This window comes from Acetobacter sp., assembly GCF_052102375.1.
Lineage (GTDB): Bacteria > Pseudomonadota > Alphaproteobacteria > Acetobacterales > Acetobacteraceae > Acetobacter.
This window is the reverse complement of sequence record NZ_JBQDXI010000015.1, coordinates 1-57,177: the sequence shown is the minus strand read 5'-3', so window position 1 is coordinate 57,177 and position 57,177 is coordinate 1. Positions and strand designations below refer to the sequence as shown.

At 56.3% G+C, this 57,177-nt stretch carries 49 protein-coding genes and 1 pseudogene (1 of these 50 only partly in view); 28 read left to right on the top strand and 22 right to left on the bottom strand.

Features of this window, described 5'->3' with window-relative positions; translation table 11 throughout:
• On the bottom strand, positions 1 to 638 hold the 5' portion of the coding sequence (locus tag ACTIDN_RS08355; RefSeq protein ID WP_441376678.1) for a HesA/MoeB/ThiF family protein. Its footprint begins 139 nt before the window's first position; only the first 638 of its 777 coding nucleotides appear in the window; its start codon is at positions 636 to 638; the stop codon falls past the left edge of the window.
• Between the two features lie 194 nt (positions 639 to 832).
• Between ACTIDN_RS08355 and ACTIDN_RS08350 the strand changes: the two genes are divergently transcribed.
• A complete protein-coding gene (locus ACTIDN_RS08350; protein ID WP_415507692.1) occupies positions 833 to 1,450 on the top strand; it encodes a DUF2939 domain-containing protein in 618 nt (205 codons plus the stop codon).
• A gap of 98 nt (positions 1,451 to 1,548) precedes the next feature.
• On the opposite strand, the gene ACTIDN_RS08345 is transcribed toward ACTIDN_RS08350, so the two are convergent.
• Positions 1,549 to 1,782 (bottom strand): DUF3126 family protein, encoded by a 234-nt coding sequence (locus ACTIDN_RS08345; RefSeq protein WP_048837430.1) that lies wholly within the window; start codon positions 1,780 to 1,782, stop codon positions 1,549 to 1,551.
• 296 nt (positions 1,783 to 2,078) lie between these two features.
• On the opposite strand from ACTIDN_RS08345, the gene ACTIDN_RS08340 reads away from it, so the two are divergent.
• The 3 genes from ACTIDN_RS08340 (at position 2,079) to ACTIDN_RS08330 (ending at position 6,945) form a co-directional block, all read left to right on the top strand.
• Entirely contained in the window at positions 2,079 to 2,606 is a 528-nt protein-coding gene (locus ACTIDN_RS08340; protein ID WP_441376677.1) for a hypothetical protein, read from the top strand.
• Between the two features lie 390 nt (positions 2,607 to 2,996).
• Positions 2,997 to 4,778, top strand: a complete 1,782-nt coding sequence (locus ACTIDN_RS08335; protein WP_441376676.1) for an alginate export family protein — start codon at positions 2,997 to 2,999, stop codon at positions 4,776 to 4,778.
• Positions 4,779 to 4,953: 175 nt separating this feature from the next.
• On the top strand, positions 4,954 to 6,945 hold the full coding sequence (locus ACTIDN_RS08330) for an OPT family oligopeptide transporter (protein WP_441376694.1): 1,992 nt from the start codon (positions 4,954 to 4,956) through the stop codon (positions 6,943 to 6,945).
• Positions 6,946 to 7,020: 75 nt separating this feature from the next.
• On the opposite strand, the gene ACTIDN_RS08325 is transcribed toward ACTIDN_RS08330, so the two are convergent.
• The 3 genes from ACTIDN_RS08325 to ACTIDN_RS08315 all read right to left on the bottom strand — a co-directional run bounded on the left by ACTIDN_RS08325 (position 7,021) and on the right by ACTIDN_RS08315 (position 11,494).
• Entirely contained in the window at positions 7,021 to 7,833 is an 813-nt protein-coding gene (locus tag ACTIDN_RS08325) for a mechanosensitive ion channel family protein (RefSeq protein ID WP_441376675.1), read from the bottom strand.
• A 212-nt stretch (positions 7,834 to 8,045) separates the two neighbouring features.
• On the bottom strand, positions 8,046 to 10,466 hold the full coding sequence (locus ACTIDN_RS08320) for a TonB-dependent receptor (RefSeq protein WP_441376674.1): 2,421 nt from the start codon (positions 10,464 to 10,466) through the stop codon (positions 8,046 to 8,048).
• A gap of 230 nt (positions 10,467 to 10,696) precedes the next feature.
• Entirely contained in the window at positions 10,697 to 11,494 is a 798-nt protein-coding gene (locus tag ACTIDN_RS08315) for a hypothetical protein (RefSeq protein ID WP_441376673.1), read from the bottom strand.
• 227 nt (positions 11,495 to 11,721) lie between these two features.
• Between ACTIDN_RS08315 and ACTIDN_RS08310 the strand changes: the two genes are divergently transcribed.
• A complete protein-coding gene (locus ACTIDN_RS08310) occupies positions 11,722 to 12,513 on the top strand; it encodes an alpha/beta fold hydrolase (RefSeq protein WP_441376672.1) in 792 nt (263 codons plus the stop codon).
• Positions 12,514 to 12,517: 4 nt separating this feature from the next.
• Here the strand turns inward: ACTIDN_RS08310 and ACTIDN_RS08305 are convergent, their stop codons facing one another.
• Entirely contained in the window at positions 12,518 to 14,176 is a 1,659-nt protein-coding gene (locus ACTIDN_RS08305) for an NAD(P)/FAD-dependent oxidoreductase (RefSeq protein ID WP_441376671.1), read from the bottom strand.
• 125 nt (positions 14,177 to 14,301) lie between these two features.
• Between ACTIDN_RS08305 and ACTIDN_RS08300 the strand changes: the two genes are divergently transcribed.
• The 3 genes from ACTIDN_RS08300 (at position 14,302) to ACTIDN_RS08290 (ending at position 18,009) form a co-directional block, all read left to right on the top strand.
• Positions 14,302 to 15,411 carry a cation diffusion facilitator family transporter gene (locus ACTIDN_RS08300; RefSeq protein WP_441376670.1) on the top strand — a complete coding sequence of 370 codons (1,110 nt, stop codon included), beginning with the start codon at positions 14,302 to 14,304 and terminating at the stop codon, positions 15,409 to 15,411.
• A gap of 80 nt (positions 15,412 to 15,491) precedes the next feature.
• Positions 15,492 to 16,418 carry a cation diffusion facilitator family transporter gene (locus ACTIDN_RS08295; protein WP_441376669.1) on the top strand — a complete coding sequence of 309 codons (927 nt, stop codon included), beginning with the start codon at positions 15,492 to 15,494 and terminating at the stop codon, positions 16,416 to 16,418.
• Between the two features lie 217 nt (positions 16,419 to 16,635).
• On the top strand, positions 16,636 to 18,009 hold the full coding sequence (locus ACTIDN_RS08290; protein WP_415507681.1) for a chloride channel protein: 1,374 nt from the start codon (positions 16,636 to 16,638) through the stop codon (positions 18,007 to 18,009).
• A gap of 22 nt (positions 18,010 to 18,031) precedes the next feature.
• Here the strand turns inward: ACTIDN_RS08290 and ACTIDN_RS08285 are convergent, their stop codons facing one another.
• Positions 18,032 to 19,432 carry a Hint domain-containing protein gene (locus tag ACTIDN_RS08285; RefSeq protein ID WP_441376668.1) on the bottom strand — a complete coding sequence of 467 codons (1,401 nt, stop codon included), beginning with the start codon at positions 19,430 to 19,432 and terminating at the stop codon, positions 18,032 to 18,034.
• Between the two features lie 191 nt (positions 19,433 to 19,623).
• Entirely contained in the window at positions 19,624 to 19,866 is a 243-nt protein-coding gene (locus ACTIDN_RS08280) for a hypothetical protein (RefSeq protein WP_441376667.1), read from the bottom strand.
• A 250-nt stretch (positions 19,867 to 20,116) separates the two neighbouring features.
• Between ACTIDN_RS08280 and ACTIDN_RS08275 the strand changes: the two genes are divergently transcribed.
• From ACTIDN_RS08275 to ACTIDN_RS08265, 3 genes are all read left to right on the top strand, one after another.
• The gene (locus ACTIDN_RS08275) at positions 20,117 to 21,106 is read left to right on the top strand and encodes a CobW family GTP-binding protein (protein WP_441376666.1); all 990 of its coding nucleotides are present in this window, start codon (positions 20,117 to 20,119) and stop codon (positions 21,104 to 21,106) included.
• Complete coding sequence (locus tag ACTIDN_RS08270; RefSeq protein ID WP_441376665.1) at positions 21,103 to 22,155, top strand: WD40 repeat domain-containing protein; 1,053 nt, start codon at positions 21,103 to 21,105, stop codon at positions 22,153 to 22,155. Before ACTIDN_RS08275 ends, ACTIDN_RS08270 begins: the two co-directional genes overlap by 4 nt.
• A 121-nt stretch (positions 22,156 to 22,276) precedes the next feature.
• Entirely contained in the window at positions 22,277 to 23,563 is a 1,287-nt protein-coding gene (locus ACTIDN_RS08265; RefSeq protein ID WP_441376664.1) for an NAD(P)/FAD-dependent oxidoreductase, read from the top strand.
• A gap of 112 nt (positions 23,564 to 23,675) precedes the next feature.
• Here ACTIDN_RS08265 and ACTIDN_RS08260 read toward each other — a convergent pair whose 3' ends face one another.
• The 3 genes from ACTIDN_RS08260 to ACTIDN_RS08250 all read right to left on the bottom strand — a co-directional run bounded on the left by ACTIDN_RS08260 (position 23,676) and on the right by ACTIDN_RS08250 (position 26,862).
• Positions 23,676 to 24,812 carry an acetoin dehydrogenase dihydrolipoyllysine-residue acetyltransferase subunit gene (locus tag ACTIDN_RS08260; protein ID WP_441376663.1) on the bottom strand — a complete coding sequence of 379 codons (1,137 nt, stop codon included), beginning with the start codon at positions 24,810 to 24,812 and terminating at the stop codon, positions 23,676 to 23,678.
• A gap of 3 nt (positions 24,813 to 24,815) precedes the next feature.
• Complete coding sequence (locus ACTIDN_RS08255) at positions 24,816 to 25,844, bottom strand: alpha-ketoacid dehydrogenase subunit beta (protein WP_048837416.1); 1,029 nt, start codon at positions 25,842 to 25,844, stop codon at positions 24,816 to 24,818.
• Positions 25,845 to 25,938: 94 nt separating this feature from the next.
• Positions 25,939 to 26,862, bottom strand: coding sequence for a thiamine pyrophosphate-dependent dehydrogenase E1 component subunit alpha (locus ACTIDN_RS08250; protein WP_240554596.1), 924 nt, complete (start codon positions 26,860 to 26,862; stop codon positions 25,939 to 25,941).
• A gap of 383 nt (positions 26,863 to 27,245) precedes the next feature.
• Here ACTIDN_RS08250 and ACTIDN_RS08245 point away from each other — a divergent pair, with 383 nt between their 5' ends.
• Entirely contained in the window at positions 27,246 to 27,977 is a 732-nt protein-coding gene (locus ACTIDN_RS08245; RefSeq protein ID WP_441376662.1) for an SDR family NAD(P)-dependent oxidoreductase, read from the top strand.
• A 97-nt stretch (positions 27,978 to 28,074) separates the two neighbouring features.
• Here the strand turns inward: ACTIDN_RS08245 and ACTIDN_RS08240 are convergent, their stop codons facing one another.
• The gene (locus ACTIDN_RS08240; protein ID WP_415507675.1) at positions 28,075 to 29,694 is read right to left on the bottom strand and encodes a bifunctional aspartate transaminase/aspartate 4-decarboxylase; all 1,620 of its coding nucleotides are present in this window, start codon (positions 29,692 to 29,694) and stop codon (positions 28,075 to 28,077) included.
• A gap of 272 nt (positions 29,695 to 29,966) precedes the next feature.
• On the opposite strand from ACTIDN_RS08240, the gene ACTIDN_RS08235 reads away from it, so the two are divergent.
• Positions 29,967 to 30,695, top strand: coding sequence for a TetR/AcrR family transcriptional regulator (locus ACTIDN_RS08235; protein WP_441376661.1), 729 nt, complete (start codon positions 29,967 to 29,969; stop codon positions 30,693 to 30,695).
• On the opposite strand, the gene ACTIDN_RS08230 is transcribed toward ACTIDN_RS08235, so the two are convergent.
• Positions 30,685 to 31,068 carry a DUF4112 domain-containing protein gene (locus ACTIDN_RS08230; RefSeq protein ID WP_441376693.1) on the bottom strand — a complete coding sequence of 128 codons (384 nt, stop codon included), beginning with the start codon at positions 31,066 to 31,068 and terminating at the stop codon, positions 30,685 to 30,687. The two genes, ACTIDN_RS08235 and ACTIDN_RS08230, sit on opposite strands and share 11 nt — an antisense overlap.
• A 43-nt stretch (positions 31,069 to 31,111) precedes the next feature.
• Positions 31,112 to 31,516, bottom strand: coding sequence for a peptide-methionine (R)-S-oxide reductase MsrB (gene msrB, locus ACTIDN_RS08225; RefSeq protein WP_415507673.1), 405 nt, complete (start codon positions 31,514 to 31,516; stop codon positions 31,112 to 31,114).
• Positions 31,517 to 31,764: 248 nt separating this feature from the next.
• Here msrB and ACTIDN_RS08220 point away from each other — a divergent pair, with 248 nt between their 5' ends.
• The gene (locus ACTIDN_RS08220; RefSeq protein WP_441376660.1) at positions 31,765 to 33,234 is read left to right on the top strand and encodes a cryptochrome/photolyase family protein; all 1,470 of its coding nucleotides are present in this window, start codon (positions 31,765 to 31,767) and stop codon (positions 33,232 to 33,234) included.
• 3 nt (positions 33,235 to 33,237) lie between these two features.
• On the opposite strand, the gene ACTIDN_RS08215 is transcribed toward ACTIDN_RS08220, so the two are convergent.
• The 3 genes from ACTIDN_RS08215 to ACTIDN_RS08205 form a co-directional block, all read right to left on the bottom strand.
• On the bottom strand, positions 33,238 to 33,963 hold the full coding sequence (locus ACTIDN_RS08215; RefSeq protein WP_415507671.1) for a helix-turn-helix transcriptional regulator: 726 nt from the start codon (positions 33,961 to 33,963) through the stop codon (positions 33,238 to 33,240).
• A 119-nt stretch (positions 33,964 to 34,082) separates the two neighbouring features.
• A complete protein-coding gene (locus tag ACTIDN_RS08210; RefSeq protein ID WP_415507670.1) occupies positions 34,083 to 34,667 on the bottom strand; it encodes an acyl-homoserine-lactone synthase in 585 nt (194 codons plus the stop codon).
• Between the two features lie 113 nt (positions 34,668 to 34,780).
• Positions 34,781 to 35,776 (bottom strand): energy transducer TonB, encoded by a 996-nt coding sequence (locus tag ACTIDN_RS08205; protein WP_441376659.1) that lies wholly within the window; start codon positions 35,774 to 35,776, stop codon positions 34,781 to 34,783.
• 231 nt (positions 35,777 to 36,007) lie between these two features.
• On the opposite strand from ACTIDN_RS08205, the gene ACTIDN_RS08200 reads away from it, so the two are divergent.
• A complete protein-coding gene (locus ACTIDN_RS08200; RefSeq protein WP_441376692.1) occupies positions 36,008 to 36,433 on the top strand; it encodes a DUF2946 family protein in 426 nt (141 codons plus the stop codon).
• A gap of 85 nt (positions 36,434 to 36,518) precedes the next feature.
• On the top strand, positions 36,519 to 38,726 hold the full coding sequence (locus tag ACTIDN_RS08195; protein WP_441376658.1) for a TonB-dependent receptor: 2,208 nt from the start codon (positions 36,519 to 36,521) through the stop codon (positions 38,724 to 38,726).
• A 97-nt stretch (positions 38,727 to 38,823) separates the two neighbouring features.
• Here ACTIDN_RS08195 and ACTIDN_RS08190 read toward each other — a convergent pair whose 3' ends face one another.
• Positions 38,824 to 40,278, bottom strand: coding sequence for an NAD-dependent succinate-semialdehyde dehydrogenase (locus ACTIDN_RS08190; protein WP_441376657.1), 1,455 nt, complete (start codon positions 40,276 to 40,278; stop codon positions 38,824 to 38,826).
• A 323-nt stretch (positions 40,279 to 40,601) separates the two neighbouring features.
• Between ACTIDN_RS08190 and ACTIDN_RS08185 the strand changes: the two genes are divergently transcribed.
• On the top strand, positions 40,602 to 43,064 hold the full coding sequence (locus ACTIDN_RS08185; protein WP_441376656.1) for a TonB-dependent receptor: 2,463 nt from the start codon (positions 40,602 to 40,604) through the stop codon (positions 43,062 to 43,064).
• Positions 43,065 to 43,075: 11 nt separating this feature from the next.
• Positions 43,076 to 44,197 (top strand): glycerophosphodiester phosphodiesterase, encoded by a 1,122-nt coding sequence (locus ACTIDN_RS08180; RefSeq protein WP_441376655.1) that lies wholly within the window; start codon positions 43,076 to 43,078, stop codon positions 44,195 to 44,197.
• A gap of 65 nt (positions 44,198 to 44,262) precedes the next feature.
• On the opposite strand, the gene cobU is transcribed toward ACTIDN_RS08180, so the two are convergent.
• Complete coding sequence (gene cobU, locus ACTIDN_RS08175; protein ID WP_441376654.1) at positions 44,263 to 44,814, bottom strand: bifunctional adenosylcobinamide kinase/adenosylcobinamide-phosphate guanylyltransferase; 552 nt, start codon at positions 44,812 to 44,814, stop codon at positions 44,263 to 44,265.
• Between the two features lie 58 nt (positions 44,815 to 44,872).
• Between cobU and cobT the strand changes: the two genes are divergently transcribed.
• From cobT to ACTIDN_RS08155, 4 genes are all read left to right on the top strand, one after another.
• The gene (gene cobT / locus ACTIDN_RS08170; protein ID WP_441376653.1) at positions 44,873 to 45,916 is read left to right on the top strand and encodes a nicotinate-nucleotide--dimethylbenzimidazole phosphoribosyltransferase; all 1,044 of its coding nucleotides are present in this window, start codon (positions 44,873 to 44,875) and stop codon (positions 45,914 to 45,916) included.
• Between the two features lies 1 nt (position 45,917).
• A complete protein-coding gene (cobS, locus tag ACTIDN_RS08165) occupies positions 45,918 to 46,733 on the top strand; it encodes an adenosylcobinamide-GDP ribazoletransferase (RefSeq protein WP_441376652.1) in 816 nt (271 codons plus the stop codon).
• A 198-nt stretch (positions 46,734 to 46,931) separates the two neighbouring features.
• Complete coding sequence (locus tag ACTIDN_RS08160) at positions 46,932 to 47,159, top strand: CbtB domain-containing protein (protein WP_415507662.1); 228 nt, start codon at positions 46,932 to 46,934, stop codon at positions 47,157 to 47,159.
• 21 nt (positions 47,160 to 47,180) lie between these two features.
• The gene (locus ACTIDN_RS08155; RefSeq protein ID WP_441376691.1) at positions 47,181 to 47,906 is read left to right on the top strand and encodes a CbtA family protein; all 726 of its coding nucleotides are present in this window, start codon (positions 47,181 to 47,183) and stop codon (positions 47,904 to 47,906) included.
• A 15-nt stretch (positions 47,907 to 47,921) separates the two neighbouring features.
• On the opposite strand, the gene ACTIDN_RS08150 is transcribed toward ACTIDN_RS08155, so the two are convergent.
• Positions 47,922 to 48,524 carry a histidine phosphatase family protein gene (locus ACTIDN_RS08150; RefSeq protein ID WP_441376651.1) on the bottom strand — a complete coding sequence of 201 codons (603 nt, stop codon included), beginning with the start codon at positions 48,522 to 48,524 and terminating at the stop codon, positions 47,922 to 47,924.
• Positions 48,521 to 49,678 (bottom strand): threonine-phosphate decarboxylase CobD, encoded by a 1,158-nt coding sequence (gene cobD / locus ACTIDN_RS08145; protein WP_441376650.1) that lies wholly within the window; start codon positions 49,676 to 49,678, stop codon positions 48,521 to 48,523. Before cobD ends, ACTIDN_RS08150 begins: the two co-directional genes overlap by 4 nt.
• On the opposite strand from cobD, the gene cbiB reads away from it, so the two are divergent.
• From cbiB to ACTIDN_RS08115, 6 genes are all read left to right on the top strand, one after another.
• A complete protein-coding gene (gene cbiB, locus ACTIDN_RS08140; protein WP_441376649.1) occupies positions 49,677 to 50,666 on the top strand; it encodes an adenosylcobinamide-phosphate synthase CbiB in 990 nt (329 codons plus the stop codon). The genes cobD and cbiB overlap by 2 nt on opposite strands.
• Positions 50,663 to 51,301 carry a 5,6-dimethylbenzimidazole synthase gene (bluB, locus tag ACTIDN_RS08135; protein ID WP_441376648.1) on the top strand — a complete coding sequence of 213 codons (639 nt, stop codon included), beginning with the start codon at positions 50,663 to 50,665 and terminating at the stop codon, positions 51,299 to 51,301. Before cbiB ends, bluB begins: the two co-directional genes overlap by 4 nt.
• Before the next feature lie 446 nt (positions 51,302 to 51,747).
• Positions 51,748 to 52,212: a nuclear transport factor 2 family protein gene (locus ACTIDN_RS08130; protein ID WP_441376647.1), complete on the top strand. Its 465-nt coding sequence runs from the start codon at positions 51,748 to 51,750 to the stop codon at positions 52,210 to 52,212.
• 1 nt (position 52,213) lies between these two features.
• The gene (locus tag ACTIDN_RS08125) at positions 52,214 to 52,774 is read left to right on the top strand and encodes a TetR/AcrR family transcriptional regulator (protein ID WP_441376646.1); all 561 of its coding nucleotides are present in this window, start codon (positions 52,214 to 52,216) and stop codon (positions 52,772 to 52,774) included.
• 245 nt (positions 52,775 to 53,019) lie between these two features.
• Complete coding sequence (locus ACTIDN_RS08120; RefSeq protein WP_441376645.1) at positions 53,020 to 54,867, top strand: hypothetical protein; 1,848 nt, start codon at positions 53,020 to 53,022, stop codon at positions 54,865 to 54,867.
• A gap of 147 nt (positions 54,868 to 55,014) precedes the next feature.
• Positions 55,015 to 56,307: an MFS transporter gene (locus tag ACTIDN_RS08115; RefSeq protein WP_441376644.1), complete on the top strand. Its 1,293-nt coding sequence runs from the start codon at positions 55,015 to 55,017 to the stop codon at positions 56,305 to 56,307.
• Between the two features lie 80 nt (positions 56,308 to 56,387).
• On the opposite strand, the pseudogene ACTIDN_RS08110 reads toward ACTIDN_RS08115, so the two are convergent.
• Positions 56,388 to 57,125, bottom strand: a pseudogene (locus ACTIDN_RS08110) (NAD-dependent dehydratase); the annotation flags it as partial.
• Between the last annotated feature and the right edge of the window lie 52 nt (positions 57,126 to 57,177).

Sequence of the window (57,177 nt, the reverse complement as noted above, 5' to 3'; positions counted from 1 at the left end):
TTCAAAGCCTCGGTGGCCTGCAAGGTGCCCATAACGCCAGTTACTGCACCAAAAACACCTGCGTCACTACAACTCAGGCCGTCAGCCTCTCCGTCTGTCTGCGGATACAAACAATGATAGCACGGCCCACCCTGCCAAGGGCGGAAGGTAGAAAGCTGCCCCCCAAACCGCTGCGCGGCTGCTGAGACAAGCGGTTTACGCGCCCGCACACAGGCTGCGTTAACCAGATAGCGGGTGGAAAAATTGTCACATCCGTCACACACAAGGTCATACTGGCTGACAAGCTCATCCACCGTATCGGGGCTTAGGCGTACAGGCCACGTGTCTATCTGAATATCCGGGTTCAAGGCTGTCAGCCTGCTTTTGGCAGACTCGACCTTACGGTGCCCGACTGTTGCTGTGTCATGCAGAATCTGACGTTGCAGGTTGGAGAGTTCCACCACGTCATCATCCACAAGCCCGATGCGGCCCACCCCGGCAGCAGCGAGATAGAGGGCCGCGGGAGACCCAAGGCCACCAGCCCCAACAATCAGTACAGATGCGGCACGTAGGGCAGCCTGCCCTGTCCCTCCCACTTCCGGCAACAGAATATGGCGGGAATAGCGCTGAATCTCGTTTTCAGTGAAGTCCAGCGTCATGTGTGTGCATCCTTATATCTGTCTTAAGCACCGTGTCAGGCTCTGCCTCCGGCTGATGGAGAGCCTGACCCCGCCCTCCTCATACTCCCCTCATGCCGCAGACAAAATTATGAATTTTTTGTCATAGAACTGGAAGCTGGTTCGCGCGTCTGTTATAGGTGGAATGTCAATTAAGCATAAGAGGATTGCATTTTATGAGCCCCTTCACCTCAGTCGGACACTTCGCTGCCCGGCCTGCCGGTCTGCCTTTGCGCCAGACAGCGCGTAAGGTGTGTATTGGGGCCTCAGTTGCAGCATTTGGCCTGTATCTGGCCTCCCCCTTTGCGGCGCTGTGGAGCATAAGCTCCAGCATTCAGTCCCATGACATGAAAGCGCTTGGCAGCGCCATTAACTGGGGCCTGCTGGATGCTTCCATCAAGCAGCAGGCACTCTCTGGCATGCATTTGCTCCAACCTGCGTCTGACGAACTGCCGGAGTTCGGCTCTTCCTTCGCGTCCACAGCGGTTTCCAACGCGGTGGATGTACATGTCTCTCAGGCAAACCTTGGTACGCTGGTGGATGAAGCTATACCCGCCGTAAACCAGACCACGCATGACACATCGGCGCTTTCCAGCCTCATCAGCCACGCCTCCTTCCGGTTTGCGCGGCTGGACCAGTTTGAAGTGCAGGTGCCACTCCCGGGCCACCAGAACGAGACACCGCTGAAAGTTGAAATGCGTATTGAGAACTGGCGTTGGAAAGTTACCAAAGTGGAATTCCCCACACAGCGTACGCCAACCCTTACGGCCTCTGCATCGCCTTCCAACGCCTGAGGGACTAAAGGTCTAACCGCATAAAAAAAGGCGGCACCGGTAGAAAAACCGGGCCGCCTTTTTTATTGGGTTGAAGGCCCAAAGGCCTTGCCTACCCCTTATTTTTCTGCGGGAAGGTCTTCTTCCAACAGCACCATGTTGATGGCGTAGGACACTTCGCCCTCATCATCATCACGGTGAATGGTGCCAATGACCTCACCATTTACAGCGAGTTCAACAGACATGCCTGCGCGCGGTGGTGGGTTAACGGTAAGGCCGGGAGAGCCCAGCAGACGGCGCAAAGACACCTGCAAACGCGCAATTTCGGAAGGAGAAGGGGTGCTGCCGCTCATGGAGACTCAATCCTCGAAAGGTGTGGGTTAAAACAAGTCTGCCCCAAGAGTGACGGCACTGAACGAGCAGGCGGTCACCCCAAAGACATGACTTAATGCGCCCGCTATAGGACACCCCTCCCCTTGGCCGCAACCTTTCCGTGTTGCTGCCTTCACTGCGCCATTTTTTTCCGGCCTGCTGGCGTTCCTACCACGTTGCAAGACCAAACTGCGGACTTCAGATGGCCTGTAGGGGGCAAACCGGTACTCACCAGCATCCCACCAGACCATTTTTGTTGAAAAAGGAGCCTGACATTATGCGCCTTGCCAGAACCTCAGTCCTTTTCCTGCTGATTGGCGGGGCTATCGGTGCGCCTTTGCTGTCCCTGAGCACGCATACCGCCCCCCCGATAGAGCGGGCACCAGCAGAATCGTCTTCACAGCATCTGTTACAAATGATTGAGAGCGATGGCGCACGGCAGACGGCTGAAACGCTCAGCCATGATCATAAATGGTCGGAAGTTCGGCAGGCCGTAACATCTGGCCAGCCTGACGCAGCCCGAGTAGTGCCTGAGCTTATGCCGCTAGCTGACCCCGGCACAGCACGCTCCCTGCAACAGGCCATGCGCACAACCCTGCCCCGCCACCCGGCCACTGTTCTTGCAGCAACAACGGAGGACAAGGGTATGCCGCTTAGTACGGATACTATTTGCAAGCCTGTGGGCATGAACGCCGTGTGGCGCGCACAGGTCAAACGCGCTGTCACAGACGTGCATGACCTGCGTCTGGCAGTACGCGCCAAACATTGTCTGGATGCGCTGGGCACAACACCCCGCGCATCCTGAACAGCAAGTAAGTCCCTGTATAAATTCAACCGCCACACGCAATTGCGATATGACAGACGCTCAAAACAGGCATACCTATTCAGCAGGTCAGAAAAAACAAAAAGCATAGCCGGAGTTTACTCCTAACTATGCCTCCCAACAGGGGACTGCCTTCTATGTGTGTTTCTTTTGGTCAATGCCACAGCGCTGTTCTCTCTTCTGTATTTCAGCACAGCGGGCACCCTTTGCATCTGTCCGGCTCCGCGCGCCATAGGGCGCTTCATGCCGTGGGCCAGCGCCTTACACGCTAAGCCCTCCGGCCTTTTCCCTCAAAAGTCAGTAAGCGTTGCAGGCTCTTATAAAGGCCAGCCTATGCTTGTTTCTGGACATGATGTTTTTGAGCTTTTTCACATGAAACATAATTGCCTCCCATACTCCCGCATCCTCACAGCCCCGCTCGTTGCTGGGTCCGTTGGCCTTTTGGTCGCGCTTGGCTGCTCTACCACCCTTGCGGCAGAAACAGCGCCTCTGGCAGCGTTTCCGCAGTACCCGCATACACCCACCACGCATAAGGCGTCAGCAAACGGTCAACCGGACCCGCATGGCGCAACGCCTGTTGCGCCCGTAACAGCCACCGCGCCCAGAAGGACAGGTGGTTTCTGGGACAACATGCTCCTGCCCCCTTTGACCAGCCGACCGGAAGCCTATGGTCAGCCGCAGTCTCTGGAACTCAGCCCTTTACCTTCAGCATTGCTGCATCAGGGGCCATGGGGCGTGTTTAACAGCAACACAGGGGCCGCTGCGGGCTTTGGCACTGTTGGGTACTATGCAGTCTCCCGCTGGGCGGAAGACTGGTCGAACCTGCGCGACAAGCGGAACCGCATAGACTGGATGGCCCCACTAAAATACATTCCGCTCAACCAGAGCGGATCTATTTACCTGTCTCTGAGCGGCAACTTCCGTCAGCACAATTTTTATGACCAGAAGGCAGGGTTTGGCACACTGCGCACGGCTCCAGCCTACCGCCAGAACATGCGCTGGAACGCCGGGGCAGACCTGCATTTGGGTGAGCATGTGCGGCTTTATGGGGAACTGCTGAGCGCACAGGCAGGCGGCACAAACTATTATGGCTATGCGGGCGGCCGCTGGCGCAGCAAGCTGGATGCACAGCAGGCCTTTGTTGAAGTGAAAGGCCACGTACTTAACGCCAATATGGGCGTGATGGTCGGGCGCATGACGTTTCTGGATGCACCGCCCTATATTACCGCAGGTTCAGTGTATCCTGCTGTTCCTTATTCCTGGAACGGCGTTCGTGGCTACGCTTTCTGGAAGCGCTTCCGCGTAGATCTGTTTGACCTGACGCTTACCAACAATGCGCCCACCACTGCGTTCCACGATCAGGTTGGCTACCGCACACGCTGGTACGGGGCCTATACGTCCTACGCTGTGCCGGAATTCAAGCTGATGGGCCGCAGTAGCCAGATTTTTGTGGATACGTTCTACATGGGCTATCTGCTGGCCAGCAGCCCAATTACCTCCGCCACCGGCACCATTGCTGGCTCCACACGGCGTGACACGCCCGGAAGCCGCATCTGGGGTAACGCTGGCCCCATTGAATTTTCGCTTGGCGGCATGTGGCAGGGTGGTGAGTTCAGACCTGCCAAGCAAGCCTCCCCCACGCGCGCGGTCTCTGCCTACTCTCTCAATGCTCAAATCTCCTGGCGGTTTGCCAAATGGTGGGGGCGTCCGGCCATTGGCATACAGGCAGATGACATTTCCGGTGGCAATACCCATAAAGGGCCAAACAGCACATGGAACAGCTTTCTCAGCCCGTTTGTGCCCAGCGCCTACTATCTTGATATGAGCACCTATATTGGCAACGCCAACCTGATTGACGTAGGCCCCATTGCCACAGTGGCCACAAGCCGCAACACGACCCTGCTGATGAAGGTACCTGTGGTGTGGCGTAGCTCCACCAATGATGCCATTTACGCAAACTCAACTGCTGCTTACCGCTTCCGCCCCAGCGGCGGGTACACAGCCACCATGCCGCAGGCCAGCTTTACGTGGCGCGCCACACGCCATGTAACTTTCAGCTTGGACGGAGAATATATCTTTGCCTCCAAAGCCATGGTCAAGGCGGGCGCATCATCCGGCGCCTATGTGCAGAGCAACCTTGAACTAACATTCTAAGACAGCTTGCAATACATGAGGGGCAGAGGCCAAAGCGCCTTTGCCCCTTTTTTCATTCCACAAACGGTTCTTTTCAGGGCGACAAACGGGCGCTCACGTTCTATCGAGGAAGAACGCCCCCTGCGTTTGGCAGGGCATTTTTCTGATGACACCAGCTTTTTCACGAGGCCCGCCTATGGCGCACCCCCTGACCCCAAGAGAACTGACCGTACGCGGCCTTATTCTTGGGGCGCTTATTACTGTCGTGTTCACGGCATCCAATGTCTATCTTGGCCTTCGTATCGGCCTGACATTTGCCTCCTCCATCCCTGCTGCGGTTATTTCCATGGCGGTGCTGCGGGCGTTGGGCAACGGCTCCATTCTGGAAAACAATATGGTGCAAAGTCAGGCGTCAGCCGCTGGCACCCTGTCCTGCGTGTTTGCCACCTTCCCCGGTCTGGTTATGGCCGGGCTATGGAGTAACTTCCCCTTCTGGCAGACGGCTGGCTTGTCCCTTGCCGGGGGTATTGCGGGGGTTCTATTCACCATCCCCCTACGCCGCGCTTTGGTGACAGAAAGCGCTCTCCCCTACCCCGAAGGCGTTGCCGCGGCAGAAATTCTGCGAGCCGGAGCGGAAGAAGGGAATAGCAAAAGCCTATCCGCCTTAATAAGTGGCGGGGTCGTGGCCACGCTGTTCACCTTTGCCAGCAATGGCCTGCGCCTGCTGTCAGACAGTGTATCAGTGACAACCAGCGTTGGTAGTGCAGTATTTCAGGCCTCCGGGGGGCTTTCTCTGGCTCTGATCGGGGCGGGGTATCTGGTCGGGTTGGCCGGAGGGCTGGCCATGCTGGTAGGGTGCGTAGTGGCGTGGGGGTTTGGGGTCCCGTGGCTTACTGTTCACACACCCAATACAGACCATTTAACCGCTGCCGCTTTTGCCCAGTCCGTCTGGCTGCATAAGGTCCGCTTTGTAGGTGCTGGTGCTATTGCCATGGCCTCCATCTGGACGTTGATTGAGCTCATGGGGCCGGTTGCGCGTGGGCTACGCTCCATGATGCACGCGCAGCGCACTACAACTGTTATCGAACAGGATAAAGACCTTGGCCCCCGTACACTGGGCGCTTTGCTGGCTGTAACGGTTGTGCTGCTTGGTGGGTTGTTCGCAGCTTTTCTGGCTCCGGTCGCCCACGGCATCTGGCCTGTTGTTACGGCTGCCGTTATTTTCTGTGTGGTGTTTGGTTTTGTCATGGCCGCAGCCTGTGGTTACATGGCTGGCATTGTCGGCTCATCCTCCTCTCCTATTTCCGGCATTGTCATTATTGCAGCCGTGTTGTCTGCCATGATGATTCTGGGCCTTGAAGCCTGTGGCTTGATGCCTGCTGAAATGATGGCCAATGGTCACGCTCTGGCAACGGGCTTTACCATCCTGCTGCTCTCCGCCATTACTGCTACAGCCGCAATTTCCAACGATAACCTGCAAGACCTTAAAACGGGCCAACTTGTTGGAGCGTCCCCCTGGAAGCAGCAGGTGGCCCTGATTGCCGGCTGCGTTGTAGGGGCCGCGGTCATTCCGCCTGTGCTCAATATTTTGTATCAGGCTTACGGGTTTGCCGGGGCCATGCCCCGCCCCGGAATGGACCCGGCACACGCCCTCTCAGCCCCGCAACCAGCCCTGATTGCCATGATCGCCAAAGGCATTTTCACGCAATCTCTCGACTGGTCCATGCTTTCCATCGGGATGGCGCTTGGTGCTGTGCTTGTGGCGGTGGACCTGCTGCTACGCCGCCGGGCTCTGGCTCTGCCTCCTCTAGGGGTTGCAGTAGGCATTTACCTCCCCCCATCCGTAAGTGTTACGCTGGCGGTAGGGGCTATTCTGGGTTGGCTGCTTAAACGCCGTTTGAACCGCCGCCGTATCTCCTCTTTTGCGCCGGATAGCACCATGCCCGCCGCTGCACCGGAGCATGATGCCAGTATTGCCACCATGCTGGCATCCGGCTTCATTGTTGGCGAGAGCCTGACAGGGGTGGCTCTGGCTGTCCTCTCAGGTGCTCTGAGCAAAGAGGATGCGCTCTCCTTGGGAGCATGGGTGCCTGCGCCTGTTTCCGCTGTGGCGGGGCTGGCTGTTTTTTGCGCTATCTGTGTGTGGTTCTGCCGCACAATTCTCAAAGCGGAACCGGAGCACTCCTAAACAAAAAAGGGCAGGCTTTGTAACAGCCTGCCCCTTCCCGTTTGCCTATGGCACCAAAGCCATTGTGCAAGACTACTACGCTGCGGTGCGTGTACTTACGCCCAAGCGGTAGCCTTCTTTTTTAAGAACCTTGATAGCGGCTTCAGAATATTTACCAACCAACGACGTGGCATTTCCAGGAGCGCACCAGAAACTGAGTGACACTGCCACGTTGGCTGGCTGCGGCAGGAACGTTACGGACGGAGCGGGTGTTTTAAGAACCAGCGCATCATCCTGCACCAAGTCCAGAATAAGGGCGCGGGCTTTATCAATATCGTCATTATAATCAATCAAGACTGTAACAGACGCCGCGATGCTATCTGCCTGAGACGAATTGACCAGCACATTGTTTGAGAGTGTGCCATTTGGCACATAAATGAATTTGTTGCTGGCGTCACATAGAACGGTACGAAACATTTCAATGGCAACTACTGTACCGGTGCTCCCGCTGGCAGTAATGGAATCCCCCACCTTGAATGGCCGGAACAGCAGGATGAGCACACCGCCAGCAAAGTTGGCCAAGCTGCCCTGCAACGCCATACCCACAGCCAAGCCAGCAGCACCCAGAACCGCCACGAAGGACGTGGTGGCAATACCAACCATAGAGGCAACGCTGATGAGCAGCAGCGCCTTCAACAGCAGCCCTGCAACGCTTAACAGAAAACCGCGCAGTGTTGGTTCCAGATGGCTGGCTGCCATCATACGATCCAGCGCACGGATAACCATGTTGATAATGGTCCAGCCGATAAGCAACACAATGATGGCAAGGACAACTTGCCCAACATAGGCAAGAACGGTGGGCAGCCAGCCGTTCAACTGGTTCCATAAAGAGTTAACGTGGGTTTCCATACCTAATTCCTGATGATTGAAAGGATCACTTCAAGACGACACTTGTCTGTATGCCAATCAAACGCAGGATGATCAAATTATCAGGCACAAAAATGCGCCCATACCAGTGGTAATACCAGAAAGAGAATTATGATTTTGTTTTATAATATTGTGGAAATATAAAATTGGTGCCGGGGAGACAAAACTCCCCAGCACACACTCTCCGCTATAGTTTAGTAGCTAGCAGAAAGATTGAACAGGAACGCGCGGCCTACAGAGGGTGTCACACGGTTACTGAACAAGTTGCCGTAGTTCAGGCGGTTTGCAAGGTTGTAACCATTCATGGCCACTTTCCAACGCGGCCCGAACTGATGAGACACAACGGCATCAAACTCTACGTTAGCAGGCACCTTGGCTGTATTGGCCGTGTCAAGAAACACGCCTTCACGCCATGTCAGGCCACCACCTACCGTCAAATTGTACGGAGTTTTGGGCGCCACTTCATAAGTGCTCCAGACCGTGGCCTGATTGCGCGGTACAAACTGTATCTGCTTGCCAATATCCGCAAGCGTACCGCCTGTTGTCTTGCTGTCGTAGCGTGCGTAGGTGGCAATCATGGTCCAGTTTTTCAAAATCTGACCGGAAACACTCAGTTCCAGACCTTGGTTGCGCTGTGTATCGCCAGATGATGTCACAGTACCATTGCCCGGGTCGGTCAGAAGCGAGTTGCCTTTTTCCAGACGGAATACGGAGGCGGTAAAGCCAATACGATCATGAAACGCTGAGTATTTTGCGCCAATTTCGTATAGTCTGCTGCGTTCGGGCTCAAATTTTGAGTTTTTGGGTGACAGAGGCTCAGAACTATTCGTGACGTATAAACCCAGCGGCGTAGTAGACTCAGCCCAGTTGAAATACACCATGCTGTGGTCGTTTGGTGTGTACATCAGGCTGACATTGGGGTTGAAGGTATCCTGCTTCTGGCCCAACCGGGTATCTGCCGTGCTGGCCACACCGCCTGTTGCGGCGTAATTGCTGCTCCAGTGGTCCCAGCGAAAACCCGCCTTGACTGAAAACCAAGGAGCCAGCCATGCCTGCTCTGAGAAAAATGCCCCGACATCTGTCGCTGCGCTGGTTTTCCACTCCTTGCGGCCGACACCATTGGGAATATTCACAATGTTTCCGGGATGCAAAGACCCGACACCAACATCCAGCCCCGGCACGTAAGGGTTGGGGTTTAACAGGCTGGTATATTGGCGGCTGGCCGGGTTGTTATAGGCGTAGTTACGGCGGCGGTCGTAAATATGCTCAATATCCACCCCGCCTATCATCTGGTGCTTAATGGTTCCGGTCGTAAAATTGGCAACCGCAGACGCCACATTTTGTACAGACCAGTCATCCTGCTGGTACGGGTTAGGGCCACCTACACCACCAATACGCGATATTTTGGCTGTTTCCGGGTGGCTGGAAAAGAATGCACTGGTGCAGGCCGCGTTACAACCTTCCTGAGAAGCAGAAAAATACCGGCTATAAAGGCCACCGCGCGTATCATTATAAAGGGTAATATGCGGGTTTATTTCCCACTGTAGGCGGCCGGTCAGCATATCCACATTGGATTGTTCCTGATCAAACGTGGTGCCGTACCAGTTGGTCCGTTTAACGCCATATTCCGTAACAGGCTTGCCATAGGCTGTACCGGGTTTGGTTACAACAGGCACACCGTAGTCCGGAATGCGATTATCGGTCTGGTGGAAATATTCGATTGTATAATTGAGTTTTTTACCAAGACCAAAAATAATGGACGGCGCAATACCCCAACGGTGTGAATAAAGCTGGTCTCGCCCTACCATATTACTTTCATTGCCCATGCCAGTCAGGCGTACGGCAATGGTATCTGTAATTTTGCGGTTAACATCCAGCGTACCACGGTAATAAGACCCGCTACCGCCAGAAAAACTGGCATTGATATGGTTACCAGCAGTAGGCGTTTTGGTGGTGATGTTGATGGCACCACCTGTTGTCCCGTTCCCGAAAATTTGGGAAGATGGCCCTTTAATAACAGTTACGTGGTCATAATCAAAACTGTCGCGTGAATAAACACCAAAGTCACGCAAGCCATTTTCGTAAATATCATTTTGTGCGGCAAAGCCCCGGATCAAAAACTGATCCCCGGACATACCACCCTCACCTTCACCGACCGAGGCTGTGATACCCGGCACGTTCTTCAAGGCTTCATCAAGTGACTTAACGTTCTGCTGCTGCATGAGCAGTTGAGGCACCACGTCTATGGTTTGTGGCGTATGCAATACATCCTGCGGCATACGGCTCAGCCCGATGGGGGTGCGGAGCGTGTTCATGGGGGAGGCAACAACTGTCCACTCCTCCGTTTCCGCCCCATTTTCATGAGCGACATGATCAGGCCCGTGGCCCTTTGCATTGCTAAGCGTGGCAGCCGTGGTGCCTGTCGGCACAACGGGGGCCTGCTGTGCCGGAGGGGCTGCTTTTTTTACAGGCGCATGGTGCCGGTGTGTGTGGTCGTCATGATAATGCCCAGACGCCTGCTCCTCCGCGAACGCAGGGGCTACAGAGCACCCCAGAGCCAGACCCACAGCCAAAGGCGTGGGATGAAGAACCCCACGAACACGAGAAACACGCATAATACTGCACCTGTTAAAATAGAAATATGCGCCTTTTATTCATTATTAATAATAATTCTCAATATCGATTTTTATTATGTAGGATGAAAACGCAAATAAGTCGCATTTTAAATATTTATTTAATGTTGCTATGTCCTTTCAGGACAACGATTTTTACAAACACCGCACTATATGCCTTGAAGTGGCACCAACTCTGGTAGTTATAACACGCATAGCTCTGCCGCATTAGGCTAGCCATCTCTCCATAGTAAAAGTGGCGTGGTGGCATGGGCTACAACTTCAGCCATGATAGTCGCGCTACCGTCCTGCTGGGCTGCATTCAGACCAAACACGACCAGATCCACAAGCTGTTTTTGTGCTTCCACAGCAATAACAGACCCTGCATTCTGCTCTGAAAGAGGCAAAGGAACGCGTGTTGTTGTTGCTTCCTCAAGTCCGGCAGGGAGATTTTCCTCAACGGCTAAAAGGCTACTGATACGCTGTGCTGTTTTCAAAAATGGTACGCTGGCCTTTATCAACCCATCAGCAGCAACACCTTCTGCCCATACTACCAGTACAGACCGTCCGCAGGCCCCTTCCCAGTCCTCAGGCACCAACAAAACCGGGCACGCAGCCTGAAAAACCAGAGAGGTCAGATCGCTCCTCTCTGCCATGTGTACAGGCCCGCGCGGCATGACTGCAATAATGAGATCAGCGCTCTGTGCACTCTGTTGCAGACTATCCGCCGCAGTTCCATCACCGTCATGCCACGTGACGGATATCGCCTCAAACTGTGTCTGGTCGTGCTGATACTCTGTTTGTAACCATAAACAGAAGCAGGCATGCAACGCGGCAACACGGCTACGCTGCTGCTCTTCGTAAAGAAAAGCTGTTTCAGGGGCGACTGCTTGAGCGGCTTCGGTTACTGGTGGACGCAGTGCCATAACCTCCACGGCCTGTAAGTCCAGTGTTGAGACGAGGTAAGCTGTTGTTGCCAACACCGCATGAGCCTGCTCGGGCTCTTGCAAAAGAACAAGGCAGCGCTTCATGATCTCCCTTCCTTCTTTCCACTTGCATACCCGATAGGCCAAGCCATTTGCTTAACCTTGAACTCCTGACGCCGCGTGAAGTTGCTTATTCCTGAACACCTGCTCTCGCTGGAAGGTGAAGAAAAACGTGGCCCGGCACCCTTCGCTTTTAGGGAGCTTGCGCGTAAAATTATGGGCTGAGGGTTGTACTGTTGCAGCCTGCCGTATCAAAAAGGACCAGACTGGCTGTGCTGCTTAACGTGATTGAACGAGGCCCTGAGACCCCTGCCAACACTGCTCTCCCCCCCATTGTGCTTCTGCACGGGTTGTTTGGCCGGGCGCGTAATTTGGGTTTTGTGCAACGCCGCCTGGCTACAACGCACCGTACTTTTGCAATGGATCTGCGTAATCACGGTGACAGCCCGCACGGGCCGATGAGCTATGATGCGATGGCCGATGATGTACGGGAAACTTTAGCGCATTATACATCTGACCCTGCCATTGTGCTCGGGCACTCCATGGGCGGCAAAACCGCCATGATGCTCGCCCTGCGTCACCCCGAGCAGGTAGTGCGTCTGATTGTAGCGGACATTGCCCCGGCAGAAGGTGGCTTTACCCGCATGGATGTTCCCCCTGATCTGGAAAACCTGGCGTTCCCGGCAGAGCTTGACCGTAAAAGTGCAGATGCTCTGCTACGCCCCGTTATTCCCAACGAGGCGGTGCGGCTCATGATGGTGCAGAACATGACCTTAGGGGAGCATCCCGGCTGGGCCATAGGCCTGCACCAGATCATGCAGGCTCTGCCTGCCATCATGGACTGGCCGGAACTCCCTGCCGGGACAGCCTATAACGGGCCTACGCTGTTTATTAAAGGGGAACTGTCCCCCTATATTCAGGCCCGCAATTATGCCGCCATGCGCACCCTGTTTCCTCATTATATGCTGGAGACCGTGGGCGGTGCAGGGCACTGGGTTCATGCAGATGCCCCGGCACGTTTTGCCCAGATTGTAGAAGAGTTTGTGGCCACACAACCAGCCTGATGGTTTAAAGCCCCAGTCCTTCCACAGGCTGGCCCGCCATGCTCAGGGCCACGGCCTCCGCAATACGCAGGCCGTCTATGCCGGCGGATAAAATACCCCCGGCATATCCTGCCCCTTCACCAGCAGGGTACAGACCAGGTGTGTTGAGGGACTGGCCATCCGCGCCACGTGGCAGACGGAGAGGTGAGGATGTACGCGTTTCAACGCCGGTCATCACGGCATCTTCCATCGCAAAACCTCTCAGCTTGCGGTCAAAACGCGGGAGCGCTTCCCGCAGGGCTTCAACTGCAAAATCTGGCAGGCAGGTGGAAAGGTCCGTAGGTGTCACGCCCGGTTTGTAGGACGGCACAACAGCCCCGAGCGTTGTGGACGGCCGACCCGCCAGAAAATCCCCCACCCGCTGCGCCGGGGCGCGATAATCCCCACCACCGGCAATAAAGGCCTGACGCTCCCAATGCCGCTGGAACGCAATGCCTGCCAGAGGGTCGTTCGGGTAGTCCTCACCGGGGCGTAGGTCCACCACCATGCCAGAGTTGGCATTGCGCTCCGCACGGGAATACTGGCTCATGCCATTCGTCACCACCTGCCCGACCTCGGACGTGGCCGCAACAACGGTCCCGCCCGGGCACATGCAGAAGGAATACACGCCCCGCCCGTTGCTGGCATGGTGCACCAGCCTGTATTCCGCAGCACCCAGCAGGTCATTGCCCGCACTAGGGCCAAACTGCGCCGTGTCGATAACGGATTGAGGGTGCTCAATTCGCACCCCGATGGAAAAGGGTTTGGCCTGCATCTCTACGCCGCTTTCGTGCAGCATGGTAAATGTATCCCGCGCGCTGTGGCCTACAGCCAGTACAACATGGTCAGCTTCAATCAGCTCGCCTGTTGCGGTCCTAACCCCTTTCAGGCGGCGGGTGCCATCTTCCAGTTCCAGCCCGTCAACGCGCGTACCAAAGCGGTATTCCCCTCCGGCGGCTTCAATTTCCGCACGAATATGTTCCACCATGGACACAAGCCGGAAAGTGCCGATATGCGGATGCGCCAGATAGAGAATTTCTTCCGGTGCGCCTGCTGCCACAAACTCCCTGAGCACCTGCCGACCCAGAAAACGCGGGTCGCGCACTTGGCTATACAGCTTGCCATCAGAGAACGTGCCAGCTCCGCCCTCGCCAAACTGGACATTGCTTTCCGGGGTCAGTTCAGACTTCCGCCACAGGGCAAACGTATCCACTGTCCGCTCACGCACCACCTTGCCCCGCTCCAGCAGAAGCGGCCGCAGCCCCATGCGGGCTAGCATAAGGGCCGCCATAAACCCGCACGGCCCGGCCCCTATTACCACAGGGCGTTTATAACCCGGCCTGCCCGCCAATGCGGCACCATTTGCTATAGGGGGCTGCCACACCATGTCTGGCGTAGGGTTGACGTGCACATCCTCAGGGTGTTCCGCACGATAGCGGGCCAGCACCTCAGCCTCGTCCTTCACCACGCAATCCAGTGTATAGACCAGCTTGATAGCACTGCGCCGCCGGGCGTCATGCCCGCGCCGAAAAACGCTGAACTGCTCAAGCGCTCCGGGTGCCAGAGACAGGCGTTCATAAACAGCCGCCTCCAGGTCCTTGGGGGCGTGATCAAGCGGGAGCCGCAGTTCGGTCAGTCTGAGCATGGCGCGACCTTTATCAGATGTGATAGACAGGACAAAATAACGGGAAAGACCGGGCTTCCCTATGCCGGACAGCACTTAAGCGCAACGGCACAGCGGCACATCAGCCCTTTAGCAGGCAGGATTTTATGGCCGACACACCCCCACAGCACGCCCATTCCCACGGTTCGGACCCTGTAAACTGTGGCGGCCACACGCACGATGCGCCACACGTTCATGGCCAGACGGCTTCGTGCTCCCACACTGATGACCACGGTCATGACCACGACCACAACCATGATCACGCGCATGACGGACACGACCATGCGCACGGATTCGGGCATCACCATGTCCATGCGCCAGCCTCCTTCGGCAAAGCCTTTGCCATCGGCATTACGCTGAATGTTGTGTATCTGGCTGCCGAGGCCGTGTGGGGGGTGCTCTCAAACTCTCTCGCATTGCTGGCTGATGCCGGGCACAACCTGTCTGACGTGCTTGCACTTGCTGCCGCATGGCTGGCGGAAGTGCTCTCCAAACGCTCACCATCCACCCGGTTTACTTATGGGTTACGGCGTTCCTCCATTCTGGCGGCTCTGTCCAATGCGGTCATTCTGCTGGTTGTTACTGGAGGGGTTGCTTGGGAATCCATCGGACGGCTGTTTGACCCTACGCCCGTGGCGGGCAAAACCGTCATGATTGTTGCGGGCGTAGGTATTCTGGTTAACGGCGGGACGGCGCTGCTTTTTGCTTCTGGCCAGAAAAACGACCTCAATATCCGTGGGGCGTTTTTGCATATGGTCTCAGACGCAGTGACATCCTTAGCTGTGGTGATTGCCGGAGGGCTGGTACTGCTGACCGGCCTGACATGGATAGACCCTGCCATCAGCCTTGCCATTTCCCTCTTGGTGGTTCTGACAACATGGGGCCTGCTGCGGGATTCACTCGACCTCTCGCTTGATGCCGTGCCGCGCTCTGTCAGTTACGCCAAAGTGGAGGCGTATCTGCGCGCACTGCCCGGCGTTGCAGACCTGCATGACCTGCATATTTGGGCCTTGAGCACGACTGAGACAGCGTTGACCGTCCATCTGGTGCATGCGCCTGCCTTGCCTTTAGAGAAGGCGCCTGTGCCTTCCCTCTCCCTCCTGCACCGTGCAACGGATGGGCTGCGGACTGAATTTGGCATCCAGCACCCCACAATTCAGATTGAAGATGCGCTTTATGTGTCAGACTGTCCCCTGACAGACCCTCACTCAGTCTGATACATCCGCGCCTGATGTTTTGTCCGGCAGCCCAACCATGGGCTGCCCTGTTCTCCCCCTGACACGAGGGTTTGTCCGTTTTGTCGCTGCCGCTCCCCAAAACCAACAAAGGCATTGCTGTTTGCAGCCTGCTGGTCAGCCTTGTGGCCCTTGGGCTGAAATATGCCGCGTGGGTCAGCAGTGGGAGTATTGCGCTTTATTCTGATGCCATTGAGACCATCATTAACGTTGTGTCCGCTCTTGGTGGGTTATGGGCTTTGAGCGTTGCAGAGCGCCCCGCAGACCACAACCACACCTACGGCCACTACAAAGCCGAATATCTTTCTGCCGTGGCGGAAGGCGCACTGGTTCTGGTGACAGCCTTTGTCATTGCGCGGGAAGCCGTGGAAGGCTGGCTGCACCCTCACCAAACACTGGCTCCCTACATGGGTATTGCCCTTAATGGCGCGGCCACGGCCCTCAACCTGTTATGGGGCCTGACCATGTTACAGGCAGGCCGTGCCCGCCGCTCCCCTGCTTTGGTGGCAGGCGGGCAGCATGTGCTCTCGGACGTCTGGACGGGTGCAGGGCTAGTGGTGGGCATGGTGCTTATTCCGCTTACAGGCTGGGCCAGACTGGATGCCGTGCTGGCAGGGCTGATTGCCCTGAACGTGTTGCGGGTTGGCTGGGGTGTTATGCGGGACTCTATTGCTGGCCTGATGGATCAGGCACCCGATGCGGAAACCATAGACCAGATCAGGGATATTATTGCCGACAACGGGCGTGGTGCCATTGAGGCCCACGATATCCGGACCCGCATTGTGGGCGCCATGACATTTCTGGACTTTCACCTGATTGTACCCGGCGCCATGACGGTGACGGAGGCGCATGATATCTGTGACCGTATAGAGCACGGCCTGCGCCGCCAGATGGGCAACACACTGGTTCATATTCATGTTGAGCCGGATAATATGGCCAAGCATGAAGGTATTGTCTTCTGGCCACGACCAGAAACACCGTCCAGCTAAGGCTTTTTTACGATACGTGCGGGAACTTACGCGGCCCCGTTGCGTCTGACAAAGGGGCACTAATAACGAGTGCTCACGCGTGCTGTTACATAAACGGCATGCAAAAGAGTGTTATAAAGTTTGTTTTTGAAATGCCTTTTTCTTTGAACACACTTCTTTCCTTCAAAGAAGATCATGCTAAAAGGCGCGGTGTTTTCTTGAAAAGCAGGATTTTGATATGCCGGCCAGCGTAACCGCAGCGTCCGCTCAGCTTCGTCACATTCGTGAACAGGCCAAAGCAGGTACCGTCAACTGGCGGCGTAAACTCATTTACTGGTCCGGGGCCATAGCTGTTGGTATTGTTGCAGTCAGTTTTGCAGCACTGGCAGACAAGGCCGCTGCCCTGCGTAACCATATTGTCGCCTTCAGCCCTTGGCTGATGTTGGTTGTTACCCCCGGTGGACTAGCCCTTTCTACATGGATTACGCGTAAATGGTTCAAGGGTGCGCAAGGAAGCGGTATTCCGCAGGCCATTGCCTGCATGCATCTGCATGACTTCCGGGTGGTGGACAAAGTCCTTTCCCTCAAAATTGCCATTGCCAAGATATTCCTTACCTCCCTTGGCCTGCTCTGTGGTGCCTCCATCGGGCGTGAAGGGCCTACTGTTCAGGTTGGGGCGTCCATCATGCATACGGTCGGGCGGTTTATGGGGGTGAATGACCCTGTGCGCCAGCATGCCCTTATCAAGGCCGGCGGTGCTGCCGGGGTGGCCGCAGCCTTTAATACCCCTCTGGCAGGAATTGTATTTGGCATTGAAGAACTGGCGCATTCTTACGAGCAGCGGACCAGCGGCACCATGCTCACCTGCGTTGTGCTGGCCGGTGTAACCGCCATAGCACTGGTGGGGAACTACACCTATTTTGGCCATACGGATTCCGTTGTGCCGGTCGGTGTGAGTTGGCTGGCTGTGCTGGCCTGTGGCATTGTAGGCGGTATAAGCGGTGGCCTGTTCTCCGCACTTCTTATCCGCATCTCACGTGGGCTGCCGGGGCGTATAGGGTCTTTTGTTGCAAAATACCCTATCAGCTTTGCTGCGCTATGTGGCTTGGTTCTTGCCGTCATCGGTCTTGTTTCCGGCGGCATGACCTACGGTACAGGCTATTTGCAGGCACGTGGTATTATTATGGGGTCAGACCACTACCCGGCCTCCTATTTCGTGCTCAAATGCCTTGCTACTATTGTGTCCTACTGCTCCGGCATTCCCGGTGGACTGTTTGCACCTTCTCTTTCTGTTGGTGCCGGCATGGGCGGGTGGGTTGCGCAGTTTCTGCCCCATACAACGCCGGGTGCCGTGGTGCTGCTGGGTACCGTGGCCTATTTTGCCGCCGTAACCCAGTCTCCGCTGACGGCCACCGTTATTGTTATGGAAATGTGTGACAACCAGCAGGTTACACTGGCACTTCTGGCCAGTGCGTTCCTTGCCTTTGGTGTGTCCCGCGCCATATGCAGCCACGCTCTTTACGGCGCTCTGGCTGTCAAGTTTCTGCGCTCAGCCGCCCCGAAGTCTCGCCCATCCAGCCGCCCGGTAACCGCAACAGATACAGCACGCTGACGGGTGAAGGCTGAGCAATCTTTCAGCCTCCAACACGCATCCGGTTTGTTGCGGGCTCAGCCTGCCTCAGGTACGGACCACCTGCCCTAATATCCATTGCCAACAGTCTCTCCCCCCGGCCCTGTGCGGGGGGAAGCGAAATTTCCGCCCACCCAGTTGTCCACCGCACATGGTTACCTGCCTCACACTCGTGCCAGCCAATCTGGTCTTGGGCGGTCAGGACGTCTGTAAGAGGGGTAATGTGCCCGGCCTTATCGCAAAGCTGAAGGCCACCCACCAGCACCCCCAGTTGCCGCCGGTCATCTACAAAGGCCCCAAAAACATCGGCCGGACGACTGTAACGTGACACGAGCCAGACCTGCTGCACCTCTGCTGGAAGAGCGAACACAACTCTGCTCCCCCGCTTACGCAGACACCGAATGGTTCGACCTGTGTGTGTCACAAGATGAATATCCGCATCATGCGTCAGCTCCAGAGGTGCCTGATCCTCCCCCATACCGAGTGCGATTGCCCTTTCCTGCAGAGCACGGAAAACAGGCTCTACAAAGAGCTGGTCTGTCGCCAGTGGTGCTGCCGCATCCTTCTCCCATGTTTTATGGCTGTTTACCGGTAGCCGAACGCAATGGCCCTGCTGTGCAAAGGTTTGCCTATTCCCTGTGTCCATATAGCTTTCGGTCTGAAGGCCATTGGCTATGATAATGGCGTGCCGCTCTGTCTCAACATGATAATAGGTATAATGCTGAATACTCTTGTCGTAAAAAATAGAAGCCCCATTGACCAACATACGAACAGGCACAAACCGTCCCTTAAACAGCAGGCAGTGCTCGGCCGTCACCAGAAGATCCTCGTAGGGGATGCCCTGAGCAATAGCATTTTTACAAATTCTGACCGGATAACCTGCCTTGTCATCAGACAGATCCGGCCGGACAGTTGCCTTGCGGGAGCCAACCCACGTTACAACCTGCTGCGCTTCCACTCCATTTTCAAAAGTGACGAGCCGGTCGCCAATCTCCAAAACTTCTACCGTGCGGTCTCCTTCCGGTGTGCGGAGCAGGCTACCCTGCACAAAGCAGACGGACGGCGTGGCCTCAAGGCTAAGAGACTTACCGTCACTGGAAACAGTAAGTGGGCCTAGTCCTGTGGCTGAGTAGGTGCCCGTGGTGAAGGACTGCCCGGCTACAGTAATGGTGGCTATGACGTTTTTACTGGCATTATAAACCGTAATACTTTGCCCACCACCCAGCGCTGTCGTGGCGATCTGGTAATAATTTGGCTGGTCTGACAAATTCTGGAACTGGATATAATCTTTCGCGCTATCAAACCCGTTGATGGTTGTGCCTGACAGATTCAGGAGTGTACCACCTGCATTGGCAATAAACGTACCGCCCCCTTTGCCAAACGTGATAGTCGTGCCATTGAGCAAAGCAATCAGGCCAGAGCCATTACTAAATGTGCCGCCGTTGGTTAGATTTACAGTCAGCCCGGAAAGGGCACCTGCAATAATGTTGTTCCCAACTGTTGCTGAACCACCATTAATATTGACAGTGGCCCCAGACAGTACAGATGCTGCTGTATTAATAGTTGCTGTACCACCAACATAAATTGTCGCTCCACTTAAAAGCGCAATAATAGTTGTGACATCTCCTGTAATGGTGGGGGAATGACATAATTGCCTCCGCCTAACCCCAGCAAAGAAATGATAGAGAGCGTCCCGCCATTGGTTGTTAAAATATTCGTACCGAGGACATAACCCAGATCGGTTGTTGATCCGTCCGGATCAGTGATCGTAACCGTATTGCCCAGCAAAGTGGGTGTGAGCGTATAGGTAACGCCAGAAGGCGAGACATAATCTGTCATCTCGTCGAATCCTTTTTAACAATTTGATGAGATAAAAGACAGAGCTTTATTAACAAATATTTTAAGTCTGCGCCCAAAACCGCATAGCCCTCCAGACCATCACAGCTTTGTTATAACAAAGTAACAGATCCTTTCCATCTCATTGAAGTTCTGTAATTTACAGCTTTCTGTCATGCTCTCTGGCATCACGCTGGCCCACGCCTTATATGTGGGGGCACATTTTCCACGTTCACACCGGAGCCATACCCTCATGTCCGATCCCACATCCCCCGCGCAGTCGGACAGTCTTGTTCCCGTTACCGTGCTCACCGGCTTTCTGGGCGCAGGCAAGACCACCCTGCTCAACCATATTCTGACTGCCGAGCACGGCCGCAAATATGCCGTTGTCATTAACGAGTATGGTGAGTTGGGCGTTGATAACGACCTCGTGGTTGATGCCGATGAAGAAGTGTTCGAAATGAACAATGGCTGCATCTGCTGCACAGTGCGGGGCGACCTCATCCGCATTCTGGGTGGGTTGATGAAGCGCCGTGGCAAGTTTGACGGCATTATTATTGAGACCACCGGTCTGGCAGACCCCGCCCCGGTAGCACAGACCTTCTTTGCAGACGAAGAAGTGCGCGCCAAAACACGGCTGGATGCCGTTGTGACAGTGGTGGATGCCCTAAACATTCAGCAGACCCTCAAAGAAAGTCCGGAAGCTAACCAGCAGATTGCATTTGCAGATGTCATGATCCTGAACAAGACGGATCTGGTGGATGAGGCCAAGCTGGCAGAGGTGGAAGCCACTCTGCGCGCCATCAACGCTTTTGCGCCCATCCACCGTGCCCGCAAAGGCAATGTGAAGCTGACTGATGTGATGGATCAGGGCGGGTTTGACCTCCAGCGCGTGCTGGAAAACATGCCTAACTTCCTTGAGAACCCGGACCATCAGCACGAAGAAGACATCAACAGTGTCTCCCTTGTCGTAAAAACCCCGCTGGATGCCGGGCGCTTCCAGATGTGGATTAGCGCACTGTTGCAGGAAAAAGGGGCGGACATGCTGCGCACCAAAGGAATCCTGAATTTTGAAGGTGAACCAGAACGCTTTGCCTTTCAGGCCGTCCATATGATGGCTGATGGCAACGCAATCGGGCCCTGGAAAGATGGTGAGGCCCGTGAGTCTCGCCTTGTGTTTATTGGCCGTAACCTGAACCGCCCTCAACTCCGCCGTGGGTTTGAAAGCTGTGCCGTAGCATGACCGAAAACCAGACCATGCGTGGCCTTATTGAAAAACGCGGTGCTTTTCGTGTGGTGGAAGGGCACATCACCGGCTGTGCTGCATCCCGCGATAACCAGCGCTTTGCCTTCACTACGGCGGAAGGCGATGTCATTATCGCCCACCGGGGAGACCTGACCGATACCGCAAGCTGGCGCACTTACGCCGTGCACGACGGCGCAACCCTGTGCATTACGCCAGATACAGACCCGCAGGGCTTTCTAACCGGTGGGGATGATGGCCGCCTGTGCCGCGTTGATATGCACGGAGAAATTGAGGAACTGGGCAAAAGCCGCCGCTGGGTTGAGCATGTTACAACCTATGTGGATGCCAAAACCGCTCTCATTGCCTCTGCCGCAGGCAAGCAGCTGGAACTGCGCGATGCCACAGGCCGGACACTCCTGAAAACCTTTGAGCACCCGACCTCCGTTTCCGGCATTGCGTTTGACAATAAAGGCAAGCGGTTGGGGGCCTCTCATTATAATGGGGCCTCGCTGTGGTACACGCAGTCCAAAAGTGACAACCCGCGCCTGCTGGAGTGGAAAGGCAGCCATATTGGCATTGCCATGCACCCGCAGGGTGAAGCCCTGATAACCGCCATGCAGGATAATGACCTGCATGGCTGGCGGCTTTCAGACGGGCATAATATCCGCATGAGTGGCTACCCTACCAAAGTGCGCTCCATGTCGTTCTCATCCAATGGCAAGTGGCTGGCTACCAGCGGGGCGGATGTTGTGGTCATGTGGCCGTTTTTTGGTGGCGGCCCCATGGGCAAACCACCGCAGGAACTGGCCGGGGCTGGCGGGGCGCTGTGCACACAGGTTGCCTTCCACCCCACGCAGGAAGTTGTAGCTGCCGGATTTGCCGATGGCACAGTGCTGATGATTGAACCTGCAACGCAACGAGTGCTACCAGTAGTGCTGGACGGTAGCGGCTCCATAAGTGCTTTGGCCTATAGCGCAGATGGCTGCACGCTTGGGTTTGGTACGGAAGAAGGGCTGATCGGTCTGGTAGACCTCGCCTCAGCCTGACACAGGTCTGCCAGACCTGTAGCGTCTGGCAGACAACTTTTGCGTGACCTCAACAAGCAGTGCATTGCGTATATCCGCTTTCCGCCGGATGAGGGGGAAAGCACGGAAGGACAATATCGGTATGAGTAATCCGTTTCGGTTGGTTATTGTGGGGGGCGGCATTGCCGGTCTTGCTCTGGCAACACGGCTTGGCAAAAGCCTTGGCCGGTCAGGCAAGCTGGACATTACGCTGGTAGACAAGGGTTTTTCCCATGTCTGGAAACCCATGCTCCATTGCTTTGCCGCAGGCACAGCCCGAAACGAGAACGACCGTATTACCTTCATCTCCCACGCAGCAGGGCACAATTTCCGGTTCTGCTACGGTGAGATTTCCGGTCTGGACCGCGCCAACCGCCGCATCACACTTGCTCCACTGGTGGAGAAAGATGATGACAATGTGGTGCTTGAAGAACGCTACCTGGACTATGACGGCATTGTGTTTGCCATAGGCTCCCGCGCCAATGACTTTGGTACACCCGGTGTGCTGGAGCACTGCATCTTTCTGGATAACGTTGTGGAGGCCAATAATTTTAACGAACGCTTCCGCCATGCCCTGCTTCAGGCCTATGGCCGTGGCACGCCGGTGGATATTGCCATTGTTGGCGGCGGGGCGACTGGTGTGCAGCTTGCGGCTGAACTGCACAAAGCGCTGGATATTGGCTCACTTTACAACTTTACCCCCAAAACGCCGGATATGCGCGTAACCCTGCTGGAAGCTGGCCCGCGTATCTTGCCGTCCTTCCCCGAAGATGTTTCAGCCGCCGCCCACAAACAGCTTGAAGCGCTGAATATTTCCGTACGCACAGGTGCTATGGTCAGCGGTGTGGATGAAAGTGGGTTTCTGCTCAAGGACGGATCCCGTGTGGATGCACAGTTCCGCGTTTGGGCGGCAGGCGTTAAGGCTCCAGATGTTACCCGTGCGCTGGACGGGCTGGAATGCACACGCGGGGGCCAGTTTGTGGTCAAACCCAGTTTGCAGACCACGATGGATGACCGTATTTTCGCTATGGGTGACTGCTCGTCCATTCAGAATGACCCCCTCCCCCCCACGGCACAGGTTGCCCGGCAGGAAGCCCACCATCTGGCCAAACATCTTCCAGCCTGGATTTTGAACCAGAAGCCCGTCCCGGCTTTCACGTTCAACAATAAGGGGGCCATTGTGGCGCTGGGCAGCTATAATGGCTGGGGTACGTTCCCGGACGGCAAGACCTTTGGTGGCGGGGCATTGCACGGCCTGAGCGCCCGCCTAGGCCACACCGCGCTGTATCGACAGCATCAGATTGAACTCTACGGCCTGCGCCGTGGCCTGATTGCGTGCCTGAGCGACTGGCTGGATGGCTTTGTCCGTCCTTCCGTGCGAATGGACTGACAAAGCAAACAGGCTGCACACACCTGACCGGTGTGGCAGCCTGCCTTCCTGTTCCAAAACTGAAAGAAAGGGCCGAAGGTTTTTACACCACCGGCCCTCTAAACGTGGGATTTTAAGCCTCTGCTTTTTCCAGAAAGCTTTCTATCAGTTTATTGACCTCGGTTGCTTTTTCCATTTGCGGCAAGTGCCCTACATCAGGGTAGAGGTGTGTTGCCACATGGTCTGGCAAGCTGGATGCTGCCTCCACTGACAGAATGGCATCTTCCTGCCCCCAGAAAACCTGCACTGGTACCTTCGCATTTTCCAGAACAGGCAATAACGCATCTTTTTGCTTGTCCTGCTCAAAACAGGCTGCGGTAATGGTACGCAGGGCATCCCGCGCACCATCCAACCGGCGGGCACGCATAACGGCATCTACCATCTTGCGGCCAATCAGGGCTTTGTTATGCACCAGTTTTTCAAGCTCGGTCTGCATGGCGCGGTTACGGTCCGCCTCCGCAAAACCTGACAGGAAGTCTGCATTAACTGTCTTACCCACACCTGCTGGCGCAATAAGAGTCAGGGAGGCCACTTTATCGGGCTGGTCACGCAGCAAGGACAAGGCAACGCCGCCGCCCAGTGAGTGCCCCACAACATGCGCCTTGGGAATATCAAGCGTTTTCAAAAGCTCTGCAACACTTGCGGCCAGTGCGGTCAGGGAGCCGTCCTGCACGCTCTTGCTGGATGCCCCATGGCCCGGCAAGTCAAAGCTGATAACCCGGCGGTGTGCCGCCAAGGGCTCCTGCGTAAGCTGCCAGTTGCTCAGGTCACCCCCAAAACCATGTATCAGCAGCACAGGCAGCCCGGTGCCGGACCCGCTTTCCTGCACATTCAGGCTATAATCCCCAACCTGCACGGTCTGCGGTCCGCTGGCACGGGCAGAGCTATCCCCGGCATCATCCTGCGGTACCTGTTCAGCCTGAAACTGCGTAATGAAGGCCTCAATATCCGCATCGGACACGTCTGCATCCGCCAGCACGCCAATCAGCGCCCCTACGGGTAGTGTTTCACCCGCCTGCCCAATCTGTTTACGCAACGTACCGGCTGCAGGGCTTTCATAGCCACTGGTGATTTTGCTGGTTTCAATATCCGCCAGTTCATCACCCTGCTTTACGGCTTGGCCAACCTGCACCGTCCAGGACGCCAGTTTACCCTCGGTCATGGCAAGGCCGAATTTGGGCATGGTCAGGGCTATGGGAGTTTTACTCATGGTTCAGGCAACCTCACGCGTGGTCTGCGACATAACGGATTTTACAGCGGCTTCAATTTTTTCTGCGCTGGGCATGTAGAGTTTTTCCAGCGGTGTGGAGAAAGGTACCGGCGTATGCGGCGGCACAACACGCTTGATGGGGGCTTTCAATGTATGGAAAGCCTGTTCCGCCACCAGAGCTGAAATGTCACACGCCATGTTGCAGCGTGGGCTGGACTCATCCACCACAATAAGACGGCCGGTTTCCGCCACACAGTCCAGAATGGTCTGTTCATCCAGCGGAGAGGTCGTGCGGGGGTCAATAACCGTGCAGGTGATGCCCTGTTTTTCAAGGCGGTCTGCGGCCTCGTTGGCCATACCCACCATGCGGCCAATCGCCACAATGGTTACGTCATCGCCCTCACGGGTAATGTTCGCCTCCCCAAACGGGATGGTGTAGGATTCATCAGGAACATCTTCCTCCTCATCATACATCACCTTGTTTTCAAGAAAGATCACCGGGTCATCATCCCGAATAGCTTCTATGAGCAGGCCTTTGGCCTCGTAGGGGGAAGAAGGGATAACCACTTTCAAACCGGGTATATGGGTGAAAAGTGGGTAGAGAGACTGGCTGTGCTGGGCTGCGGCATTAAACCCTGCGCCATACATGGCCCGAATAACCATGGGTGTGCGCGCCTTACCACCAAACATATACCGGAACTTGGCCGCCTGATTAAGCACCTGATCCAGACAGGAGCCGATAAAATCTACAAACATCAGTTCCGCTACCGGGCGCAGACCTGTTGCCGCTGCACCGGCTGCTGCCCCAATATAGGCAGCTTCAGAAATAGGGGTATCCAGAACACGCTCAGGCCCGAACTCCGTATAGAGCCCTTTGGTAACGCCCAGCACGCCGCCCCAGGCATCTTCCACCCCTGACGTGCCGCCCTGCCCGCCTGCAATATCTTCGCCCATAAGGACAACTGTTGGGTCACGCCGCATTTCCTGACGGAGTGCTTCATTAATTGCCTGACGAAAACTCTTTTTACTCATTGTCTTTTTTCGTCCCTTTTCAAAACGCCTAGCGCTGATGGCATCCTGTTACGCAGTGCATCAGGCCGCGCTGTGCCTTACTTATGGCTTATGGTCAGTAGGTAACGTAAACATCCGCCATCAGGGCGCTGTCTTCCGGCCATGGAGCGGCCTTGGCAGCCTGCACAGCACTTTCAACCTCATCTTCCACTGCGGTATCAATGTCATCCAGTGCAGAGGCATCCAGTAGCCCCGCCCCAGTCACTTTTTCACGAAAAATCTTGAGGCAATCACGGTTTTCTTTTTCTCGTGCCACTTCCCCTGCTGCGCGGTAGGTCATGGCATCACCTTCAAAATGGCCATACCACCGGGCTAAATGAACATGCAGCATAACAGGGCCACGGCCTGAGCGGGCGTGCTCTATGGCTTCACGCGCTGTTTCATACACATCAAAAAAATCCGTGCCGTCACATTCCAGATACGTCATGCCAAACCCGGCTGCACGGTCTTTCTGCGTACCCGCACAGGCGTAAGATGAACCTGTAGCCTCGCCATATCCGTTATCTTCCACCACAAACACGGCAGGCAGTTTCCAGACACTGGCAAGGTTCAGGCTTTCCAACGTAAAGCCTTCATTGGATGCACCATCCCCGTAAAAAGCGATGGCAACACCATTATCTTTCAGCGTTTTGTGGGACAGAGCCGCCCCGCAGATCAGCGGCGGCCCGCCGCCCACAATGCCATTAGCCCCCAGCATCCCCTTGGAGAGGTCTGCAATATGCATGGAGCCACCCTTGCCGCGGCATACCCCCGTTTGGCGGCCATAAATTTCCGCCATCATGCCATGCACTTCCACACCTTTGGCAATGCAGTGGCCGTGCCCGCGATGTGTGCTGGCAATTGTGTCCGTATCAGTCAGATGCGCGCACACGCCCACAGCTGAGGCTTCCTCACCGCAATACAGATGGACGAAGCCCGGAATTTCGCCAGTTGCGAATTCAACATGCAGGCGCTCTTCAAACACGCGGATCGTGCGCATGGCGCGGTATGACTGAAGCAAGATGTCTCTGGCTATCTGCACGGAAAATTCCTTTATTTCTTTTCATGTTCTGAGGAACGTGCCGAGTGTTACAACATGCATGACATCTGTCAGTTCAATTTATGTGATACACGTATATGTGAATTTCTTAAACAATATCAGAACCGTGAAACAGCTCACTGCAACCCGCACAAAACAGCGGAATTTTCAGCTTTGGCCGGTGAAACGTGCTGACTGCCATTTCCCAAAAAAGGCCTTCATTGTCAGAGCTGTGACGTGGTGGGCTATGGCCGTCCTTCCACCAGCCCGGTATCAGGGAGCTGGTTTGAGACAAGCAGATGTGATGCACAGCATGCACCACACAAAGTTGGAGGATAAAGCACATGACACATCGCGTTGCCCTGATTACAGGCGGAAGCCGCGGCATTGGTGCTGCCGTTGCAGAAGCGCTTGCTGCTGATGGGTTTGATATTGCCATCTCCTACGCCCGCAGTGCCGCACGCGCCGAAGAACTGGCTGAAAAAATCCGGAAAACAGGCCGTAAAGTGCTGACCATTCAGGCAGACGGCGCAACGGTTGACGGCAACCGCAAGGTTGTAGCGGAAACTGTGCAACATTTTGGACGGCTGGATACGCTGGTTTGTAACGCAGGGGCCTACCCCTACACCACTATTGCCGATGCCAGCATTGAGCAGATTGAACAGACCCTCAACCTGAACCTACGCGGCGTCATGGTAGAAACCCATGAAGCCGTGCAGCACATGACCAAAGGCGGTCGCATTATTCTTTTGGGGTCTGCTTTTGCGGGTCGTGCCCCATTTGCCGGGCTTTCCCTCTACTCCGCCACAAAAGCGGGCCTGCGCGGCTTTGCACAGGGTGCCGCACGGGACCTTGGGCCACAGGGCATTACCATCAATGTGGTAGAACCCGGCCCCATCAATACTGAAATGAACCCGTCCGACACGGAAGGCGCTCGCGTACTGGCCGGATTTGTCGCAACCGGGTCTTATGGCACCGTGAATGACATTGCCCGCACGGTCTCTTTCCTTGCAAGCCCGGATGCAGGCTACATTACGGGTGCCACCGTGCCTGTTGATGGTGGTATGCTCGCCTGACCACACTAACCTTACCCGGCAGAGTAAGCCGGATAAGGTAGGGTCTGGTGCAAACAAAACGCCCGCAGTGAGGCAGACTCACCCGGGCGTTTTTTCCTTACTCCTTAGTCGCGTTTTCTGACTCCAGCTTTTTCTCTGCTTTGTACCGCTCGTAGTATTCATCAGCCATTTTACGCAGCTCTGCGCCAATACTGGCGTACTGATACTCGTTCAGGTTAGCCAGAGAGGCTCGTGCAGAGGGCTTGCGCACAGCAAACCCCATACCGGGCAGCAATACGACCCCTGTTTCCTCCGCAATACGGAACAGGATGGTCTCATGGTCAACATGGGTCATGACCCAGCGGGCAAAGCGCGTACCGTAAAGCTCTGTCGCCAATTTGGTCATGTCGATCAATGTATAATAATGGGTGCTCCCCTCATCATCCGGGGCACTAATGCCAAGGTTGCGGTAAAGCGCACTTTCGCGGCGGTGCAGCAGGTTTTTCAGCGCCGTTTTATAAGCATTCCGGCCATCCATCAGGGCAAAGAGTGAAAACAGCACCATCTGCACTTGTTGGGGTGTGGAAAGCCCCGCCGTGTGGTTAAGGGCAACGGTACGGCTGTCCGCCACCATGCGGTCAATAAATTTCAGGCCACGCACATCCGGCGTAAGAGATGCATAACGGGCGTCCAGCGCCAGTTTATCTTCTTCCGGCAGGTTGGCCAGAGCATGGTCCAGCACGTTCTGCGCGTGGGTGGCAATAACGCCCAGACGCCACCCTGTTGCCCCAAAATATTTGGAAAAAGAGTAAACCAAAATAGTGTTATACGGACAAATACTATAAAGGGAGCGGAAATTATCCGTAAATGTTCCGTACACATCATCGGTTACAATAATGAGATCCGGTCTTTTTTTGACAATTTCTGCAATGCGGGCCAGCCCAGCATCGTTTATCTTGACGGATGGTGGGTTGCTGGGGTTAACAACCAGAAAAATCTTCACAGCCGGGTCAAGCAGCTTGTCCAGCTCTTCATCCGGATATTGCCAGCCACTTTCTGGCGTGGCGTTAATAGCCACTTCCTGCAACTGATAGTCCCGAAGTTCCGGTATTTCTACATAAGGCGTGAAAACCGGCATACCAATGGCCGCTTTGTCGCCCTGTTTTATCAACCCGTTTTCCCGCAGGGAGGCAAAGATATAACTAATGGCAGCCGTCCCGCCTTCCAGCGCAAACAGGTCTGTGCTCGCCGCAGGCATGGCACTGCCAGCCATTTCCTGAATGAGATACTGCCGGACTACTTTTTCAGCATATTTGAGCATACGCGGCGGCTTGGGGTAGTCACAGCCCAGAATCCCTGCCGTCATTTCCAGCAAAAACCCCTCTGCCGACAGGCCAAGCTGGTCCCGCACGAAGGATAACGCCCGGCGCAGGAAGGCTACGCCCGGCTGGTCCTTGTTGGCTGCTACAAAGGATGTAAAGCGGGCTTCTATGCCGTCCTGCCGGGGCAAACCACCCACGCCTTCCGCCATGTAAGAGAAAGAAAGCTCAGACTCGGCTGTGGCAAACATGCCAAGCTGGAAAAAACCATGCCGGGGCGTTGTTGCCAGAAAATTGGGGTTGCCCCGCCCTGCATCCAGCATGGCACGCTGGGCCTTGCCGGACGCAAGTGAGATCAGTTGATCCTTCAGTTCAAAAGGGCTGAGTTTGCGGAATTTTTCATAGTCGGCAGGCGTCATGGTCTCGCTTCTTCCTGTGCTCGCACGAAGGGTTGGGAGCATAGTGGCATTTTCATGCGGCAAAGCTAGTCGCAAACTGCAGGGCAGGCATAATGTATGGTTTGCCTTCACATTGCATGCCAAATAAGAAGCTATCCTTGTGTTCAGACCAAAAATAGAGTGAAACACACAAACAGGCCCTCTTCAGACCCTGCCATAGCAGGGAGAGCGGCCTTTTCCCTTCAACACTTTCTTATGAACGGCCCCTGCCCCTTGTCCCGAGACCGCGCGTCATGACCAGTGCAAAGCGCAATACCAGCTTTCTTGATATGCTTAATCCGTGCCTTCAGGGTAAAAAGCGCCGCTGCGGTCGCCCCACCCCGGAAGATACGGAGCAGCTTGACCAGTATTTGCTGGAGGTCGCGGCGGGCCTGTTTGTTCAGCATGGTTACGCTGGTACGTCTGTGGACCAGATTGCGCGCAAGGCGTCTGCCAGTAAGCAAACCCTGTATCGCCGCTATGCGTCTAAGGAAGACTTGTTCAAGGCGGTTATTACCAATCTGACCGCCTCTGTCCTACATTCCATAAAGGATACACCGCTTAAGAATCCGCTGGCGGAACTCAAGCATGTCATGCAGTTGCTGCTGGACCTGAGCCTGCAACCCATGGCTCTGGGCACATATCGCATTCTTATTTCAGACGGATACCGCTACCCAACCCTTGCAGAATACGCCAAGCAAAATATTGGTGGGCCGATTGATGCCAGTATTCTGCGCCTACTCAAGGCGGCGGAAGCAGCGGGGCAGATCAACCCCGGTAATGCGGATGACACAACAGTGGACCTACTCAGCGGGCTGATCACTGGTGCAGCGCTGGAGAGTGCACTGTTTGGTCTAGCCCCCTTTAGCACACAGGCAGAGCGCAAGGTCTTTTTTGAGCGGGGATGGACACTTTTTGTCCGGGCTGTTGGCGGAGAGTGTCCTGCTCCGCCAAAAACCAAGGCTACTCCGGCTACTGCCTGAGAGCCTGCTCCATTAAGGCAACGTTCCGAAGGTTCGCTTTAAACGCTGCATCAAAAATATTACCGGCCACAGGCACGGTATCAACCAGCGTTTCAATGGCAATATTGCCCACCATGCGCATCAGAACTGCGGTGGGCAGGCGCATCCGCCATGCCTCGAACACGATATAGAGCGAGACCAGCCCCATAACTAGGCTGCCCCCTACCGGCAGCAGACCAATAACGGCATCTGCCCCGAACCGGAACCGAGTGCCCGGTAAGCGCACTGCTGCATCCAGCAACCACGCAAGCCGTTGCACACGGCGTAGGCGCTGGGCTGTTTGAGTATGGGAGGACGCAAAGCCGTTACCGGCGAAAGCATGAGCATGTGTCATGCCAGAGATGTGGGGTGGCCAAAGCCACCCTGCAAGAGAGAGGTCAGGCGTCTTCGGGCTCATGGGGGACAAAATCCAGCGCAAGACCGTTCATGCAGTATCGCTCCCCTGTGGGCGGTGGACCATCAGGAAAAACATGCCCCAAATGCCCGTGACAGTGAGCGCACGTTATCTCCGTCCGGACCATGCCGTGGCTGCTATCCTGCCGACTGGTGACCGCCCCAGTAAGAGGTGCATAGAAAGACGGCCACCCGCTCCCGCTTTCATATTTTGTCTCGGAAGAAAACAAATCCGCCCCGCACCCCGCGCACTGATAAATACCATCACGCTTTTCAGCGTTGAGCGGGCTGGTGCCCGGATATTCCGTGCCGCGCTCACGCAGGATATGTTCCTGCTCCGGGGTGAGAAGGCGCGACCCACAACGGCCGGTAGAACAGCTTTCTGCCATGGCTTGTCTCCTTGATTGCTCGTGCAGTGTTATTGATAACGGAAGGCTTGAGCCGTTTTTCAACCACCCTGACACTCCGGGCGTGTACATCACCTCGTCAGTCTCAACACCCCAAAATCGTACTGCCGTCCCGTTTTTGGCTGGAGTGTGACGCCGTTAAACGCGCGTTTACTGTATAGGTTGCAGGCTTTCTTCTTTATTTTATCACGCAGTTGTCAGCGTTCAGAAAAACGTGACAGGGTGCGCGCATGAGCACACAGAGCCCCTCCGCACCCCCTGTTCTCGTCCTTTTCCGGGATGACTTCCGCCTGACCGATAATCCGGCACTTCACATGGCCAGCACGACAGGGCAGCCGATTGTGTGTGTCTCTGTGCAAGACCCGGCCACCCGCCGTGAGGGGGCAATTGGCTGGTGGCTGGACCAGTCCCGCCACGCTCTGGCAGAGGCTCTGAAGGCACAAGGTGGAGAGTTGCTGACCGTTGAAGGCAGCACGCCAGACATTATACCGGACCTTGTCACGCTCTTTAAAGCCGACACGGTACTGTGGAACCGGCGGTACGACCCTATTGGCAAAAAGCAGGATACAGCACTGAAAACCACCTTGGGGCTCAGACATATTACCACTCATTCGCTTTCCGGCCGCCTGCTACATGAACCTTGGGCGGTGCAGACAGGGAGCGGCCAGCCTTACAAGGTGTTTACAGCATGGTGGCGCGCCGCGCGTGAATTGGGCACACCGGGCCGATGTGTGCCTGCTCCATCATCCCTCTCTTTTGCCCCGTGGCCTGCTGCGGTGCAGGCGCTGGCCAGCAAAGCAGCCGCCACACCCGCACCAGCACTACCCGAGGGTGCGGCTGACGCCGCGATGGACTGGCCCTGTACGGAAGCCGATGCACAGGATTTTCTGAAAGACTTTGTAGAAGACAATGTAGCCCGCTACAGCACGGAGCGCGACCGACCGGACAAAGACACAACATCCCGCCTTTCCCCCTATCTGCGCGCCGGGCTGATCTCTGCGCGGCAGGTGTGGCACAGCGTAGAAACCGCCATTGAACAGAATGGTGCCATTTCAGAAAACGCATGGACTTTTCTTTCAGAATTAGGCTGGCGAGACTTTGCATACATGCAGCTTTTCTACCAACCCACTTTACCAACAGAAAACCTGCGACCTGAATTTAATGACATGCCCTGGCATGATGATGCTGCCCTGCTAAAAGCCTGGCAGCATGGCCAGACCGGCTATCCGTTAGTGGATGCAGGTATGCGCCAGCTTTACCAGACGGGTTGGATGCACAACCGGGTCCGTATGGTTGTGGCATCCTTCCTGACCAAACATCTGCTGACAGACTGGCGTAAGGGAGAAGTGTGGTTTCATCAGCGGCTTGTGGATGCAGACCCGGCACAAAATGCGATGAACTGGCAATGGTGTGCTGGCACCGGCATTGATGCCTCACCGTGGTTTCGTATTTTTAACCCGGTCGGGCAGTCTGAAAAGTTTGATCCATCGGGTGCCTATATCCGAACATGGGTGCCTGAACTGCGCCACCTGCCGGACAAACTAATCCATACTCCATGGAAGGCTGATGCCGCCCTGTGCCGCCAAATTGGCCTGCACCTTGGTACAACCTACCCGCACCCGATTGTGGACTTAAAAGCTGCCCGCGCCATTGCGCTTGAGAGTTACAAGAATTTACCAGCGCGGCAAAAGGAAGAGTGAGTTTTAAATAAGCCCGCGCCGGACCCCTAATGCAACAGCACCACTGGTGCTGGATGCCCCAAGCTTGTGCCGCGCAATACGCAAATATAGCCTGACAGCCGGTTCTGACAGTTTAAGGCGGTGGGCTATCTCCTTACCCAGCAACCCTTCCGATGCCAACTTCAGGCACTGGGTTTCCCGTCTGGACAGTTCCATTGTTTGCTCAGGAATCAGTTTGTTCAGGCGGGCAAAGCTCTCATGCACATAAACGCCTAACACCTGATAGTCCCGCACGTAATTGACACGCTGCGGGCCGCTGAAGGTATCTGGCGCTTCACTTGTAATGGTAAAAAGGGCGTTTTCGCCCCCTAGCCCACGCACAGGCAAGCTGAGCGCTGCCTTGCCGAGGTCAAACTCCTGAGACTCCGTGAACAGTTTTTTCTGTTCAGGAGTGTCGATGGTCAACTCGCTCCACTCAAATGGCAGGATGGAGCGCAGTCCCCGCCGCACAACAGGATCAACCTGTACATACCCGTTTTCCAGATAACGATTAACCCACTCATCCGGGTATGTGGCAAAACCGGGAATATCCAGCAGTGGTTTGGCGGGGGTACCTAGATAGTGATAAACTGCATGTTGAAGGCCACTTTTAAGCGGCAGCACCGCCATAATAGCCTTCAACTCTGGAAGTGTTTTTGACTCCACAATCGCAGCGATAAGATCCTGCATAATACGCGGGGGAATAAGCATTCTCTTCGCTACAAACTTTCACTCGGGAGAAACCGTCTGCTTTCTTGTCAAGAATGATACAAAATATATATCGAAATACAAGTTGTTACACCTTACCTGACTAATTAATAATGAATGTATCAAAAAAGCATTGCCTGCCGTTCTGCCATGTGCCGCATAGCGCGCGGGGTTACGGTCCACAGACCAAGGCAAATATCGCCAATTTCCGGTTTTGCCTGTGACAGAGTGGTGGGTTCCCAGCCGATACGACGGTAAACGCGGGTCATACCTTTATAATAAATGCCGGTAATCTGGCTGATGCCACTTTCAAAAGCCGTGCGGCATAGCGCTTTGGTCACATCAATGGTTACGGAACGGCCAGCTGGTGTGGTGCTTTCAACCGTGGAGCACAGGCGTGTGCATTCCCATACATCCGGGCTCACAATATCCGGGCAGTCGTCAAAAAAAGTGTGAAATTCCTGCCGCAGCATGGTGGGGCCGGTCGTTGGCAGAACGCGCAGAGATGCTGCATGTTGCCCGCTCTCGTTCAGGGATACAATGTAGAGAGGGTTGTATTCCCGGTCGTACTCATCTTCTTCCCGCCCGTGCCGGACATCAACATCCCACCCCAGCCGTTCTCCAAAAACAAGTGCCCGAGCCTGAAGCATCTTGTCATAGACACTGGCATAGTCATGACGTTCTTCGTAAGAAAAAGTGTAGAGCATGTCTGCCTCCATTGCGTTTACGACGGAGAAAAAACGCTCTTAGCCATCCTCTTTCAATCTAGCGATACTGCTATAGTGCACGCTTTGCTGAACGGGACTATACTGTCTGGCTTTTATTGAATGTGAAACCCTACCGGAATACGCCCAACCAGCGCCCCGTTTTCGGGCGGTGTGCAGGTTAAGGTCCGTGCTGCCAGTAGAGCCTGTTTATCAAGATCATCATAGCCTGTGCTTTGCGTCAGCCGCACAGACTGCACGGCCCCGGTGCCTGCCAAGGTCACTTCCACCACAGCTTCCCCTTCCTCGTGCAAATGGCGCGCCATGGGGGGATAGTATGTTTGTGGCGGTGTGCAATGAAGCTTGGGCACACCCCCACCTTTTGCAGCCTGCGCGGTCGATGCTGGAGCGGGTGGGAATGCTGTACCCTGTTGGTGTGGTTGCGGCGCAACCTGTGCCGGAGCCGCATGAGGCGCTGGAGGGGCCACGCTCCGTTGAGGCGTTTTATCGTGCATCATGACAGGCTTGGCTGTCTTCCGGCCCTGCCCAGCAGGAGCCGCTACGGACATATGAAGGGGCGGCACAGCCATGTCTGGCAGCCTGTCCGTTACGTCTGGCACGGCGGGAGGGGCTGCTGGTGGAGGTGTATCCTCCATATCCATAGGCGGCATATCGGCCAGTTTGGCAGGTGGCGTTGACGGCGGCGCAGGCGGCTGAGGTTGTGGCGCAGGCTGGGCTGGTGCGCTGGCCCGTGTTTCAAACACCATCTGCACAGCGCGCTCTCCCGGCGCAGCCAGTTGGGCCGGGTGCATGTGGTGCCCAAGCAGGCACAGCGCCAGCAGACCATGCGCCCCCAAAGCCAGACCTAAGGCAACGCGCCCCTTATACCCGCCACGCATACGCGGTGGTGAAAGGCTGGCCGCTGGCAGAGGGTGCGGGTCTGCCCAGACAGTTTGAGGAGGCGTACCAACTGTGCCCGCAAACCCCATAGTGCGTGTAACACCAGCCAAGGGGCAGGCAGGCGGCTGCGTACTCTCGGTCGCATTGGCGCAAAGGCCTGTCCGCCCTGACACGAAAGAAGAACGCTCACCCTGCTGTGTTGCTGCGCACATATCGGTCCTCACGGCACGTCTGCATTCACCCTGTTGCAAAGTGTCGGCATATCCTTATACGGTGTGCCCCACCTTGGCCTAGCCTGATATGAACGCCCTGCGGCGCTTCAACGCTGGATCACAGAGGCGCTGCCCTGCGCCCAGCACAGAGCAACGCCAGCACATATCATGCATGATGCGCTTACGCCTTCCTGCGCCATGATGCAAAATCTGGAGTTTAGACCCTTAGTCATGTTCCATCCCTCTCACCCGCTTGCTAGGCTGCTAAAATGGCCGCTGGTCGCGGTGACGATGATGGGCTTTCTGGGCCTTCTCGCACTTCAGAGTTTCTCCTTACCAGACGAAATGCCCCGCGCGGCCATGGAGCGTTTGCTCGGGGTTGATATTGCGCCAGCCCCTGCTGGCCATAGCATGATGATGCATCATGGCATGTCCATGGCCACCATGCCGCAGCATACCCACCATCATCATCACGATGGTACGGAAACCTGCCCGCTTTGCCCGCTGCTCTCACTCCCCGCAGCGCTGCCTTTGGGGCTGGTGCTCCTGCCCCCCCTCGTTCAACGGTGGATACGCCGGGGTAGTCATGCCTCACTCCCGCGTGCACCACCCATTGTTGTGCTGGGCCTCCCGCCATCACACGGGCCACCTGCCTGATTTCAAGCGCTTTTTCCGGCCTCTTTCTGTTGTGCAGCACAACTGGAAGCAGGCTTTCTTGCCTTGTTTTCAGGACATTCTTCTGATGTTTACTTTCTTGAACCACCGCCGGGGGGCTGCCTCCGCATGGGTGTTTGCCGCGCTGTGCGCCACTGCCATAACCCCCTTGGGCTGGCCCACTGCCCACGCCCAGACCACCGCACCACAAAGCAGCGTTGTCACCCTGCCTCGGCTTGATATCTCCACCAACGCTGAGGAAGAGGACACCACATCCCTCTCCGATGCTCCGTTGAGTGCATCCTCCCCCGATGCCAGCACACAACGTATGTCCCGCCTGTCCAGCCCGGATGCCTCATCTTTGTTCCGTAACCAGCCGGGGTTCAGTTCTTACGGTGGAGGACGGCTAGCCAATCTGCCTGTTTTGAACGGTATGGCGGATGACCGCGTGGCCACCATTGTAGATGGTGTGCGTATTGCCCCCGCCTGCCCCAACCACATGAACCCGGCTCTGTCTTATGTAGACCCGGACAGCGTACAGACAGCCACCAGCATTGCCGGACTAACGCCCGTCAGCAGTGGTGGGGACAGTCTGGGCGGGACCATTGATGTTGAGCGCGCAGACCCGCGCTTTGCCCGCAAAGGCAAGATACTGGTAACAGGCCGAGTGCGCGGCACGTACCGCAGCAATGGGGGGGGATATAGTGCGGCGGGGTCCGTCACTGTCGCCAATGACCTGTTCAGCCTGCGCTACAATGCGTCCTACGACCAGTCCGGCAACTACCGTGGCGGCGGTGGCATGGGGGTTGTACACTCCACCAGCTACCTGAGTTACAACCACGCCGTAACCGCCGGAATGCACAAGGACAACCACCTGCTTTCCGTCACCTTCGGCCAGCAGAACGTGCCGCATGAAGGTTTTGCCAACCAGTTTATGGACATGACCAACAACCGCTCCACTTTTGTGAACGGTAAATATAACGGGTCCTTTGACTGGGGTGAGCTTGAGGCCCGAGGCTACTGGCAGCGCATCACCCACGCCATGGATATGCTGGGTGACAAAGGTGGGCACTCCGCCACCACCGGCATGCCCATGAACAACGATTCCCGGTTGGCAGGATACTCCCTAAAAGCCACCATTCCACTCGCTCCCAACCATACCCTCAAGCTGGGCAGCAGCTTTGACCATCAAGGCCTGAAAGACTGGTGGCCACCCCTGATGGGTAGCATGATGATGGGGCCTAATACCTACAACAACATCAATAACGGCCACCGTGACCGGCTGGGCCATTATGCGGAGTGGGAAGCCCACTGGACATCTCGCGTCTCAACACTTCTGGGCTTCCGGAATGATCTGGTCATGATGAATACGGGCGATGTCTCCCCCTATTCCTGGACCGGCATGATGAACATGGCAGATGCCATGGCAGCCCGTGCTTTCAACGCCCGCCGCCGGGGCCGGACCGATGTGAATTTTGATGTCACCGCCATGGCACGCTGGCAGGCAACGGACAGCTTTACGCTGGAAGGCGGCTATGCCCGCAAGTCCCGCGCACCAAACCTGTATGAGCGCTACGCTTGGGGCATGGGCAGCATGTCCTCCTCCATGATCGGGTGGTTTGGGGATGGCAACGGCTATGTTGGCACTATTGACCTGAAGTCTGAAGTTGCAAACACAGCCAGTGTCACGCTGGACTGGCACGACCCAACCACTGCCAATAAATGGGGGCTGAAGGTCCAGCCCTATTACTCCTACGTGCATAACTATATTAATGTTGTGCAGCTCAGCACTTTTACTAACGGTCGGCACAAGCTACAATTTGCCAACCACAACGCCCAGACTTACGGCATTAATGCCTCTGGCCATTATACGCTGTGGGATACACCTAAATTTGGTAAGGGCGAATTTACCGGCGTGCTCAACTGGGTGCGTGGGCAGGATAACGTAACCCACAGCGGCCTGTACCACATGATGCCCCTTAACGGCACAATAGCAGTGCATGAAACCGTAGGGCCGTGGAAAGGCCGTGTGGAAATGAACTTTGTCAAAGCAAAGGACAGTGTGGATTATCTCCGCACCGAACCCCGCACACCGGGCTATGCCCTGCTCAACCTTGGCGGCAGTTATACTTGGAAAATGCTGACAGTAGATGCCGGGATCGATAATATTTTCAACCAGCCCTACTATCTGCCGCTCGGTGGCCTGTCGTTAGGAGACACGCGCTATATTAGCTATACTCGCGCCCTGCCGGGCATGGGCCGGTCCTTTAATGTCAGCCTGTCTGCAACGTTCTGAAAAACCAGTTCACAAGTAAAACCTTTTAAACTCCCACTAAAAAGGGGCGGCACAGTGTGTGCCGCCCCTTTCTTCTTACACCCAACAAAAACCGGACTTAGAAGTCAGCTTTAGCCTGCTCGCTGGAAACCAGCTTGATGTAAGTATGTGCCCGCAAAGCTTCTGGCCCACCTTCCGTGCCGTAACCGGAATCCTTAATGCCGCCAAAAGGTACTTCCGGCACCCCAATACCATGGTGGTTTACAGCCACCATACCGGCTTCAACCTGTTCACCCAGCAAACGCTGTGTGCGCTCATTCCGGGTATAGACATAAGCTGCCAGACCATAAGGCAGGCGGTTTGCTTCCTTTACGGCGTCCGTCAGGGAGGAGAATTCCGACACAATGGCAAGCGGGCCAAAAGGCTCTTCCTGCATCACCCGCATGGACAGGTCTGGGTTTAGAATAAGCGTGGGCGGGAAAAAGCAGCCGCCATTTGGCAGGGCTGTGTCTGGGTGCCACACCGTAGCGCCATTTGCGCGCGCATCTTCCACCAGTTCCTGCAAGGCTTTGACCCGGCGGCTGTTGACCAATGGCCCCATGGTCACGCCATCATCCACCCCGCGGCCAATTTTCAGGGCGCTCATACGGGCCTTGAACTTGTCTACAAATGTCGAGGCGATGCTCTGTTCAAGCAGGAAGCGGGTTGGAGCAATGCACACCTGACCGGCGTTGCGGAACTTGGCGGCTGCCAGACGTTCTGCTGCGGCATCCAAGTCTGCATCAGAACAGACAATAACCGGAGCATGGCCACCCAATTCCATTGTTACCGGCTTCATCTGCGCACCAGCCAGAGACGCCAGATGCTTGCCGACCGGTGTAGAACCCGTAAAGGAAATTTTCCGCACAACCGGATGGGCAATCAGATATTCTGAAATTTCAGCCGGGTCACCATAGACAAGAGACACAGCGCCTGCCGGAATACCGGCATCCAGAAACACACGCAGCAGTTCAGCGGGGGATGCAGGGGTGTCTTCCGGCGCTTTAACAATAACGGCACACCCGGCCCCAAGGGCCGCACCCAGTTTGCGGGCAATCTGGTTAATGGGGAAGTTCCACGGCGTGAACGCCGCTACAACGCCAACAGGGCGGTGCAGCACCCGCTGCTCAACATGCGCAACGCGCGGCGGCACCAGCACATCGTTCAGGCGGCGACCTTCCTCGCCAAAATACTCGATAACCCCGGCAGCACCGTCAATTTCCGCCAAAGCCTGCGCGAGGGGCTTGCCCTGCTCACGGCTCATGATACGGGCAATGCTCTCCGCACGCTCACGCAGCAGGTTGGCCGCACGCCGCATAATAACAAAGCGGTCCCACGCCGTAAGGGTGCGCCAGGCTTCAAAACCCTTTGCAGCGCCCTCTGCTGCCAGCGCCAGATCTTTCTTGGACGCATGAGCAATCTTACCAATTGTCTCCCCTGTTGCAGGGTCCTGCACAGGGAGCGTCCGGCCATCGGCTGCATCTTGCCATTTTCCAGATATCAGAAGCTGGACGTTCAAAAATTCATCTGACATGCGCATCTCTCATGGTTCTGGAACAAACAGGCCGGTCTGTCCTTGCTCATTCTCCTCTTGCACAGAGCATTATCATCCGCCGAGTGCAAGGGTGGCCCTACTGTGCTGCCATAAAAGCCTGAGCCCGCCAGAGGTTTCCCCATTCGAAAAACGTGGAAAGTCAAGCGCAAAGAACACCTAAACTTTTTTTCAAGATTCAGTGTGGTGACCCGATCACAAAGCGCACCAAACGGCCATTTTCATAAAACTGTCACTCTTATTTCAACGCCTAGGTTTTTAAGAAGCGGGCAGGTTTTCACTCCCTGATAGGGCACAGCATCTTGATGCGATTCTCTCCGTCGTCCCGCCGCGCAGCACTCTGGCTGTTCTGTTCCCCTCTGGCAGTTTCCGTGGCTCATGCCGCCACACCATCACCTCATCACACGGCCCGCAAGCCGCATGGTCATGCTGCTACGGCCCCTGTTGCCCAGCCTGCTGCCGCAACGCCGGTAGCGCCCGCCGCAGTCACGCCCAAACGGCGTTCTGCGCCTAAAGCGGCACAGGCATCCGGTTCTGAACAGATTATTGCAACAGGCCGCCACAGCCGCTCAGAACAGACGGTTGGCCATTTGCAGATGCAGCGTACGTTGCCGGGCATTAACCCCATCAAGTCTCTGCAAATTCTGCCGGGTGTTGTGTTCAACAACGCTGACCCGTGGGGCAATAACGAGCAGAATTCATCACTGTTCATTCACGGTTTTAACCAGAACCAGCTTGGCTATACGCTGGACGAAATTCCGCTGGGTGACCAAGCTTACGGTAACTATAACGGCCTGTCCCCCCAGCGTGCGGCCATTAGTGAAAACTTTGCCTCTGCCTCCGTGGCAACAGGTGCCGGTGCGCTGGGTACAGCGTCCACCAGTAACCTTGGCGGCACACTTCAGTTCACCACACAGGACCCGCTGCACCGCGCAGGTGGCCAGTTGAGCCAGACCTTTGGCAGCTTCTCCACTTTCCGCACCTTTGCACGTATTGACACGGGCGACTTCGGGCACGGCAACTCCGCCTATGTGTCATGGGGCCGTCAGGACGCACGGGCGTGGGACTTTGCTGGCCATCAGGGTGGCAATCAGGTCAACGCCAAGTTTATGCATGAAGATTCCAAAAACAAGGTTAGCGTCTTCTTTGACTGGGCGGAGAAAGTTGAGCCTAACGAAGACGGCATTGTCATGCCCAATGGTGGGTCACTTTACGTGCGCCCGTTCATGTACCCCAACTTGAACGAAGCCATAAAATACTATCAGAATTCACCAGAATATAAGAATGCGGGCCTGAATTACCGCAACTATTACTCCGCCGCGCAGCGTCAGGATTACCTGATGTATGCTAAATGGCACCATGACTTCAGCGCCAACCTGAAGTGGGACACCAATATCTATTATCACCATGACATGGGTGAAGGTGTTGTGGCTGGCCCTATTACGGCTGCTGGTCTGCCTACGCTGTTCTCCGCCTACTTCCCCAACCAGTCTGCCTCTCAGTTGTCAGATGTGTTTGGTGGCTCTGGCATGGCAACCCGTACCACGGAATATTGGGATAACCGTGGCGGTATCATGACCAGCCTGAAATACCATCTTGGCAAGCACCACATTGAAGTGGGCGGTTGGTACGAGCGCAACAACAATACGCAGGCGCGCCGCTGGTATCCGTTTGATGCCTCCAACCCCACCACGCCGTATGACCGCCAGCAGGATGCGCTGATCAAGCAGTACACCAACTATTTCTACACCAATACCTTTACCACGCACTTGCAGGACAACTGGCAAATTTCAAAGAACTTCTCTTTGAATGCCGGTTTCAAGTCCGAGCTGGTTTACACCAACGGCACACTGCCGGTTGCTGGTCTGCCCGGTTCTCTCTCTCCTGCAACAGCCATTACGGTTCCCGGTGGCACCATTGCCGCCGTGCGCCCCTTCCTGCCGTCTTTCGGCGCATTGTGGAATATTACAGATCATGAACAGTGGTTTGCCAATATTCAGGAAAACATGCGCTCCTTTCAGGCAGCGGGCTACGGTAACGCAACCCCGTGGGGTGTAACCAGCCAGCAGGCATTTGAAGACTTCAAACGCAACGGCAAACCTGAAACCTCATGGACGTATGAAACCGGCCTGCGTACCAACCGCCATGTTAATGCAGGACCTTTGACCAACATTAGCGGCCAGCTTGAATATTACCATGTGCACTTCTCCAACCGTCTGCTGGCTGTAGCATCAACCCAGACGCTGTCTTCCATTGTGGGCAGTGCCACAACCCTGACCAACGTGGGTTCTGTCTCCACCGACGGGATGGACTTCTCCTTCACCGCCCAGTTTGGTGAGCATTTCTCTTTCTACAACGCGCTGTCCTACAACAAATCCGTTTATAATGATGATTACATGAACGGTAACACACGCGTACCAACCGCCAACAAAAACGTGGCTGGTGTTCCTAACTGGACCGAGAAATTCGTGGCTTCCACGCGTTGGGGTGACTTCAACGCCCAGTTTGTTGGCGATGTTGTAGGCAAACGCTACACCACCTTCACCAATGATCTGCACGCCAATGCCTACGCCCTGTTCAGCCTGAACGCCGGCTATGACATTCGCGGTATTCCTCACGTGCGGTCTCTGCGGGTGCAGGGTAACATTACCAACCTGACGAACGAGAAAGGCTGGTCCACCATCAACACCAACAATGCTGCAGGCCAGTACACGGCCTTCCCGATTGCACCGCGCATGTATTTCCTTACACTGAGCGCAACATTCTAAGGGAGCGCATTATGGCTGGGTTTTCACGCCGGACCATTCTGACAACAACTCTGGCAGCACCTTTTGTTGCCCGCTTTTCCGGGGGTCGCCACGCTGTGGCGGCCCCTTCCCTTGCGCCCCGGCCACTTGTGTTTGCACACCGTGGCTGCTCTGCCCAAAGGCCTGAGCACACTCTGGCATCCTACGCAAAAGCCATTGCTGATGGTGCAGATTTTGTAGAACCAGACCTTGTACCCACCAAAGATGGTGTGCTGGTTTGCCGCCACGAAAGCAATATTGCGGCCACAAGTGACGTCTCCTCCCGGCCTGAATTTGCCAACCGCAAACGCACCCTGACCATTGATGGCAGGCAGGAAACGGGCTGGTTTACAACGGACTTCACACTGGCTGAGCTGAAAACCCTGCGCGCCTGTGAACGCCTGCCGCAACTGCGGGCGCACAACACCCGCTACAACGGCCATTTTGACATTCCCACCTTTGAGGAAATGATCGATTTTGTAGCCGCTGAAGCCGCTGCACGGGGCCGCACAATCGGGCTTATTCCCGAGGTCAAGAACTCCACGCACTTCCATGCTCTTGGCTTCAACCCGGAATCAACATTCCTGAGCATTATTGCGGCCCACACCTACACCCGCTACGCGCCGCTGGAAGTACAGTCCTTTGAGACAACCAACCTGCGGTCTCTCAACAGCGCAGTAAAAGCCATTAACCCACAGGCCAGAGTGATGTTCCTGATGGGCGAACGCAACGCCACACCGCCAGACCTTCTGGCCAAGGGTGAAAAAACAACCTTTGGCGACCTGATGAAACCTGAAGGGCTAAAAGAAATCCGGAGTTATGCGGATGTCATTGGCCCGTCCCTGACAGACCTCATCCCACGGGATGCGGACGGAGCCTGGCAACAACCTACCACATTGGTGGATGACGCCCACGCGGCAGGCCTGCTGGTGCATGCCTATACCTGCCGTCCGGAAAATGCTTTTCTGCCCAAGCAACTTCGGAATGCGGACGGTCCGGCTACACGCAATGTCGCGGGGTCCATAGCTGAAATCCGCCGCTATCTTGATATGGGGCTGGACGGCTTTTTTACCGATGATCCTGCTATTGGTCGCAAGGCCGTAGATCGTATCTGATAGACTTTACTCGGCTTGAAAGGCGGGGTCTGGGTAGTCCGGGCCCCGCCTTTTTTGTGGCCAGCCTATTTCAAAACAAGGGGCAGCCCTGCCGCCACAAACACAACATGCCCAACCTGTGCAGCCAGTTTCTGGTGCAGAATACCGGCTTCATCTCTAAACCGGCGGGCCAGTGGTGTATCTGGCACAATACCTAACCCCACTTCGTTCCCGACCAAAACGGTAGCCGCTTGCCGCTTGGCCAGCGCCTGCACAAGCTGCTGTGTGGCTGCGGCAATATCACGCTCTTCCAGCAACAGGTTTGTTAGCCACAGGGTCAGACAGTCCAGCAAAAGGGGTTTTTCTGCATAGGCTTGCATCACGTCTGCCACGGCAAAAGGCTCTTCCACCGTCAGCCAACCGGGCGCACGGCTGTGCTGATGATGGGCTATGCGGTCCTGCATTTCTGTATCAAAAGCGCGGCCGGTGGCCACATAGACCCATGGGACTGGCAGAGCCGTTATCTGTGCTTCAGCGTAGCGGCTTTTGCCTGAACGTGCGCCGCCCAGTACCAGCGTGGCATGGTGTAGCCCTGCCTGAGGGTCTGCCTGTTGTGCCTTGAGTTCCTGCCCGTTCATGCGCTACCCGCTTTCTGGTCCCGTTTGCATGGGCGCGTATAACAGCACAGAAAGAGCCATGCCATCTTACACTCGCCCCAACCCTGATACAGTTTTTTGCAGCATGGATGCTCTCCGTGCCTCCTGCCTTACCCTGCCGGGTGTCTCACCACAGGCGCAGCACGCCATTGCGGAGCGGGAGGCAACACTCACCAAACCCGCGGGAAGTCTGGGCCAGCTAGAAGAGCTGACCGCATGGCTGGGTGGCTGGCAACAGCGTGCCACCCCACAACTAGAGCATGTGCAGGTGCTGGTGTTTGCGGGTAATCATGGCGTTGTGGCGCAAGGGGTCTCGCCATGGCCGCAGGATGTTACTGCGCAGATGGTGGGTAACTTCCGGCACGGCGGAGCCGCCGTGAACCAGCTTGCCCGCGTGGCAGAGGCCACCCTGAGCGTTATTCCCGTAGCAGACCTCCGCCCCACGGCGGATTTTACAACTGCGCCCGCCATGACCGTCCCGGAGTTTCTGGCTGCGGCCCGCACCGGTTATGACGCCGTGCCACAGCAGTGTGACCTGCTGTGTGTGGGAGAGATGGGCATAGGCAACACCACCGCCGCCGCAGCGCTTGCCGCCGCCTTGTTTCATGGTGACAGCCTGTCATGGGCCGGACGTGGCACCGGGCTGGATGAGGACGGCGTGCGCCACAAAGCCCGCGTGATAGACACCGCCCGCGCCCTGCATGCCCATAGCCTGACAAACCCCCTTGAGGCCGCACGCCATGTAGGCGGGTATGAATTGGCTGCTCTGTTAGGGGCGGTTCTGGCCGCGCGCCACGCCCATATTCCCGTGCTGCTGGATGGCTATGTCTGCACCGCTGCGGTGGCACCTCTGGGCTGCCTCAACCCGCAGGGGTTGGCGCACTCATGGCTGGCCCATTGCTCTGCCGAGACCGGGCACGCCAAGCTGGCGGCTGCCCTTGGCCTTTCCCCACTTCTTGCTCTGGGGTTGCGGCTGGGTGAGGCATCTGGTGCGGCGCTGGCCATTCCGCTTGTACGCGCCGCGTTGGCCTGCCACACGGGCATGGCAACGTTTGCCCAAGCCGCGGTCTCGGAGCGGACATAGCATGACCAAGCTGGGTCTGCTCAGCCAGACACGGCAGGACCTTGCGTGCGGCCTTGGGTTGTTCACCCGCCTGCCAGCGCACTGGTTACTGCCTGCTGCGTTGCGGGGTGCCCTTTCCCCTCTTGGCCGGTCCATCTGGTGCTGGCCGCTTGTCGGGGCGGGTATTGGAGGTGTTACAGGGCTGCTGGGCTGGGGGCTGGAACATCTGCTATCCATCGCAGCCCTACCCGCTGTAGCGCTGGCTCTAGCGTTTCAGGCAGCACTCACCGGCGCTTTTCATGAGGACGGGCTGGCCGATATGGCCGACAGTTACGGTACCCACTCACGCGCATGCAAACTGGAGATAATGCGGGACAGCCGCGTGGGCAGTTACGGTGTTATTGCCTTGTGTGTGTGTTTTATTGTCCGTGCAGGCGCATTGGCGGCCATGCCAGCGGTTGCTCTGGTCCCTGCCCTTATGCTGGCGGGTGGTTTTGCCCGCTCCGGCTTGCTGTATACCGTTAAAGCACTCCCACCCGCACGGCCTGATGGCTTAGCCCGCTCACTCAGTCCCCTGCCCCGCCTGCCATTTGTCATGGCACAAACCGCCATGGCTGTGCTGGTTATGCTCTGGGCCGTAGTGTGGCCACACGTGGCCACACAGCATGGCATCCTGCCGCTCGTGTTGCCTCTTGTGGCAGCCTGTGTAGCCCAGATATGCGTGACCTACGCTGCCCACCGCCAGCTTGGTGGCTATACGGGCGATGTGCTCGGCGCCACAGCCTGCGTTACGGAAGGACTTGTGCTTGCGGCCCTGACCGCGAGTTTTCAGCCCTGATGCCTGCACAGCAGGAATTGACTCTGCACCTCAGACCCGTCAGGCTAGAGAAATGTTTATGGAGAAGCTGGTGAGAGTCCGGCACGGTCGCGCCACTGTAACCTGCATGCACGTCACTGTGCATCCCGCAGGAAGTCAGACCTCCAGAGCCATTCTTTTCAACCGCGGAACGCGTTCTTGCCAGCGGAGCCAACTATCATGTCTTACTCAGCCCCTTCTTCTCGCGTAGCCTCTGTTACGGGTGCTGCTCCCATTGCCATTCCGGCCAAGGCGCTGCTGCCATGGGCCATGTTTGGCCTGCTGCTGTCTGTCATCATGCTGTATTTTGTCGGCGCAGAACAGGGTGCGCTTTCCCTGATCTCCGGTCAGGAAGTGCATGAATTTGTGCATGATGGCCGCCACCTACTCGGCTTTCCCTGCCACTAACCGCGGCAGATCCTTCCCATGATAGCAGGACGTTTGCTGGCCCGCGGCATGATTGCGGGCTGCGTTGCTGCGGCTCTAGCCTTTGTATTCGCCCGTATTTTCGGCGAACCACAGGTTGACCTTGCCATTGCTTTTGAGGCCGCCCGCCATGGAGCGGAAGCCCACCAACACATGGCGGAAGCTGAGCCCGTAAGCCGCGCCGTGCAGGCCAGTTACGGGCTGCTGACAGCCGTTGTGCTCTATGGCACAGCCTTTGGAGGCCTCTTTTCTTTAGTCTTTGCCTATGCGTATGGCAGGCTGAACACGTGGTCCCCCAGAGCGCTGGCGCTTCTTTTAGCCGGAGCGGGATTTCTGGTGTTTGTGCTGGTTCCAGACCTCAAATACCCGCCCAACCCACCTGCGGTAGGAACACCCGCCACTCTGGCTTTCCGGACAGGCACCTACTTTGCCATGATCGGGCTTTCCGTGAGTGTTGCCGTTATTGCCACACTGGTCGGGCAAGCGCTTACCCGTACACGGGGCGCGTGGTCCGGTAGCTTATGGGGGGCTGGCCTCTTCCTTGTCCTCATGGTGCTGGTGCAATCTGCAATGCCAGACGTGAATGAGGTGCCCGCAGGCTTTCCCGCCCTTGTGCTATGGCGCTTCCGTGAAGCATCTATCGGAATGCAGCTTGTACTCTGGAGCAGCATGGGCCTGCTGTTCGGCGCGCTGGCAGAACGCGCTCTGGCAAGCGCCCCTACACGGTGATAAGCAAAATCCCCGCTAGAGTTCAGGCAGTGTGACGCCGTACTGCCTGACTCGCCATAAGCCTGCATGCCGCGTCAAAACGCTCAGGCTTTTTGGTTCTGCATCCAGGCGGTTTGCAAGACTACAGTCGCCACCAAGAGCATGCACAGCCAGAGCCCGCACAACCGCAGGGCGGGCCACAAGCAACACCCGGCCGTGCAAGGCGGCCCCTTCCACCCAAGCCCCAATACGGGCGTGAAAAGCCCGCATGCTTTCAGCACCCTTAGGGGCATAATCTGGCTCCTGCACAAAGCGGACCAACTCCTGCGGTGGCACATCCCGCAACGCCAGCCCATGCCATTGTCCGTAAGAGCGATCCTTCAACGCGTCCTGCTGCACGAGCGGTACAGCAGTGGAGTTCGCCCATGTGTCACGTTGCACGTCTGGCGCGCACACCACGGCAGCGGGCCGATATAGCGGGGCAATATAGCCCCAAATACGTGCAAAATCTGGCAGATGCCCTAATGCGCAGCGCGCCGGAATAAGCCCTGCTTTCATGCCCTCCGGCACATCTGTTGCAAGGCAAATCAGCCGGAAAGTCGAGGTATTGCTGGCAGGTGAAGAGTCTTGCTGGGTCATCCGGCATCCTGCCCGCGTTGAGGAACCGCATTGTGCTGCCAGAGGCGCAAGGCCCACGACAAGCGGTGCCATGCGCCTTCTTCTGCTGGCAGGCCAATCCGTAAGTGGTCAGGCTGATGCGCAAAAATGCGGGTTACAACGCCATGTTCACACAAATGCTGCCATAGCTGCGCCGCGTTGGGGTGCACAACCAGAGTAAACAGGCGGCACTGCCCTTGGCACACCAAGCCTGCCTGACCCAGCAAACTGACCAAACGCTCATGGGCCTGTGCCGCCTGCTGTGCGGCCATGCTCTGCCATGCCGTATCCGCCAAAGCCTGCTGCCCCAGCGCCAACGCCACCGTGCTCACGGGCCAACTCCCCATGACAGCCCGCACACGCTCCACCAACTCTGGCGCTGCCAGCAAAAACCCTAACCTGACACCCGGCAGCCCATAGGTTTTCCCAAAAGACCGCAAAACAATAAGGGCAGGATGCGGCAGAGCAGATGCAACGCTCTGGCCTTCAAAGTCTGCAAAGGCCTCATCCACCACAAGGCTGTTCCCGTGCTCAGCACATCTGTCTGCCAGATGGCGCACCCAATCGGCGGGGAGCAGGCGTCCGTCCGGATTATTGGGGTTACACAGCACGCACACAGTACGCGGCTGGGTGGCCGCGATGGCCAGAGCCTCCGGAGTGAGTACGCGCGTCACACATTTGGTGTGCAACCGCCATGCCTGCTCATGGCCGGAATAGGTGGGGCCTAGAATGCACACCTGCTCAGCCTGTAACAGGGTGGGAAGCAAAGCTATCAGGTTCTGACTTCCAGCCCCTGCGGCCACCATGCTGGCATTTGCCACACCATAGGCCTCTGCTGCCAGACGGCGCAGTGTGGCCTCCTCATGCTCCTCCGGCAGGCGGGTCAGGCAGGTTAGATCCGGCATCCGGCCCGGATAAACAAAGGGGCTAATACCGGTTGAAAGGTCATAAACAGGCTGCGGGGCTTGGGGAAAATACTGCATGACCACCTGAACCTGCCCCCCATGGGCAGGCAATGGCACCATGCGTCTGCTTGGGCCGGGCACACCACACGTGGTAGAAGCGTCCGGCACCACCGCCTGATGCTGTTCTGCCTGCTGCCCTGCTGGCCAAACCTGTGAGCCGTCCCCCCGCATGTTGTTTTTTCCCCTCTCCGTCTGTCTGCCGGTTGCCGCCCTTGCTGCTCTGCTTGAAGCATTCTGGGGCTATCCGCAGGCTTTGGTCACAGCCATTGGCCACCCCGTTATGTGGGTAGGCGCTCTTATTGGCAAATTGGACACGGCACTCAACCTGCCCGTTTATTCCGAGACCAAGCGCCGGTGGCTGGGTGTACTGGCTTTGGTCCTTATTGTGCTGCTCCCCTTGTGGCTAACCGGGGTTGTGCTTCGTGAAGGCTACGCCTTGCTGCCCGCCCCGGCCATGCTGGTGCTGCAAGCCATCGCCACCACAACACTTGTCGCGCAGAAGTCACTCTGGACCCACGTTGTGGCGGTGGGCAAAGGCTTGCGGCAGGACGGGCTAGCCGGTGGGCGACGGGCTGTCAGCCAGATTGTAGGGCGGGATACAAGCGCACTGGATGAAAGCGGGATTGTACGCGCCGCCCTTGAAAGTCTGGCCGAAAACTTTTCGGACGGCATAGTGGCCCCGTTATTCTGGGCGGCCCTGTTTGGTTTGCCTGGCGCGGTGTTTTACAAATGCATCAACACCGCAGACAGCATGATTGGCCACCTGACGCCTAAACATGCTGCCTTTGGCATGGCCGCCGCCAACCTGGATGACTGGGTTAATCTGCCTGCCTCCCGCCTTGCGGCCCTCTGCCTTGTGCTGGCCGGGCCTGCTGGCACACGGCGGCAGGCATGGCAGGCTGTGCGGCAGGATGCACCCCGCCACCGCTCCCCCAATGCCGGATGGCCGGAAGCCGCCTTGGCAGGCGTGCTCGGCCTGCGCCTTGCTGGCCCACGCGTCTATGCGGGTGTGACTGTGCAGGATAGCTGGATGGGCAATGGCAGCCCCCACGCAACGCGGGAAGACCTTGACCGCGGGCTGGTCGTATATCGCCGCGCGTGTGCCATTCTTATCCTGCTCTTGCTGTGCGCGGCACTTCTCTCCATGATTGAAGCATGAGCGCACCGCATTTTTCACCCGGCTTTCAGGCTGAGCTTCAGCAGCTTTTCACATGGCGGCGAGATGTACGCCATTTCCGCACAGCCCCTGTGCCAGAGACCACACTGGAAGGCTTACTGCACACGGCCTGCCTTGCCCCTTCCGTAGGACTCAGCGAGCCATGGCGTTTTGTGCGGGTGGATGACCCCAGCCGCCGCGGGACCATACGCGCCAATTTTGCCCGTGCGAACACGGCAGCCCTCAGCGGCCAAAGTGGTGACAATGCCCAGCGTTACGCTACCCTGAAGCTGGCCGGGCTGGATGACGCCCCACACCAGATTGCCGTGTTTTGCGATACAGACCCCTCGCAGGGCCGGGGGCTGGGGCGCGGCACCATGCCGGAAACCACGGTGTGGTCCGCTATCATGGCGATCCACACCTTCTGGCTGGCGGCTGCTGCACAAGGTATCGGGGTGGGGTGGGTGTCCATTCTTGACCCGGCTGAAGCCGCATCCACCTTATGCGTCAACCCCAACTGGCAGTTTCTGGCTTACCTGTGTGTTGGGTACCCGCAGGAGCAGGCCGACACCCCCGAACTGGAACGCAAGGGATGGGAACACCGCAACCCGGCCCGCAGAGTATGGATTAACCGCTGAGACAGCCACCTGCTTTTTGTTCAAAAACAGTCTGAAAAAATCATGTTTTTGAGGCACTTATTTTCTGAAACTCTGTTTTTTTAGTCACACGTTACAAACTGCTTGAAAAATAGAGGCATGACACAAGAAATATCTACACTCATTTTTAAAGAGTGAACTTTCATCGGGCACCCGACGGCGCGTCACGCAAATTATTGCTCATCACGCTCCCCTGTTGTGCTGCTACAGGCTTTTACAGTGTTTCTACAATAATATTTTTTGGAGTCTTTCCTGTAAAAGCCTAGGCCTGCACTGTATTTATATCATGAATACCAGTGTCTCGTGCTTAGGCGTGCCATACGCCACGCACTATGCCTCGGCTTAGCACACACTTCTTTTTTTCTTGCACCTGAGCCAAGGTTCTGTACCAAATGGTACAGAGGAGCCAACTGGTACAGGAGCGGCTGATGTCAAAACCACCCTTTCCCCCCTTCACGCTTGAAACTGCCACACAAAAAGTTCGTGCTGCCGAAGATGCGTGGAACAGCAAAAATCCGGATGCTGTGTCACTCGCTTACACACCTGAGTCTGTCTGGCGGAACCGCACCAGCTTTCTGCAAGGAAGGGACCAGATAAAAGAGTTCTTACGCCAGAAGTGGGAAACCGAGCTGGAGTACCGGCTGGTCAAAGAGCTCTGGTGTTTTCATGAAACGCGTATTGCCGTGCGCTTTGCCTATGAATGGCATAACGCTGAGGGGCAGTGGTTTCGCTCCTACGGCAATGAAAACTGGGACTTTGCCGCAGACGGCCTGATGCGCTGGAGGCTAGCCTCTATCAACGACCTGCCAATTACCCAGCAGGAGCGTAAATTTCTTTGGCAGGGTGCGCGCAGACCCGATGAGCACCCCGGCCTGTCCGCCCTAGGCCTGTAACATGGCACGCGCTAACGCGGAAAAAGCCGATCTCCTGCCCTGTCTGGCGGAGGTTTTCCGGACCTATGGGTACGAGGGGGCCAGCCTGGCCCTCATTTCCCAAGCAACGGGTTTAGGCAAAGGCAGCCTGTATCACTTCTTCCCCGGCGGGAAGCAGGAGATGGCAGAGGCTGTGCTGGCTGAAATTGATGCGTGGTTTACTGCATCCATTTTCACACCCCTGCGCACTACACCCAATGCGGCTCACGCCATAACAAACATGTTTGCCGCAACCGCCGCTTATTTTCAGTCCGGTCAGAAAATTTGTCTGCTTGGCCTGATGGGATTAAGCGAGACACGGGACCGCTTTGCACAGTGCATTTCTCTTTACTTTCAGCACTGGATAACGGCTTTACAAGAGGCCCTGCTGCGGTTGGGGCATGACGCGCACAAGGCCCGCACACTGGCCATTGGCAGCATTGCCGCCATACAGGGCGCTTTGGTACTGGCCCGCGCCCTGAACCACACAGACACTTTTAACAGCGTTCTGGCTCAGGCTGAACAGGCCTGTCTTACACGCTGACAAACCCTGCTTTTTCAAGAAACTGTCTAACTCTCACCGCTCATTGTGCTTTAAAATTAAATTTAAACCGCCTATTTTGTTATAACATTTGCGCGAGAATTCGCGTATGACACAGCTCTGTTTTACGAGTCTGCCACACTGGTAGTTTGCCAAGTTTTGACGTGAATCAATGTGCAGCGTGCATCAGGGCTGCATCATGCGTCAGGGCTTTCCTGGCAAAGAGAGCAACCGCAAAAGGGTGTATTGTGAAATCTGCTGCATCAGACAGTATTGTCTCGAAATTAAAGCTGGACAGCAAGCTTTTGCTCGGAACACTCCTGTGCTGCCTGGTCAATAAACCGGTTTTTGCTCTGGCGGATGATGCGCAGGAACTGGCGGCCATTAAAGCGCAGATGCGGCTGCTTGCGGCACAGGTCAACGCCATTGAGCAACGGCAGGCCAAGCGCAAGGGTAGCAAGACACAAACGGCTGCGGCCTCCACCAACCGCAGCACACACGCCCGTACCCTTGTCACCAGTGCTCCGGCAGACCCAGCTATCCGTTTTTCACCAGACCCCGCTGGCACCACCCGCATGGCATCCGGCGGGTTGCCGCTTCACTCCCACGGCAATACCAGCAACCCTCTGGGGTTTGAGTGGCTGCCCACGCAGGATGTGGTGGCCCACGGCCATTCCGCCATGGACCTGTCCTCATCCAGCCCGTCCTCCATTACGCAAACCTCGGTGGACCATCTGCCGCCTATTTTTTCAATCGGTGGTATCTCGGTCAAACTGGGTGGGTTTATCGAACTCTCCAACATCTGGCGTGACTCCAACATGACGGCAGGCCCAGCCACCGCATGGGGCAGCTTCCCTTACGCCAACAGCCCTAACCACGGCCTGAGCGAGGAGCGCCTGTCTGCCCAGCTCTCCCGCGTCTCCATCCTCATGGAAGCCAATCCCACCAACGCCATCCGGCTTCAGGCCTATATAGAGAGTGACTTTGGGGGCGCTGCGGGCACCAGCAACAGCGTGCAGATTAGCGGTTACACCCCCCGTATGCGGCAAGGCTATTTTACCTTCACGCAAAAAGACTGGGGCTTCCACCTGTTAATGGGTCAGGCTTGGAGCTTGGTTACCAACTACTCTAAAGGGCTGCTGCCCAGAAAAGAGCAGCTCCCTGCCGTGACGGATAACAACCAGATTCCGGGCATTGCCTTTACCCGCGTACCCCAGATCCGTATTGGCAAGGACTGGCACGAGAAATACTGGCTTGGCCTGTCTCTGGAAGACCCGGAAGCCACATTCAACTTCTCATCCTCCGTACCGTCTGGCGGTACTCTGCCAGCCGCCTATGGGCAGACGGCTGGCACCCGCGTTTATTACCAGAATGCTGGCGGTGTGCTCCTGAACAGCGGCACCAATTATACCTACAACCCTGCGCCGGATATTGTGGTGAAAGCGGCGGCTGACACCAGTTTTGGGCATTATGAGGTGTTTGGTCTGGGCCGCTGGTTCCGCTCGCTCTCCGTGCTTCCCGGTGCTGCCACATCCAAAAAACATACCAGTTTTGGCGGCGGTGTTGGCGCAGGCATGACCACACCGCTCGGCACCAAAAAGCTGCAACTGGCTGGTAACATTCTGGCAGGGGAAGGGGTGGGCCGTTATGGGCCTTCCCTGCTGCCGGATACCACCTTCAACGCCCATGGCCAGCTTACCCCTGTACCGGAAATCATCGGGTCTCTGGGGTTGATCGGCCATCCCTCCCCTTCCGTGCTGGTTTACACCTATGGTGGTGTGGAAACCTCTGGGCGCAAAAGCTATCTGGGGGCAGACGGGCGTAACTATGGTTACGGCGTAACCGACCAGAACCTGAGTGGCTGCTCCATTGAATTTGGTGCCTGTAACGCCCAGACCCGCACGCTGGCCTCCCTGACCACAGGGGGCTGGTGGCACTTTATGGATGGCCATTACGGAAGCCTGATGGCTGGTCTGCAATATACCTATATTCGGAAGTTTGCTTTCAAAGGCACCAATGGTGCGGGCAGCAACGTCTACCCCACTACATTTGGTAACACAGTGTATGTAACCTTCCGGTATCTGCCTTTCCAGTAAAGTTGTTTTTCTGTGAAGATTTTTTAAAAGGAGATAAAAAAGCATGAGCTTAAAAAACTCCCGCTTTACCCGTCCGGGCTTTTCCTGAGAACAGGGTATTTTGTAGTTTTCTCTTTCACATCTCTTAATAAAAGACTGGAATTTTCCATGTCGGGTTCATCTTCCCAAGCCAGCCCAGCGCCTACAGCAACACCGGCTGCACAGCCGCAAAAAATACAGCCACTTTATGTTCTGGCGTGGTTTTTGTGCGCACTGTTCTATTTTTATCAATATGCCATCCGTTCTGCTCCCGGCATTATGCAGGATGAGCTGACACAGGCTTGGGGCAACAGCCATCTGGGCCTAATGATTGCCTCTTACTACATTGTCTATGCGCTGGCGGCACTGGCTGTAGGGGTGCTGCTTGACCGCTACGGTGCCCATGCCACCATGCCGGTTGGTATCAGTATTACCAGCATCGGCTGCCTTATCTTTGCACAGGGCAGCCTGGGCGCGGGGCTTGTGGGCTATGTTATTCAGGGGCTTGGAGCAATCTGTGCCTTTGTTGGTTCATCCTATGTGGCGGCCCGCTATCTGCCAGCCCGTACACTCGCCCTGTTTGTTGGGCTGACACAGTGCCTTGGTATGGCAGGGGCAGCCTTTGGCTCCAAACCCACACGGTTGCTGATTGACCCCAACGGCTCCTTCCATATTCCGTGGCAGACGGTCTGGCTGGGCTTTGGCATTCTGGGCGTTTGCCTTGCCGTAGCCACATGGTTTGTCATGCCGCGGGATTCAGGCGACAGCGCAGACCATCACGGCCACTTCTCCTTTGCCAACCTTGTGCAGCCTTTCCGTATTATCTTCAGCAACCCGCAAAGCTGGTACGCTGGTATTATCGGTGGGCTGCTGTTTGTGCCAACAACCATTGGCGCACTGGGCTGGGGTGCCTCCATGCTCAACAAGGGTGAGCATGTGAGCATGGCTTTTGCTGCCTCCGATGTTTCCATGGTGCCCATTGGCTGGGTGATCGGCTGCCCGCTGCTGGGTTGGATTTCTGACAAGATTGGCCTGCGTAAACCTGTGCTGATTGGTGGCGCTGTTGTGCTGCTGGCCGCCTCTCTCTGTGCGCTGTATCTGCCTGTTGGCGTTATGCCGCGCTACTCTGTTGCTCTGGTCATGGGTATTGCTTCCGGCGCAGCCATGATCCCCTTCTCCACCATGAAGGAAGTCAACCCACCGCAGGTTAAAGGCACCGCTGCCGGTGTCATGAACTTTCTGGTGTTTGGGACAACCGGTGTGCTTTCTCCGCTTGTCTCCGCCCTGATGGCGGGTGGCAACACGGATAGCATGGCGCTGTTCCACCGGGCTTTCATGCCGCTGGTTATCGGTATTGTTGTTGCCATTCTGCTTTCCTTCCGCCTGCGTGAAACAGGGTGGAAAGTGCAGAAACATGGCTAACCCTCACAGTTTTTAAAATCGTTTCATTATAAAGGGCTGCCAGAGCACTGTTCTGGCAGCCCTTTTTTACTGGTGTGCTGTTACGGAATAAACTGCTCCGCCCGCAACCGCTCAAACACATCCAAAAACGAGGCCGTGCTGTCCTGATAAGCTGTAAACCCGGCAAGGCGGCTTTTGGTCATATCGGTTACACACTCAACAGGTCGTCCCAGATCAGCATCCGTATGCCAAGCGGAGGCGAGGCGGTTTAGGTCTGGCTCACGCAAATGGTGTCTGGCAGCAATATCCGCCCACAGCGAGGCATCCTGCGCCAGTTTAGGCTCCAGAGGCTGCACCTGCTCCGGATAGGGGGCAGCCTCCAGCCCAAACCACGCTGCCAGCCGCGGCCATAACCACTTCCAGCGCACAACATCCCCATTCACCACATTAAACGCCTGATTTGCTCCGCATGCTGAGGTTGCGGCCCATACCAGTTGTGCGGCGAGCTGCCGTGCATCCGTCAGATCTGTCAGGCCATGCCATTGCACCGCGGAGCCCGGAAAAACAAAGGGGCGGCCTGTCTCCCGGCACAGGGTAGCATAAACAGCCAGTGTGCTGGCTATGTTCATCACATTGCCAATGGCATACCCCACAACAGTATGGGGGCGGTGCACACTCCATGTGAAGGCGTATTTCTGCGCGGCTTCATACAAAACGTCCTCCTGCGCGTAATAGAAATTTTCTACGCTTAGGCGCGGCATATCTTCCCGGAAAGGCGTTTCAGGCGCAGCACCCTTTGCATAAGCCTCAAAAGGGCCAAGGTAATGTTTAAGGCCTGTAAGAGCCCTTTTGGAAATTCGCTATGATAGGTTTTCAAGAGGTTTTGAGCGT

Bases quoted from the DNA above. Each gene is read 5' to 3' on its own strand.
- ACTIDN_RS08350 (WP_415507692.1), top strand. From the start codon at position 833: ATGAGCCCCTTCACCTCAGTCGGACACTTCGCTGCCCGGCCTGCCGGT.
- ACTIDN_RS08345 (WP_048837430.1), bottom strand. From the start codon at position 1,782: ATGAGCGGCAGCACCCCTTCTCCTTCCGAAATTGCGCGTTTGCAGGTG.
- ACTIDN_RS08340 (WP_441376677.1), top strand. From the start codon at position 2,079: ATGCGCCTTGCCAGAACCTCAGTCCTTTTCCTGCTGATTGGCGGGGCT.
- ACTIDN_RS08335 (WP_441376676.1), top strand. From the start codon at position 2,997: ATGAAACATAATTGCCTCCCATACTCCCGCATCCTCACAGCCCCGCTC.
- ACTIDN_RS08330 (WP_441376694.1), top strand. From the start codon at position 4,954: ATGGCGCACCCCCTGACCCCAAGAGAACTGACCGTACGCGGCCTTATT.
- ACTIDN_RS08325 (WP_441376675.1), bottom strand. From the start codon at position 7,833: ATGGAAACCCACGTTAACTCTTTATGGAACCAGTTGAACGGCTGGCTG.
- ACTIDN_RS08320 (WP_441376674.1), bottom strand. From the start codon at position 10,466: ATGCGTGTTTCTCGTGTTCGTGGGGTTCTTCATCCCACGCCTTTGGCT.
- ACTIDN_RS08315 (WP_441376673.1), bottom strand. From the start codon at position 11,494: ATGAAGCGCTGCCTTGTTCTTTTGCAAGAGCCCGAGCAGGCTCATGCG.
- ACTIDN_RS08305 (WP_441376671.1), bottom strand. From the start codon at position 14,176: ATGCTCAGACTGACCGAACTGCGGCTCCCGCTTGATCACGCCCCCAAG.
- ACTIDN_RS08300 (WP_441376670.1), top strand. From the start codon at position 14,302: ATGGCCGACACACCCCCACAGCACGCCCATTCCCACGGTTCGGACCCT.
- ACTIDN_RS08290 (WP_415507681.1), top strand. From the start codon at position 16,636: ATGCCGGCCAGCGTAACCGCAGCGTCCGCTCAGCTTCGTCACATTCGT.
- ACTIDN_RS08280 (WP_441376667.1), bottom strand. From the start codon at position 19,866: ATGACAGATTATGTCTCGCCTTCTGGCGTTACCTATACGCTCACACCC.
- ACTIDN_RS08275 (WP_441376666.1), top strand. From the start codon at position 20,117: ATGTCCGATCCCACATCCCCCGCGCAGTCGGACAGTCTTGTTCCCGTT.
- ACTIDN_RS08270 (WP_441376665.1), top strand. From the start codon at position 21,103: ATGACCGAAAACCAGACCATGCGTGGCCTTATTGAAAAACGCGGTGCT.
- ACTIDN_RS08265 (WP_441376664.1), top strand. From the start codon at position 22,277: ATGAGTAATCCGTTTCGGTTGGTTATTGTGGGGGGCGGCATTGCCGGT.
- ACTIDN_RS08260 (WP_441376663.1), bottom strand. From the start codon at position 24,812: ATGAGTAAAACTCCCATAGCCCTGACCATGCCCAAATTCGGCCTTGCC.
- ACTIDN_RS08255 (WP_048837416.1), bottom strand. From the start codon at position 25,844: ATGAGTAAAAAGAGTTTTCGTCAGGCAATTAATGAAGCACTCCGTCAG.
- ACTIDN_RS08250 (WP_240554596.1), bottom strand. From the start codon at position 26,862: ATGCGCACGATCCGCGTGTTTGAAGAGCGCCTGCATGTTGAATTCGCA.
- ACTIDN_RS08245 (WP_441376662.1), top strand. From the start codon at position 27,246: ATGACACATCGCGTTGCCCTGATTACAGGCGGAAGCCGCGGCATTGGT.
- ACTIDN_RS08240 (WP_415507675.1), bottom strand. From the start codon at position 29,694: ATGACGCCTGCCGACTATGAAAAATTCCGCAAACTCAGCCCTTTTGAA.
- ACTIDN_RS08235 (WP_441376661.1), top strand. From the start codon at position 29,967: ATGACCAGTGCAAAGCGCAATACCAGCTTTCTTGATATGCTTAATCCG.
- ACTIDN_RS08230 (WP_441376693.1), bottom strand. From the start codon at position 31,068: ATGACACATGCTCATGCTTTCGCCGGTAACGGCTTTGCGTCCTCCCAT.
- msrB (WP_415507673.1), bottom strand. From the start codon at position 31,516: ATGGCAGAAAGCTGTTCTACCGGCCGTTGTGGGTCGCGCCTTCTCACC.
- ACTIDN_RS08220 (WP_441376660.1), top strand. From the start codon at position 31,765: ATGAGCACACAGAGCCCCTCCGCACCCCCTGTTCTCGTCCTTTTCCGG.
- ACTIDN_RS08215 (WP_415507671.1), bottom strand. From the start codon at position 33,963: ATGCTTATTCCCCCGCGTATTATGCAGGATCTTATCGCTGCGATTGTG.
- ACTIDN_RS08210 (WP_415507670.1), bottom strand. From the start codon at position 34,667: ATGCTCTACACTTTTTCTTACGAAGAACGTCATGACTATGCCAGTGTC.
- ACTIDN_RS08205 (WP_441376659.1), bottom strand. From the start codon at position 35,776: ATGTGCGCAGCAACACAGCAGGGTGAGCGTTCTTCTTTCGTGTCAGGG.
- ACTIDN_RS08200 (WP_441376692.1), top strand. From the start codon at position 36,008: ATGTTCCATCCCTCTCACCCGCTTGCTAGGCTGCTAAAATGGCCGCTG.
- ACTIDN_RS08195 (WP_441376658.1), top strand. From the start codon at position 36,519: ATGTTTACTTTCTTGAACCACCGCCGGGGGGCTGCCTCCGCATGGGTG.
- ACTIDN_RS08190 (WP_441376657.1), bottom strand. From the start codon at position 40,278: ATGTCAGATGAATTTTTGAACGTCCAGCTTCTGATATCTGGAAAATGG.
- ACTIDN_RS08185 (WP_441376656.1), top strand. From the start codon at position 40,602: ATGCGATTCTCTCCGTCGTCCCGCCGCGCAGCACTCTGGCTGTTCTGT.
- ACTIDN_RS08180 (WP_441376655.1), top strand. From the start codon at position 43,076: ATGGCTGGGTTTTCACGCCGGACCATTCTGACAACAACTCTGGCAGCA.
- cobU (WP_441376654.1), bottom strand. From the start codon at position 44,814: ATGAACGGGCAGGAACTCAAGGCACAACAGGCAGACCCTCAGGCAGGG.
- cobT (WP_441376653.1), top strand. From the start codon at position 44,873: ATGCCATCTTACACTCGCCCCAACCCTGATACAGTTTTTTGCAGCATG.
- cobS (WP_441376652.1), top strand. From the start codon at position 45,918: ATGACCAAGCTGGGTCTGCTCAGCCAGACACGGCAGGACCTTGCGTGC.
- ACTIDN_RS08160 (WP_415507662.1), top strand. From the start codon at position 46,932: ATGTCTTACTCAGCCCCTTCTTCTCGCGTAGCCTCTGTTACGGGTGCT.
- ACTIDN_RS08150 (WP_441376651.1), bottom strand. From the start codon at position 48,524: ATGACCCAGCAAGACTCTTCACCTGCCAGCAATACCTCGACTTTCCGG.
- cbiB (WP_441376649.1), top strand. From the start codon at position 49,677: ATGTTGTTTTTTCCCCTCTCCGTCTGTCTGCCGGTTGCCGCCCTTGCT.
- cobD (WP_441376650.1), bottom strand. From the start codon at position 49,678: ATGCGGGGGGACGGCTCACAGGTTTGGCCAGCAGGGCAGCAGGCAGAA.
- bluB (WP_441376648.1), top strand. From the start codon at position 50,663: ATGAGCGCACCGCATTTTTCACCCGGCTTTCAGGCTGAGCTTCAGCAG.
- ACTIDN_RS08130 (WP_441376647.1), top strand. From the start codon at position 51,748: ATGTCAAAACCACCCTTTCCCCCCTTCACGCTTGAAACTGCCACACAA.
- ACTIDN_RS08125 (WP_441376646.1), top strand. From the start codon at position 52,214: ATGGCACGCGCTAACGCGGAAAAAGCCGATCTCCTGCCCTGTCTGGCG.
- ACTIDN_RS08115 (WP_441376644.1), top strand. From the start codon at position 55,015: ATGTCGGGTTCATCTTCCCAAGCCAGCCCAGCGCCTACAGCAACACCG.